Raw genomic sequence first — 57,671 nt, 5'->3', positions numbered from 1 at the left:
TGATTTCACCGATCTTTCAGATGGAGGTGGTGTAGCGAAGTGGTTTGGCTATTAACCAACGCGGTTGCAATCAGCCCTTGGCCATCGCGGCGATGAACAGGTCCGATGCGAGAAATCGCTGTAACCAGCGTTGTAGGTTGGGGTAGGGGCTTTGCCAGAACCAGTCCGCATCCACCGCGCAGAACTGCCGTATGAACGGCGCTATGGCGATGTCGGCGAGGGTCAGTCGATCGGTGATCAGAAAGTCCCGTGACGCCAGTAATTCGTTCAGCCTGCGCAGAAAATCCTCACCCCTCTGACGGTATTCTTCCTGGGTGAATTCGGGATACCGCACGGCGTATTTGTAGTGATCCAGATCCTGCTTGAAGCTGCCGTCGTTTTCCGCGATCAGCTCGGCGATCTGCCGCTGCCCGTCGTCGGCCAGGGACCAATCATCCGGGTCATGCTGCGCCAGGGCCCAATGCATGATGTCCAGACTTTGCTCCAGCACCCGGTCTTGCAGCACCAGAACCGGCACCGTGCCTTTGGGTGAGCGTTCGAGCATCTCGGCCGGTTTGGCCTTGAGGCTGACTTCCACGGTATGCACCGGTACGCCGCAATACCCCAGCGCCATGCGGGCGCGCATGGCGTAGGGGCAGCGGCGGAACGAGTAGAGCGTCGGCACCGTCGATTCAGCGTGAGGCGCCGACGTCATGCTCAGGCCTCGGTCAGTTCGCCGCAGTCGGCGATGATGACTTTCTTGCTGGTGCGGCCGGATTGCGAACCCAGCGCTTCGATGGCCTTGACCACGTCCATGCCTTCAACGACTTTGCCGAAGACGACGTGTTTGCCGTCCAGCCATTCGGTGACGATGGTGGTGATGAAGAACTGGCTGCCGTTGGTGTTCGGGCCAGCGTTGGCCATCGACAGGTCACCCGGGGCGGTGTGCTTGAGGGTGAAGTTTTCGTCTTCGAACTTGTTGCCGTAAATGGACTTGCCGCCGGTGCCGTTGTGGTTGGTGAAATCACCGCCCTGCAGCATGAAGTTCTGGATCACGCGGTGGAACGACGAACCCTTGTAGCTCAGGCCATCGCCTTTCTCGCCGGTGCACAGGGCGCGGAAGTTTTCAGCGGTTTTCGGAACGACGTCGTTGTGCAGTTCCATGACGATGCGACCCATTGGCTCGTCGTTGGCAGTGATGTCGAAAAATACTTTGGAATTTGCCACGTGGTTTACCTTCTTTCGAGTTTGGCGCGACTGCTGCCGCGCAAGGGATACAGGGTTGCACAGAAACGCCATCAGGCGTGTCCGTGCGTCGTGAAAAAACGGTTTAGCCGCTGCTGACCTCGACGGTGCTCAGGCCATTGCCCTGACGCCGGACCTGAATCTGCACGGGGATTCGCTCGTGCATTTCCTGTACGTGGGAGATCACCCCGACCTTGCGGCCCTGGGCCTGCAGTCCGTCGAGGGCGTCCATGGCCAGTTGCAGGGATTCGGGGTCGAGGCTGCCGAAGCCTTCGTCGATGAACAGCGATTCAATCTTCAGCGTGCTGGACGCCATGGACGCCAGGCCCAACGCCAAGGCCAGGGAGACCAAGAACGTTTCCCCGCCCGAGAGCGAGTGAACCGAGCGCAGTTCGTCGCCCATTTCGGTGTCCATGACCAGCAGGCCGAGCATGCTGCCGCCGCGTTTCAGGCGATAGCGACGCACGAGTTGCTTGAGCTGCGCGTTGGCGTGGTGCACCAGCAGATCAAGGTTGTAGGCCTGGGCGATCTTGCGGAACGTGTCGCCGGTGGCCGAGCCGATCAGCGCGTTGAGGCGGCCCCAGCGCTGGTATTCGGACTGCGCGTGAGCGATGCGCTCTTGCAGCTCGCTGCTGGCGTCGCGACGGCGGTTGTCTTCACTGACCTGGGCACGCAAGTCGGCGCACAGCTGATCCTGAACCACCGATTGCGCCTGCGCTTCGGTCAACGCCGCAAGTAACTGCTCAGCGTCGCCACCGTCACTGTGCTGGGCCTGATGCTGCTGTAACTGCGCCGCGCGCTCTGCCACCAGAACCCTGGTTTGCTCCAGGGCTTTTTCGCTGGACTGCAATTGCTGACGCAACCCGCTGACGCTGTCGTCGCTCAGCCCCAGCAAGGCTTCAAGGGCGGCATCGTCGAGCTCGCTGTGGCTGCTGCGCCACTCGGCGATCTGCCGTTCGAGCTCTGCCACCTCCTGTTCGAGGGTTTGCAAGCGCTGTTGTTCGCCCTCCAGCTCCGCAGTCAGCTTGATCAGCTCGCTGCGCGCCGCTTGCAGTTCTTGGGCGATAGCGGCCTGAGCCTCACGGGCCTGCTCAACCCCCTGTTCAAGGGCGTGCTGCCAGCGCTCGGGCGATGCATGGTCGCCGAGGGTCCGCGCCAATTGTTGTTGCACCGTCTGTTGCTGCTGCTGACGGGCAGCGAGTTGCGCCTGCAACTTCTGATGTTCTGTCTCGCGACTCTGCTGCGCAACCTGCTCGCGCTCCAGTTTTTGCGCCCGCTCGCTGTGCTCCTGTTGTTCGGTCTTTTGCTGATCGAGCTGCTCGACGCGGGCGGCAATGTCGTTGTCCAGCTGCATGAAGCTCTGGGTCGCCGACTCGCGCCACTGGCTCAGGCTTTCGGCGGGGAGCAGGGGCTCGAACTCCTGCAGCGCCGCTTCGAACTCCTGGTTGTCCAGAGCGATGTGGCGTTGCTGATCGTCCAGCAGCTTCATCGCCTGCTGACTGGCCTCGCGGGCATCGAGCACCTGCTGCTGCAGGGATTCGGCATCCCGTTGCACTTTCAGCAGACGGCTCTGGCGCTGCTCGGCGCTGAGGATGTCCTGGGCCAGTTGATGCAGGCGTTCGCTCAGCCAGTCCCCGCGCAGGTGCTCGGGTTGCTCCATCAGGCGCGGATGCAGCGGGTGAGCTTCCAGTTCAGGCGCGAGGGTTTGCAACTGTTCGGCCAGTTGGTCTTGCTGCGGCTTGGACTGCTTAAGCTGATTGTTCAGCTCAGCAACTTCGGCGCGCAGCTCGGCGAGCTTTTCGCTGAGCTGCCCGACGGTCTGCCGGGCGCGCGCTTCCTCGCCGTCGTCGTGGCCCGACAGCGCTTCAAGCAGTGCCTCGGACTGGTGATACGGATGGTCTTCGCTGCCGCACACCGGGCACGGTTGCTGATCGACCAATTGCTCGCGCAGTTGCTCGACACTGGCGCTGCGGGTCAGGCGCTGGCGTTGCAGCAGTTCAACGGTGACCTTCAGCGCCTGCTCGGCGGCTTCATGTTCGGCCTTGAGTTTCAGGCCCTGGGCGATGCCTTGGGCACGACGTTCGGTGGCCTGCTGCTGGCGGGTTTGCACGTCGAGCAGGCGGCCGGCGACGTCCTGATGGCGCTGCCACAGACGTTCAAGTGAGTCGCTGGCGCTGTGCTGCTGGCGGTTGTCTTGCAGCAGTTGCCCCAGCCGCTCGATGTCGTGGCTGACCGCATCGGCCTTGACCTCGGCGTCGTCGTAAAGCGCCTGCAGGGCGCTGCGGCGTTCGCTCAGGGTCTGCTCGGCGAGGGTGGCGTTTTTTTCCAGCTGCGGCAGCTCGCCACGGCCCTGGATCAGACGCGCGCTGAGTTGCACGGTTTGCTGCAGACGCGGCCTGTAGGCGCTCCACGACTGACTCAAGGTGGTCAGCGACGCGCTCTGCTCCAGTTGCTCGGCGATCGATTGCAAACGCACTTCGACCTGGCGTTGCTGCTCGCCCAGGTGCTCGAGCGTCGACTGGCCCTCAATGCTGGCTTGCTGCGCGGCGCGCGCCTGCTCGCCGAGCGGTTGCAGCTCCTGATTCAGATGATTGAGCTGGGCCTGCTGTTCAAGCGCTTCACTCAGGGCCGGCCGCGCGTTGAGCAGTTGTTCCTGCGCCTGCTGCAACGCGCCGTCGGCGCTGATGCGTGTGCTGTCCAGCTCGGCGATGCGCCCATTGAGCCCGGTTTGCTTGAGCTGATGGGTCTGAATCGCGGCGGTGAGCGGCGCGAGCTGAGCCTGCAGCCGGGCGCGCTGACCGAACAGATGCCGCTGCGGCGCCAGACGCTCCAACAACGCGAGCTGCTGACGATCGGCGCTGTGTGCGTCCCACGTCTGCTGGGCGCTGGCGAGCTGTTCGTTGGCGGCCTGGTGGCTGTCGCGCAGGCGATTCAATTCCTTGAACCATTGCTGCTTGAGCTCCAACTGGCGCAGTTGCGCCTGTTCCAGCTTCAGTTGCTGTTGAGCGTCGTTGAAGCGCTGCTCAAGCTCGGCGCGCTGCGCAGGCTCCATCGGCGTCAGCGTGCCGGCCTGGGCCTGAAGGGTTTTCAGCGCTTCTTCGGCTTCCTTGCTTTTGCTGTAGGCGCGACGGCCCAGCTGGCTGTAGATCGCCGTGTCAGTGAGCTTTTCCAGCAGTTCGCTGCGGTCTTTGTCGTCGGCCTTGAGGAAGGCGCTGAATTCGCTTTGCGCCAGCATCACCGCCCGGGTGAACTGCTCGAAGTTCAGCCCCAGGCGCGCTTCCAGCAGGGTCTTGTACTCGGTCTTGTTCTGCGTGCTGAGAATCTGCTCGCTGTCCAGGTCGATCAGCGTCTGGCGGCTGGCCTGGAGTTTTTTCGTGGCGTTGTCACGGGCGCGGTTGGCTTCCCAGCGCGCGCGATAACGGCGCTTGTCGATGCCGACGAAATCCACCTCGGCGTAACCGCTGCCGGTGCCGCGACGCAGCAGGTTACGCGGGTCGTTGGTGCTGATGTCGCCGTCGATCTCCGGCACGCGGGACTGGCCGATGTTGTTGAGCCGGGGAATCGCGCCGAACAGCGCCAGGCAGAGGGCGTCCAGCAGCGTGCTTTTGCCCGCGCCGGTGGGGCCGGTGATGGCGAACAGGCCGGCGCTGGCGAGGGGCTCGGCGGTGAAATCCAGCTCGAACGGGCCGGCCAGCGAGGCGAGGTTTTTCAGGCGAATGGCGAGGATTTTCATGGCTGCTCGCTCTCCAGCTGCACGTCCTGAAGCAGGGTCGCGAAGTCCTGCAGCGTCTGCTCATCCACTTCGCTGCCGTAGCTGTCCTGCCATGCACGGCTGAACAGTTCCTGCGGGCTCAACTGGTCCAGTTCGATCAGGTCTTGATTGGCGTCTTCATCACGACTGCCCTTGCCGGCGTATTCGGCGGCGATGCGCACCAGTCGCACGGCCTTGCCCTCCAGCGCGGCTTCGATCTGGTTGCGCAGGTCCGGCTGAGGTTCGTCCAGACGCACACGGACTTCGAGCCACGGCTGACGGTCGACGTCAGCCAGCAAATCGATGTCCGGAAGATCCCGCAGTTGCAGCAACAGCTCGGCCAGTGGCGCCGGGCCGACCCGTTGCAAGTTCACGGCGCGGGGAATCAGCAGGGGTTTGACGCTGACCAGCTTGTCGCCGTCGCACTCGATTTCGAGGATCTGATGCTGGTAGCCGATTTCCGAAAACGACAGCGGGATGGGAGAGCCGCAGTAGCGAATGCGGTCCTCGCCGTTGATTCGCTGGGGTTTGTGCAGATGCCCGAGCGCCACGTAGGTGATGCTTTCGCCGAAGAGGCTGGCGGGCAGGGCTTCGGCGTTGCCGATGATCAGGCTGCGTTCGGAGTCTTCCGACACCGAGCCGCCGGCCATGTGCGCGTGGCTGATGGCGATCAGGGCCTGGCCTTTCTTGCGCCGCTGATTCGCCGCGGCGATAAGCATGTCGTGGACCTGCCCGATGCCGCGCAAGTAGTTGTCGCCCAACGCCGCGCCGGTGACTTCGGCCGGCCGCAGAAAAGGCAACGCCAGGCACCAGCCGAGGACTTTGCCCTTGGCGTTGCTCAGTGGAAGCAGCAGTCGGTCAACGTCCAGCACGCCATCGTCGAGCCACAGCACCCGGCCCAGCGCGTGGGTGCGCAGGCGTCGCATCAGCGGCGCGGGCAACTCGATGCGCGAGCCGGAGTCGTGGTTGCCGGCGATCATGACGATGGTCAGGTGCGGGTTCTGTTCGTGGGCGCTGACGATGAAGTCGTACAGCCGCTCCTGGGATTTGACCGGCGGATTGACCGTGTCAAAGATGTCGCCGGCGATCAGCAGGACATCCGGTTTGCGCTCGGCGAGACGGGCCAGCAGCCAGGTCAGGAAGCCGGCGTGTTCGAAATCTCGCTCCTGACCATGGAGGTTCTGGCCGAGGTGCCAGTCGGAGGTGTGGAACAGACGCATGGGGTTACCTTGGTTTAACAATCAGCGCATTTTATCTGTGACCGGAGAATGCGCTGATCGATGGAAATCATTTCGGATAAAGCGGCGGCAAGCTGTCGCCCCCACTCGGGTCCTGGGGGTTTTCGATGGCGGGCAGCGCTTTGACGGCGCGCCAGAGGTCTTCGCCCAGCCACAGTTTTTCGGTCTCGCTGTACAACGCGCCGTTCAGGCCGTCCAGCGCATGGGACAGCGGCACGAAGCGCGCAGCCATATCGGCCAGGGTTTCCGGCTGTTGTCGGGCCCAGGCGTCCAGCGCCTGGCGGGTGGCGTGGGGATCGTTGGCCAGGGAGGCGCGTTTCAGGTCGTCGAGCACTGTACGCGGACTCGGCCCCGTTTGCGCGACCCGGGCCAGCGCCGGTTGCCAACGACCGCGCCACCACAGGCCGAAGCCCAGCAACGTGGTGAAGCTCAACAGCACTGTGCTCAACTGCCACGGCCACACCGGCGGGCCGATCACCGTCACATTGCTGTTGTCGCTTACGGGCGTGTCCACCGCAAACGCCGGGTTAAGGCTGACCTGCAAGGTGCGGGCGGGCAGGGCGCTGTGTTCAAGGTGATCTTCCTGGGTGTTCCACCAGACCAGATCGATAGCGGGAATCTCGATGGCGCCGGGACGGTTGGGGACGAGCGCTTCCCGCTCCTCGCGCACGCCGGTCAAACCGCGCTCACCGGGCTTGTTGCTCAGTTGCGGCTGATCGGGGTAACGCCGCAATGCGCTGACGTCGGTGGCAGGCAGCGGCGGCAACTGCGCGCTGGACAAGCCTTCGGCTTTCAGTTGCAAGGTGCGCGTGAGGGAGTCGCCGACCTGGCTGTGGGCCGGTTCCGGGCTCCAGTTTTCACTGAGGCTGATGCTGCGCGCCGGCAGCCATGACGTGTCGGCGGGGTAGTGCGCCGGTTGCGGCTTGACGTCGAGGGTCAGGGGCAGCGACGTCACGTGCATCAATCGGCCCGGCTTCGGCCCGCTGGCGATTGCGCCCGGTGCCATGGCGGCGGCCGCACTGGCGTCGGTGGTGTCCTGAACCAGCGTGGCGCTGAACGCCTGGGCCGGGATGGTCAGCTTACCGCTGTGCTGGGGGTACAGCGCGTAGCGCATTTCGATCACGCCGTGGCGAATGCCGTTGATCTGCTTCTCGTACGTGCGGGTGTCGCCGAGCTTTTCGATGCGCGCGTCCGGCACTTGCAGCGGCGTCAGGCTGCTGTCGTCGAACAGCGACACCGAGTGGTAGATGCGCACGGTCAGCAAGACCTGCGCCTGAACATACACGCTGTCCTGATCGAGGCTCGCCTCCATGAACACCGGGGCGAGCTTCTGCTCCTGACCCTGGGTGACGGGGCCGACATCGACCACCTGCAGTACGATCGGCTTGCTGATCATTTCGCCCAGCTTCAGCGACGGGACCTCAATCGAGCCGCTGTGGCGCGGCATCAGCGTGATCAGCCAGCGAGTCGTCGCGTGAACGTTGCCTTCCAGTGTGGTCAGGCTGTTGAGCTGGCGGGTGTCGCGCACTTCGAAGTCGGCGTCCAGCGCGGTCATGTCCGGCCTGCCGAAGACGGTCGCGTCGTCGGTTTCAAGGGTCAGTTCAAGGGTTTCGCCGGTGTTGACGCGCGTGCGGTCGACGCTGGATTGCAGCGTGGAGCCCGCACTGTCGGCCTGGGCCAGCTGCGCCACTAGAGCGAACAGGCACCACATTCCTGCAATCAGCAACCTGTGCAGACGACTCATCGGGTCTTTTCCTGATGCTGCTGTTGTTCGTACCAGAATTTGCGCCGCAACAGCTCACCGGGTTCGTCGGGGATCTGCCGCAGCCATTGTTCGAGCGCCTGTTTCTGCTCGCCATCGATTTGTCCGTCGCCCGGTTTGCCTGAGACACGCGCCGGCTCATCGCTGTCGGATCCTGCGCCGGAAGCCTGCTCGTCGGTGGCGCTTTGCTGATCGCTGGCCGAGCGGTCGGCATTGGCCTCCTGCGGCGCCGACTGCGCGCTCGATGACGACTGTCCGGCATTGCCTTCGCGGGCCTTGTCCGCATTCTCGTCAGTCTTCGCCTTCTCGTCGGCTTTTGCCTGATCCGATGCCTTGGTCTGCTCCAGCACCTGTTCCACCAACGCCTTGTTGACCAACGCCGCCGGGAAGTCCGGTTGACGCTCCAGCGCCTGTTCATAGGCGTCGATGGCGGCTTCCAGCTCACCGCTTCGGGCCAGCGCATTGCCGCGATTGTAATGGTCGGCGGCGCTGCTGCCCTGGGCAAAGCGCTGGACGGCGCCGGCGTAGTCACCGGCCTGGTATAGCGCGACACCTTGCCACTGCGGGTCTTCGAAATGCCGCGCGGCTTCTGCCGGGTGATGCCGCTTGAGCAGGTGCTCGCCCTGTTGATCGGGGCGGCGCCACAGGTCGTCGAAACCAGAGGCATAGCTGGGTTGCGGCACGGCCATCAGCAGCAACGGCAGGCACAACAACCAACCGCGTCGCCCGGCGCAACCGGCCAGCAGCAGAAGCGGCAACAGCAACCAGTAGCCCTGGTCGGCCCAGCGGTCGAGGCGCACTTTCTGGCCCTGGCTGATCAGACTCTTCGGACCGTCGAGCAGGCCGAGGTCGTTGAGGTCCTGGTTGTCCAGACGCAGCGACGTGTAGCGACCGCCCATGCCGTCGGCGAAATCCTTCAGCACCGGCCCGTCCAGACGCGGCACAAGGATGCCGCCCTGGGCGTCCTTCAGAAAACCGCCTTTCTCCTGGGTGACTGGCGCGCCTTCAGCGGTGCCGACGCCGAGCATCAATAAAGGAGGGGCGTCCCGGCCGGTCATCGCGGTGCGAATGCCCTGACGCTCGGCGTCGCTGAGGGACGAACCGATCCACAGCAGCCGCCCTTGACCGAGGTCGCCCTGTTCCAGCAAGTCGAGAGCCTTGCGCACGGCGAGGTCTGCGCGCTGGCCGGCTTCGGGCATGATCGACGGCTTGATCGCATCCAGCAGGTTTTTGCTGGTCGCCAGGTCGTCCGACAGCGGCACCAGCGTGTGGGCGCTGCCGGCATACACGATGATCGCGGTCTGTGAATCGCTGCGCGCCTGTAACAGGTCGAGCACTTTGCGTCGCGCCTGTTCCAGGCGGGTGGGCGGGCTGTCGGCGGCGAGCATTTCCGGCGTCAGTTCGAGCATCACCACCAGTGGATCAACCGGCCGCTGACTGTTCTGCTCGACACGCTGCCAGCTCGGGCCGAGCAGTGCCAGGACCGCCAGCAACCAGCCGAGACCCAGTACCACCCACGGCCATTTGCTGTCCCGGCCACCGCCGCCACTGAGCAACGCTGAATGAAACACGCTGGGCAAAATCATCTGCCAGCGCCCGACGCGCTTCTGCCGATTCCATAACCGCCACAACAGCCAGCCGAGCGCGGGCAACAGGAGCAGCCAGCCAGGGCGGGACCACTGGGGCCATAGACCGGAGAGAAAGTCGATCATGGGCGCCTCGTCAGGCGCTTCAAGCGTTCACGCCACAGCGTGGCCTGTACAAGCGTCGGGCGGCGCGAAAAAAGGCGGTAAACCGGGTTGTTCGGCCAGCGCTCCTGGACCACCAGCAGAAGGCTCAGCAACAGGGCCATCGCCAACGGCACGTGATAAAGCGCCCGGGCCGGACGTGCCTGGGTCGGTTGCTGTGCCACCGGCTCAAGCCGGTCCAGCGCCTTGCCGATGCCGGCGAGTTCGGCGCCGTTGCGCGCGCGGAAATACTGCCCACCGCTGACCGCGGCGATTTCCCGCAGCGCAGGCTCGTCCAGATCCAGGCTGGGGTTGAGGCCAAGAATGCTGGTGGCGCCTTTATCGGGATCGGCACCGATGCCGATGGGGTAGATTTTCACGCCTTCGCTGGCGGCCAGACGCGCGGCCGTTCTCGGGTCGATCTGGCCCGCGTTGTTGGCGCCGTCGGTGACCAGAATCAGCACGCGGCTCTGGGCCGGGCGTTGGCGCAGACGCTTCAACGCCAGGCCGATCGCGTCGCCGATAGCGGTGTTTTTGCCGGCAATGCCTATGCGTGCTTCGTCCAGCCAGAGCCGCACGGTCTTGCGGTCAAAGGTCAGCGGCGCCTGCAGATATGCCTGGCTGCCGAACAGAATCAGGCCGATGCGATCACCCTGACGGTGCTCAAGAAAGTCCCCCAGCAGGGTTTTTACCAGGGTCAGGCGGCTGACCTCGTCGTTTTTCCAGACCATGTCCGGGTAATCCATCGATCCCGACACGTCCACTGCGACCAGCAGATCGCGGCCGCTGGCGGCAACCGGTAACGGCTCGCCCAGCCATTGTGGACGGGCGGCAGCGACCAGCAACAGGAGCCAGACGGTCACGAACGGCAATTGTCGCCGCCAGCCCGGCAAATGGGTTCGCGCACGGCGCCCGGCCAGACCTTCCAGCTCCTGGAGAAAGCTGACGTTCAGCGCCGCTTCGCCGCTGTCTGCGGCGGGCAGCACAAGCCGCATCAGCCAGGGCAGCGGGAGGAGGGCGAAAAGCCACGGCCAGGCGAACTCAAACATGCTTGCGAATCCAGGTCTCGACCGACTGGGTCAGGCCGTTGATGGCCTTGTCGTCGAGTTTGCATTCGGGCTTGTAGGCGCCCTCGACGAGGATCATCCAGCGCGTGAGGCCGGCGGCCGGGCAGCGGTTGTCGAGGAACGCCAGCCATTTGCGGCCATTGAGGGTGTGGCTCTGGCTGTAGGGGTAGTGATTGCGGCACAGGCGCTTGAGCAGGCCGTTGATCTGTTGCAGCCAGGCTCCGGCCGGTGCGCCGTCGTAGGGTTTGGGCATCTGCGCGAGTTCGACCAGTGCGGCCTGGCGCAAGGGGTCCAATGGCTCGACGGTGTCAGCGCTGGCCTTTTTTGGCAGCAGCGTGCGCGCCCGCCACAGGCCGTAGCCGAGCGCGGGCAGCAGGATCAGCAACAGCCACCAGCCCGGCGCGGGCGGCCAGAACCCGACCGGCTCCGGCAGGATCAGCGGTTGCAGCTGGTCCAGCGCACTCATGGCTGTTTCACCGGACGCTGGCCGTTGAGGTACTCGCGCAATTGCTCGACCATTTCACGCTGGGTGCTCAGCGGCATCAACAGCACGCGCAGTTTCTGCGCCAGCAGTTCCCAGCGCGCCTGACGCGCTTCGCCCTGGGCACGGTAGCTCTGGCGCAGGTCGGCGTTAAGGGTGTCGAGCTCCAGGTGCGCGCCGCGGTCAGCGAAGCGCAATAAACCGGCGGCGGGCAACGCGTGGTCCAGCGGGTCGGACAGCGGCAGCAGCAACAGGTCGCAATGCCGTGACAGCAAGGCCAGTTGCTGTTCGGCCGAATCGGACAGCGCGCGCTCGTCGCACAGGATGATCGCCAGACTGCCCGGACGCATCACCTCCCGCGCACGACGCAGCGCCACGCCGAAGGTGTCACGGTCGGCAGCCGCTTCGGTATGCAGCGACTGATTGACTCGCACCAGCCGGTTCAGCAGTTGCAGCAGGCTTTGCTTGCTGCGTCGCGGCTTGATTTCGTAATGCTCGTTGTCACCAAACACCAGCCCGCCGACCCGGTCGTTGTGGCCCAGTGCGGCCCATCCCACCAGCGCGGCAGCCTGGGCGGCGAGGACTGACTTGAACATCAGCCCGGACCCGAAAAACAGGCGGCGGCTTTGCTCGACCATGATGAAAATCGGCCGCTCGCGTTCTTCGTGAAACAGCTTGGTGTGGGGTTCTTGCGTGCGGGCGGTGACGCGCCAGTCGATGGTCCTGACGTCGTCGCCGGCCTGATAGACCCTGACCTGATCGAAGTCCACCCCGCGCCCCCGCAGCTTGGAATGGTGCAGACCAATCAGCGGGCTGCGCTGGCTGGGGGTGGAGAACAGCTGCACTTCCCGCACGCGATGACGCATCTCAATCAGCTCGGCGAGGCTGATGCGAATGCCCGGTTGGGAAATCAGATAGGGTTGCATGGGGTCAGGCGACGGCCACGACGTCGAGAATGCGCTGGATCACGCGGTCTTGATCGATGCCCGCCGCTTCTGCTTCGAACGACAGAATGATGCGGTGACGCAGCACGTCGAAGACCATCGCCTGGATGTCCTCCGGGCTGACGAAATCCCGCCCGGCCAGCCAGGCGTGGGCCCGGGCGCAGCGGTCCAGGGAAATCGAACCGCGGGGGCTTGCGCCATAACCGATCCACTCGGCCAGCTCGGCATCGAACTTGGCGGGCGTGCGGGTCGCCATCACCAGCTGCACCAGGTATTCCTCAACGGCGTCAGCCATGTACAGCCCGAGGATTTCCTTGCGCGCCGCGAAGATCGCCTGCTGGCTGACCCGGCGCTCCGGCTTGGTCTCGCCGTTGAGCGCTTCGCCCCGGGCCTGCTGGAGGATCTTGCGTTCGACGGTGGCGTCCGGGAAGCCGATCTTGACGTGCATCAGAAACCGATCGAGCTGCGCTTCGGGCAGCGGGTAGGTGCCTTCCTGCTCGATGGGGTTTTGCGTCGCCATCACCAGAAACAGCGGCGACAGGTCGTAGGTACTGCGCCCGACACTGACCTGACGCTCGGCCATGGCCTCCAGCAAGGCAGACTGCACCTTGGCCGGCGCACGGTTGATTTCGTCGGCGAGCACCAGATTGTGAAAGATGGGGCCTTGCTGGAACACGAAACTGCCGGTTTCCGGACGATAGATCTCGGTACCGGTGATGTCGGCGGGGAGCAGGTCGGGGGTGAACTGGATGCGATGGAATTGCGCTTCGATGCCTTCAGCCAGCTCTTTGATCGCCTTGGTCTTCGCCAGTCCCGGCGCGCCTTCGACCAGCATGTGACCGTCGGCCAGCAGCGCGATCAGCAAGCGCTCAACCAGTTTCTCCTGCCCGAGAATCTGGGTGGAGAGAAAGGTCCGCAGCGCGATCAACGCTTCACGATGTTCCATCGATGACAGTTCCTGGCAGGAGAGGCAGCAGCGCCAAGTGGCGCCGAAGCTGGGGGCGTTACTTTAATCCATCGCAGGGGCGCCGACTAATCGGCCGGCGGGTTTTTTCGGCTTTTCAGCAAAGGACTGGGCAAAAACAAGAACTGTCTTACATTTGCGTCAATTGGGGCCCGATGCCGGGGAGGTCTCAGTTGATCTGGCTGACGTACGTCCCGACACCGCTGAGGATGATCCGCAGCGTGGCGTCCAGCTCGGCCAATTCACTGGCGGGGGTGCTGTGGGTGATCTCATACGCCGTATCACCGCCCAGGGGAGTAGCGTCGGCGGCGTTGATTTCGACGAGCAGCCGGGTGGCGCTCAGGGTGACGGTGATGTTGTCTTCGACATGGATCGTGTCGTCACGAAACGTGATATCGACCTCATCCTCATCGGGGAAACGCGCGAGCAGAAACAGATCACCGGTGCTGCTGCCATGGCAGCAGGCCAGCGCCATATCATCTTCCTCCTCGTCGCATGGGTTATAGATGAAGCTGTCGGTGGTCATTTGCATGGCGGTGATTCCTGTGGCTGGGGGGCAGGGCAGGGATGGATTTTGCCAGTCTTGTGGGAGATTTGCTGGATATTGCGGTTGGCAGTTGAATGACCGATCCGCCGGGGACAGATTAATTTACGGTGAAGCGCTGTAAATAAATCAGTCCCCTTAGCAGGCTGGCCCCTTCCCGGCTAAAGCCGGTCCCACTAAAAAAGCAGCGCGTGCATCAAGTGGGATTGGCGATGACTGTAGGACCGGCTTTAGCCGGGAAGCTTTTGCTTTTGATCTTCGTACACAAAATGTCCAGGCACCGCCAAACGCGACTTTGGTGCAGGCTGAGCGCAGGTCTCGCGCAGTGGGCCGAGCGGCATGGATGCCGCGAGAGCGCCGTCAGGACATGGATGTCCGTTCGGCGCGGGCCCACGGAGCGTCGTCGGAGTGAGGGTACTCCGACGAAGGAGGAGCCCAACCAGGAGCAGGCACCCTTGGTTACTTGGGGTGCTTTTCCAAGTAACTCGCCGAAGGCGAAACCAAGGCCGTTAGGCCGACGCTCTTGATCTTCTTCTAGCCGCACCGCGTACCCCGGGGACAGATTGATTTACGATGAAGCACTGTAAATAAATCAGTCCCCTCAAGCCGCTCCTTGATCTTCTTACGGAACAGGCCCAGCGAAGCACCCTGCCTGCAACCCGATGTCCGAATATGTCGCAGCATCGCAAGCAGATTCAGGGCGCCACTCGTTAAGCTGCACCCGAGCCGAACAAATGTGACGGCACACACACCAAAAGCGTTAGTAATTCACGCAGTGCCAATCGCATTGCCCTCTGTCACGTTATGCTGACTATCATCGACCAGACGCAAACGAGGCAAACACAAAGCTCCACCCGACACACGCATCTCTCCTATATAAAAGCTCAAGCCAATCGGAGTACCACAGATGGCGTTCTTCACCGCAGCCAGCAAGTCCGACTTCCAGCACCAACTGCGAGCGGCACTGGCTCAGCACATCAGCGAACAGGCACTGCCACAAGTGGCGCTGTTCGCCGAACAATTCTTCGGCATCATCTCCCTCGACGAACTCACCCAGCGCAGACTCTCTGACCTGGCCGGTTGCACCCTCTCGGCCTGGCGCCTGCTTGAACGCTTCGAGCACGGCACGCCTGAAGTGCGGGTCTACAACCCCGATTACGAACGTCACGGCTGGCAGTCCACCCACACCGCCGTCGAAGTGCTGCACCATGACCTGCCATTCCTGGTCGACTCGGTGCGCACCGAACTGAACCGCCGCGGCTACAGCATCCACACGCTGCAGACCACTGTGCTCAGCGTGCGTCGCGACGAGAAGGGCCAACTGCTCGAACTGCTGCCAAAAGGCACCAGCGGCGACGGCGTGCTGCAAGAATCGTTGATGTACCTGGAGATCGACCGTTGCGCCAATGCCGCGGAGCTGAACGTGCTCGCCCGCGAACTGGAGCAGGTGCTGGGTGAAGTCCGCGTCGCGGTGGAAGACTTCGAGCCGATGAAAGCCAAGCTCCACGAGCTGCTGGCCGGCATCGACGCCACGGAGTACACCATTGACCCGGAGGAGAAATCCGAGGTCAAGGTGTTCCTCGAATGGCTGGTCAACAACCACTTCACGTTCCTCGGCTATGAAGAATTCACCGTCAGCAGCGAAGGCGAGGGCGGTCAGCTCCAGTACGACCCGTCGTCCTTCCTTGGCCTGACCAAACTACTGCGCGCAGGGCTCACCGCCGAAGACCTGCACATCGAAGGCTATGCAGTGAACTACCTGCAGGAGCCGACCCTGCTGTCGTTCGCCAAGGCTGCGCACCCGAGCCGCGTGCATCGACCGGCGTACCCGGACTACGTGTCGATCCGCCAGATCGACGCCGACGGCAAGGTCATCAAGGAATCGCGCTTCATGGGCCTGTACACCTCCTCGGTGTATGGCGAAAGCGTGCGTGCCATTCCTTACATCCGCCGCAAGGTCGCCGAAGTCGAGCGCCGCTCCGGGTTCGACGCCAAGGCGCACCTGGGCAAGGAACTGGCGCAAGTGGTTGAAGTGCTGCCCCGCGACGACCTGTTCCAGACCCCGGTGGACGAGCTGTTCACCACCGTCATGTCGATCGTGCAGATCCAGGAGCGCAACAAGATTCGCGTGTTCCTGCGCAAGGACCCGTACGGCCGTTTCTGCTACTGCCTGGCCTATGTGCCGCGCGACGTCTATTCCACCGAAGTCCGTCAGAAGATTCAGCAAGTGCTGATGGATCGCCTGAAAGCCACCGACTGCGAGTTCTGGACCTTCTTCTCCGAGTCGGTACTGGCGCGGGTGCAACTGATCCTGCGTGTGGACCCGAAAGTCACCCTCGACATCGATCCGCAGCAGCTGGAAAACGAAGTCATCCAGGCCTGCCGTTCGTGGAAAGACGATTACGCCAGTCTGGTCATCGAAAGCTTCGGCGAAGCTCAGGGCACCAACGTGCTGGCCGACTTCCCGAAAGGTTTCCCGGCCGGCTACCGCGAGCGTTTCGCCGCGCACTCCGCCGTAGTCGACATGCAACACGTGCTGAGCCTGTCCGAAGCCAATCCGCTGGTCATGAGCTTTTACCAGCCGCTGTCCGGCGACAAGGCGCAGCTGCACTGCAAGCTGTACCACGCTGACACGCCGCTGGCGCTGTCCGACGTTTTGCCGATTCTGGAAAACCTCGGCCTGCGCGTACTCGGTGAATTCCCGTACCGCCTGCGCCACACCAACGGCCGCGAGTTCTGGATTCACGATTTTGCGTTCACTTACGGCGAAGGTCTGAACCTGGACCTGCAACAGCTCAACGACACGCTGCAGGACGCCTTTGTCCACATCGTTCGTGGCGAAGCCGAGAACGATGCCTTCAACCGTCTGGTGCTGACCGCCGGTTTGCCGTGGCGCGACGTGGCGTTGCTGCGTGCCTACGCGCGTTACCTGAAGCAGATCCGCCTGGGCTTCGACCTGGGTTACATCGCCAGCACGCTGAACAACCACGCCGACATCGCTCGCGAGCTGACGCGTCTGTTCAAGACCCGCTTCTATCTGGCGCGCAAGCTGAGCGGCGGCGACCTCGACGACATGCAGCAGCGTCTGGAGCAGGCCATTCTGACCGCGCTGGACGGCGTGCAAGTGCTCAACGAAGACCGCATCCTGCGTCGCTACCTTGACCTGATCAAGGCGACCATGCGCACCAACTTCTACCAGACCGACGCCAACGGCCAGAGCAAGAGCTACTTCAGCTTCAAGTTCAACCCGCGCCTGATCCCCGAGCTGCCGAAGCCGGTGCCGAAGTTTGAAATCTTCGTCTACTCGCCGCGCGTCGAAGGCGTTCACCTGCGCTTCGGTAACGTGGCCCGTGGCGGCCTGCGCTGGTCCGACCGTGAAGAAGACTTCCGCACCGAAGTGCTGGGTCTGGTCAAAGCCCAGCAGGTGAAGAACTCGGTCATCGTGCCGGTCGGCGCCAAGGGCGGTTTCCTGCCCCGTCGTCTGCCGACCACCGGGACCCGCGACGAGATTCAGGCCGAAGCGATCGCCTGCTACCGCCTCTTCATCTCCGGTCTGCTGGACATCACCGACAACCTGAAAGAAGGCGCACTGGTGCCGCCGGCCAACGTCGTGCGCCATGACGACGATGACCCGTACCTGGTCGTCGCCGCCGACAAAGGCACCGCGACCTTCTCCGACATCGCCAACGGCATCGCCATCGACTACGGTTTCTGGCTCGGCGACGCCTTCGCGTCCGGCGGCTCGGCAGGTTACGACCACAAGAAAATGGGCATCACCGCCAAGGGCGCGTGGGTTGGCGTACAGCGCCACTTCCGCGAGCGCGGCATCAACGTGCAGCAGGACAGCATCAGCGTGATCGGCGTCGGCGACATGGCCGGTGACGTGTTCGGTAACGGCCTGTTGATGTCCGACAAGCTGCAACTGGTCGCGGCCTTCAACCACCTGCATATCTTCATCGACCCGAATCCGGACCCGGCCAGCAGCTTTGCCGAGCGTCAGCGTCTGTTCGACCTGCCGCGCTCGGCGTGGACCGATTACGACACCAGTCTGATGTCCGCAGGCGGCGGTATCTTCCCGCGCAGTGCGAAAAGCATCGCGATCACCCCGCAGATGAAAGCGCGCTTCGACATCACCGCTGACAAACTGACCCCGACCGAGCTGATGCACGCGCTGCTCATGGCGCCGGTGGATCTGCTGTGGAACGGCGGCATCGGCACCTACGTCAAAGCCAGCGCCGAGACCCACGCAGACGTCGGCGACAAGGCCAACGACGCACTGCGCGTCAACGGCAATCAGCTGCGCTGCAAGGTAGTGGGCGAGGGCGGCAACCTGGGCATGACCCAGCTGGGCCGCGTCGAATTCGGCCTGATGGGCGGCGCGACCAATACCGACTTCATCGACAACGCCGGTGGTGTGGACTGCTCCGACCACGAAGTGAACATCAAGATCCTGCTGAACGAAGTGGTCCAGGCCGGCGACATGACCGAGAAGCAGCGCAACCTGCTGCTCGAAAGCATGACCGACGAAGTGGGCAACCTCGTCCTCGGCAACAACTATAAGCAGACCCAGGCCCTGTCTCTGGCGGAGCGTCGTGCCTACGAGCGCATCGCCGAGTACAAGCGCCTGATGAGCGACCTGGAAGTGCGGGGCAAGCTGGACCGTGCCATCGAGTTCCTGCCGGCGGAAGATCAACTGGCCGAGCGCATCGCCGAGAAGAAGGGCCTGACCCGGGCCGAGCTGTCGGTGCTGATCTCCTACAGCAAGATCGACCTCAAGGAAGCGCTGCTGGAATCCCGCGTTCCGGACGACGACTACCTGGCGCGTGACATGGAAACGGCGTTCCCGCCATCGCTGGGCGCGAAGTTCTCCGAGTCGATGCGTCGCCACCGTCTGAAGCGCGAAATCGTCAGCACGCAGATCGCCAACGATCTGGTCAACCACATGGGCATCACCTTCGTGCAGCGACTCAAAGAGTCGACCGGCATGACCGCCGCCAACGTGGCCGGTGCCTACGTGATCGTGCGTGACATTTTCCACCTCCCGCACTGGTTCCGTCAGATCGAGGCGCTGGACTACAAGGTGCCGGCGGAGATTCAGCTGGCGTTGATGGATGAGTTGATGCGTCTGGGTCGTCGCGCCACGCGCTGGTTCCTGCGCAGCCGTCGCAATGAGCTGGACGCAGGGCGTGATGTGGCGCACTTCGGTCCGCACATCGCGGCGCTGGGTCTGAAGCTGGACGAGTTGCTGGAAGGGCCGACCCGTGAGGTCTGGCAGACGCGTTATCAGGAGTACGTCGCGGCCGGCGTGCCGGAGCTGCTGGCGCGGATGGTGGCGGGTACCAGTCACCTGTACACGCTGTTGCCGATCATCGAGGCGTCTGATGTGACTGGTCAGAATGCAGCGGACGTGGCGAAGGTGTATTTCGCGGTGGGCAGTTCGCTGGATGTGACGTGGTATTTGCAGCAGATCAGTGCATTGCCGGTGGAGAACAATTGGCAGGCGCTGGCCCGTGAGGCGTTCCGTGATGATATCGATTGGCAGCAGCGGGCGATTACGGTGTCGGTGTTGCAGATGGCGAATGGTCCTGCGGATGTCGAGGAGCGTTTGAGTCTGTGGCTGGAGCAGCATTTGCCGATGGTCGAGCGCTGGCGCGCGATGTTGGTGGAGTTGCGTGCGGCGAGCGGTAACGATTATGCGATGTATGCGGTCGCTAACCGTGAGTTGCTGGACCTGGCAATGAGTGGGCAGACGGCGGTGGTGTGATGGTTTAGTCGTCTGTAATCGGAAGCCCCGCGTTGTGAGACGCGGGGCTTTTTTTGTTTTTGCGTTGGGGAGATCAAGGTCAAGGGCGTCTGCCTGGGGGCAGACTGTTTCGCCTTCGGCGAGTTACTTGGAAAAGCACCCCAAGTAACCAAGGGTGCTTGCTCCTGGCTAGGCCCGACTTCGTCGGGTTCCCTCACTTCGACGATGCTCCGTGGGCCCGCGCCGAACGGACATCCATGTCCTGACGGCGCTCTCGCCGCATCCATGCGGCTCGGCCCACTGCGCATCATCTACGTTCGGCCTGCGCCCAAGTCGCGTTTCGCGGGGACTGGACTTTTTGCGTATGAAGATCAAGATCAAAAGCGCGTTTAGATCAGATCAACAGCTTCCCGGCTGAAGCCGGTCCCACAGTGTGTACGCGGTGTGCTTTTTAGTGGGACCGGCTTTAGCCGGGAAGGGGCCAGTGTGAGCGCTGGCAGTTTTGCTGATCGGACACCCTGCCTGTGGGGGCGAGCTTGCTCGCGAATGCTGTTGATCATTCCCACGCTCCGCGTGGGCATGCATCCCCAGACGCTCTGCGTCGCTCTTCCACAGGCTGAGCGGTTATTTAAAGCGCGCCATGCTGATAGCGTCGACGAGGACGCCGTCGCGTATGGCGTAGTCCCGCAGGCGGCCTTCGGTTTCGAAGCCGAATTTGCGGTACAGCGCCAAAGCGGCTTCGTTGTCGGCAAACACGGTGAGTTCCACCCGGTGCAGGTTCATCCAGTTGTCCGCGACTTCCAGCACAGCGGCCATGAGCCTCGACCCCACCCCTTTGCCCTGCCAGGCCGCCGCGATGCCCATGCCGATGGCGCCGACATGCCGCTGGCGAATGCGCGCGTATTGCTCCAGACCAATGTTGCCGATCACCTGACCCTGATGCAGAGCGACAAGCTTCAATGAACGCTCATCCGCCCCCGCCAGCCGTTTGCGCCAGACATCGGCCGACTGATACGGCATCTGAAGCACCTGACGGCACACCGCAGGGTCGTTGTACAACGCCGTCACACCCTCGATATGGGCCTCGGAAAAACGATGGATCACCACCTGATCAACAGCAACATTCACTGGATTCGTCCTATGAAAACAGAAAGAGGGGACAGTCTAAGCGGCTGATTGCGGGCGTGGCTACGGCTAGAAGCATGGATATCGCACGTTGTGACGCTCAGCGTCACGGGATGCATGCCCACGCGGAGCGTGGGAACGATCAACGTGCCAGGCCGCGAAATTGCCCTCGCCCACACCGGCCCCTTCCCGGCTAAAGCCGGTCCCACTAAAAGCAACGCATGCAGTCAGTGAGGCCGTCTTCCCGGCTAAAGCCGGTCCTACTAATAGCAACGCGTACGCCCGTAGGACCGGCTTCAGCCGGGAAGCTTTTGATCTGCTTCTGATCTGCTTCTGATCTGCCTCTGATCTTCATACGCAAATAGCTCAGTCACCGCCAATCGCGACTTTGGTGCAGGCTGAACGCAGGTTTCGCGGAGTGGGCCGAGCGGCATGGATGCCGCGAGAGCCGCCCCCCGCCATGGATGGCGGATGGCGGCGGGCCCACGGAGCGAGACCGGAGTGAAGGGACCCTGACGAAGGAAGGGCCAAACCAGGAGCAAGCACCCTTGGTTACTTGGGGTGCTTTTCCAAGTAACTCGCCGAAGGCGAAACAGTCTGCCCCCAGGCAGACGCTATCAGCATCCCCGCACAATTCCCGGCTGAAGCCGGTCCTATGAATAAACTGGCCATAAAAAAACCCCGCCGAAGCGGGGTTTTCTCAACACGGTCTCAGCTGTTAAGCCTGAACAACCGGAATATTAGCGTTCGCTGCAGCCTCACGGAACTCCGCGATCTGATCGAAGCTCAAGTAGCGATAAACATCAGCAGCCATGCTGTCGATCTTGCCCGCGTACTCCATATACTCCTCGACCGTCGGCAGACGACCCAGAATCGACGCCACAGACGCCAACTCAGCCGACGCCAGATACACGTTCGCCCCATCACCCAGACGGTTCGGGAAGTTACGGGTCGACGTCGAAACAACCGTCGAATTCGGCTCCACACGTGCCTGGTTACCCATACACAGCGAGCAGCCCGGCATTTCCATGCGCGCGCCAGCCTTGCCGTAGATCCCGTAGTAGCCTTCCTCGGTCAATTGATGAGCGTCCATCTTGGTCGGCGGCGACAGCCACAGACGCGTTGGAAGCTGACCCTTGACCTGATCCAGCAACTTGCCCGCCGCGCGGAAGTGGCCGATGTTGGTCATGCACGAACCGATGAACACTTCGTCGATCTTCTCGCCGGCAACGCTGGACAGCAGACGCGCGTCGTCCGGATCGTTTGGCGCGCAGAGCACAGGCTCTTTGATGTCGGCCAGATCGATCTCGATGATTTCTTCGTATTCGGCATCAGCGTCCGCAACCATGAGCTCCGGATTGGCCACCCAGGCTTCCATCGCCTGAGCACGACGCTCCAGCGTGCGCGGATCGCCGTAACCCTGTTCGATCATCCAGCGCAGCAGCGTGATGTTCGAGTTCAGGTATTCGGTGATCGACTCTTTCGACAGCTTGATCGTGCAACCTGCGGCAGAACGCTCGGCCGAGGCATCGGACAGTTCGAATGCCTGCTCGATGCTCAGGTTGTCCAGGCCTTCGATTTCCAGGATGCGGCCCGAGAAGGCGTTTTTCTTGCCTTTCTTCTCGACGGTCAGCAAACCGTTCTGGATCGCGAAGTAAGGGATCGCATGCACCAGGTCACGCAGGGTGATGCCCGGTTGCATCTCGCCCTTGAAGCGGACCAGGATCGACTCCGGCATGTCCAGCGGCATGACGCCGGTGGCCGCGGCAAACGCCACCAGACCCGAACCGGCCGGGAACGAGATGCCCATCGGGAAGCGGGTGTGCGAGTCACCGCCGGTACCGACGGTGTCCGGCAGCAGCATGCGGTTCAGCCAGCTGTGGATGATGCCATCGCCCGGACGCAGGGAAACGCCGCCGCGGGTCATGATGAAGTCAGGCAGCGTGTGGTGCGTGGTCACGTCGATCGGCTTCGGATACGCCGCGGTGTGGCAGAACGACTGCATCACCAGATCGGTCGAGAAGCCCAGGCACGCCAGGTCTTTCAGTTCATCACGGGTCATGGGACCTGTGGTGTCCTGAGAACCGACGGTGGTCATCTTCGGTTCGCAGTAGGTGCCAGGACGCACACCTTTGCCTTCCGGCAGACCGCATGCCTTGCCCACCATCTTCTGCGCCAAGGTGAAACCTTTGCCGGTATCGACAGGGGCTTCAGGCAGCTTGAACAGGTCGGTCGGGCCCAGGCCCAGCTCGGCGCGCGCCTTGTCGGTCAGGCCACGTCCGATGATCAGCGGGATACGACCGCCAGCACGGACTTCGTCGAGCAGCACCGGGGTCTTCAGTTCGAAGGTGGTGATGACTTCTTCGCTGTCATGCTTGCAGACTTTGCCCGCGTACGGGTAGACGTCGATCACGTCGCCCATGTTGATGTTCGAGACATCGAATTCGATTGGCAGAGCGCCGGCATCTTCCATGGTGTTGTAGAAGATCGGCGCAATCTTGGTGCCGAAGCAGAAACCGCCAGCGCGCTTGTTCGGGACGTTCGGGACGTCGTCGCCGAAGAACCACAGCACCGAGTTGGTCGCCGACTTTCGCGAAGAACCGGTGCCGACCACGTCGCCGACGTAGGCGATAGGGAAGCCCTGACCGCGCATTTCTTCGATCTGCTTCATCGGGCCGATGGAGCCCTGAACGTCAGGCACGATCCCTTCACGGGCCATTTTCAACATGGCGAGGGCGTGCAGCGGGATGTCCGGACGCGACCAGGCATCAGGTGCAGGCGACAGGTCGTCGGTGTTGGTTTCGCCGGTGACCTTGAAGACGCGCAGGCTGATCTTCTCGGCCAGGGTCGGGCGCTTCTGGAACCACTCGCCGTCAGCCCAGGACTGCATCACGCCCTTGGCGTGTGCGTTGCCGTTCTTCGCTTTTTCAGCGACGTCGTGGAAGGCGTCGAACATCAGCAGTGTGTGCTTCAGTTGCTGTGCGGCGACCGGTGCCAGCTCGGCATCGTCGAGCAGGTCAACCATGGTCACGATGTTGTAGCCGCCCTGCATGGTGCCGAGCAGTTCGACGGCGCGCTTCTTGTCCAGCAGAGGGGATTGAACTTCGCCCTTGGCCAGAGCAGAGAGGAAACCGGCTTTGACGTAGGCAGCTTCGTCAACGCCCGGTGGAACGCGATTGGTGATCAGGTCAAGCAGGAAAGCTTCTTCGCCAGCCGGTGGGTTTTTCAGCAGCTCGACCAGGCCTGCAGTTTGTTCGGCGTTAAGCGGCTGGGGCACGATACCCTGGGCGGCACGCTCTTCGATGTGTTTACGGTAGGCTTCAAGCACAGTATTACCCTCATCAGTGGTCCCAAATGGGTGTCCGGGACGCTCATCCAGAGAAGGTCCGCATCGGCGCTCTCGAACTTTTTAAAGTTTCTTGGCAGGAAGCTGACGATCTCCAACAGAAGCTGTTTTCAAAGTTTTACGCCTGCATGATCGGTCGAGGAGGGGACGCAAGCGAACTCGCGTCGGACCGGACTGCGGGGCGGGCTTTGTGCGACAAGTGGCTGGCCGACTCATCGTAAAAAGCCCTGACTGTGCTCGTGACGCTTTGAAAACAGCTTCCAACGGACATTGGCGCCTTAAAAGGCCCGGTGATTCTACGGTAAAAAACCGCTGAAGGTAAGTTAGCCCCTACAGGTTGAAGGGTGTACCTCGTTAGACAAAGGGCTAACATGCCGGCTTGTTTCGTTCGCCGCCGTGTTGCTCCGTCATGCCCAATCAAATCATCAAAACGCCCTGCGTGGGCCTGTGCTCCACTGTCTACGGCGACCTCGTGTGCCGCGGATGCAAGCGCTTCCACCACGAAGTGATCCACTGGAACGGCTACGACGAAGACGCGAAGCGCGCTGTCTGGCTGCGCCTGGAACAGCTGCTGGTGCAAGTGATGGCCGGGAAAGTCGAGGTGTTCGACCCGGCCAGGTTGCGGGCGCAACTGGAGCAACGCAAAATCCGTTTCGTCCCGCATCAGTCGGAATATTGCTGGGCGTACCAGTTGATTGCACGGGGCGCGCGGGTGATCAACCAGCTGGACGCCTACGGCATGGTGCTGCTGCCGGAGTTTCGCGACTGGTCGCTGCCTGAACTGCGCGATGCCATTGATCGGGAATTCTTCCTGCTGTCCGAAGCGCATTACGAGCGCTACATCGCGCCCGGCTTCCTCAAGGATGCAATGGGTGCGGTCTGACAGTGGCGTGACCCTCACCCGCTGGCAGTAAATCCTGCGCTTTTCATCTGCGCAGGCTGGCTCTGTCCGTCAGGCTCCGTATAATGCTGCGCCTTGCCCAGCCAGCCATCCGTGAACCCATGCAGATTTATCCAGAGATCGACGCCTTCCTGCTTTGCCCCACGCCCGACAGTTGGGTTCAGGCCGCTTTGCAGAATCTGGATATCCTGCTGATCGATCACGCCAACAATGAAAAGAAGGCCGCCGGTGCGGCGTTTCAGTTCATGTTCCAGTACAACGACAAGTTCGACCTGCTGGCGAAGATGTCGCGGCTGGCGCGCGAAGAGCTGCGTCACTTCGAGCAAGTGATCGGCATCATCAAGAAGCGCAACATCCCGATGGCCAACATCAGTTCGGCGCGCTATGCCGGGTCGTTGCGCAAACTCGTTCGCACCCACAACCCCTATCGCCTGACCGACGCGCTGGTCGTCGGCGCCATCGTTGAAGCGCGTTCCTGCGAACGCTTCGCAGCACTGGTGCCGCATCTGGACGAAGACCTGTCGAAGTTCTACGCCAGCCTGCTCAAGTCCGAAGCCCGGCATTTTCAGGATTACCTGAAGCTTGCCTACACCTACGGCAACGAAGCAGACGTCGACGCCAAGATCGAAGAAATCCGCCTGGCCGAGCGCGAGCTGATCCTTAGCCCGGACGAAGACTTCCGCTTTCACAGCGGCGTGCCGGCGCTCTAAGCCCACTGTAGAAACCTACCTATTCAGCAGGCGAACCACGTTCGTCTGAATTCGCGCGCCTTAAAATTTGTTTCATTGTGTGTTTGCTGCCTAGGCAGTAAGATCCGCCCCATTCACTGCCTAAGCAGATAATGGGTGGCTATCAATGGCACATTTCACTCCTGAAAACTTTCACGACAGTCTGTTGGGCATGCTGCTGGGCCGGACTGAGCAGCTGAAAAACCGCATCCTCGACCGACATCTCGAGCCCCACGGCGTCACCGCGCAGCAGTTCAAAGTGCTGGTGATGATCGCGCGTTTCTGCGCCGAGACCCCGGCTGACATTTGCCGCATGTTGAACCTCGACAGCGGTTCGATGACCCGCATGCTCGATCGTCTTGAGCAGAAAAACCTGCTGTCCCGTGCGCGCTCGGAATCCGATCGGCGTCAGGTGCAACTGGTGCTCACCGATGAAGGCAAGGCGCTCTCCGATCTGCTCCCGGAAATCGGTGCACACGCGATGAACGAGATGGTCGGCGTCCTGGAAGACAGTGAGCTGCTGGCATTGGAAAAGATTCTGACGAAAATTCTGGTTGCCTCGGGCGACCCCATCACGATTGCCCGGATCGCCGAACGATGAGCACTCACATTCAGCGGGGCTCGACCCTGCGCACGTCCTTGAGCGTGATAGTCGTGGCACTGGTGCTGGCCGGTTGCGCCAGTTCCAAAGGCCTGAAAACCGAAGCCGTCGGCATTGATGCCAACAGTCTGCAGACTGCCCAGAGCCTCAACGGCATCACCCTGTCACCGGCGGCCTGGCCGAAGCGCGACTGGTGGACCAGCCTGGGCGATCCACAGCTCAACAGCTTGATCACTGAAGCGCTGCGCGACAGCCCGGACATGCAGATCGCCGCGGCCCGTACCCATCAGGCCAGTGCCCAGGCCTATGCCGCCGACGCCGAACGCATGCCGACCGTCGATTCCGATGCCGGCGTCAGCCGTTCCCGTCTGGCCCGCGACCAGGACCCGACCGGGGCAGGCGGGCGCTACAGCACCTTGCGCAGCCTGAGCGCCGGCTTCAATTACAACTTCGATCTGTGGGGCGGCCAGCGCGCTGCCTGGGAAGCGGCATTGGGCCAGGCCCGTGCCAGCGAAGTCGATCAGCAAGCGGCGCAACTGACCCTGGCGGCCGACGTCGCCCGCGCCTACAGCGACCTGGGCCAGGCCTACATCGTCCGCGACCTGGCGGCCGAAGACCTCAAGCGCACGAGTCAACTGCTGGACCTGGGCGCGCGGCGTTTCAAGTCGGGCATCGACAGCGAGTACCAGTACGAGCAGACCCAGAGCCTTGAAGCCAACTCCCGCGAATCGCTCGCGGACGCGGACAAGAGCCTGCGCAGCGCCAAAATCCAGCTGGCCGTGCTGATGGGCAAAGGCCCGGACCGCGGCGAACAACTGAGCCGGCCTGCCGTGCTGCAACCCGCTGTTGTGGCCTTGCCCTCGGTTGTGCCCGCTGAGTTGCTGGGCCGTCGCCCCGATCTGGTGGCGGCGCGGTGGCGGGTTGAAGCGGCGAGCAAAAACATCGACGTCAGCAAGACCAACTTCTACCCGAACCTCAACCTGAGCGCGTCGGCGGGAGTTGAGTCGCTGTTGGGCGACGCGATGTTCGGCTCGGCCAGTCGCTTTTTCAACGTCGCGCCGACGGTGTCGCTGCCGATCTTCGACGGTGGCCGTCGCCGTGCCGACCTTGATGCGCGGGACGCCGACTACGACCTCGCCGTGGCGCAGTACAACAAGACGCTGGTCCGGGCGCTGGGGGATGTCAGCGATGGCATTGGCCAGTTGCGCGACATCCGCCGCCAGATCGAGGCGCGCCAGCAGGCGACCGACGTCATTCAGAAATCCTACGACACCGTCGTTCAGCGTTACTCATCCGGCATCGGCAACTACCTGGACGTGCTGAGCGTCGAGCAACAACTGCTGCAATCGCAACGCCAACAGGCTGATCTCAACGCGGAACGAATCGATCTTTCGATCCAGTTGATGCAGGCCCTCGGGGGAGGCTTCGAAGACAGCAAGCCCGGCGAAAACGCCGCCCCGGTCGTCCCGTCAACTGCTTCGCTGACTCATTAAGGTAATCGTCATGGCCACTGCCACTACCGACAACAATCCTGCAAACGAACAAAAGGACGCCAACGCATCGGCGCCCGACAACAGCGCTGACAAAGGCGGCGAAAAAGGCGCCGAGCAGACCAAACCGGCCAAGAACCCGCGCAAGCGCAAGCTGCTGTTTCTTGGCCTGCTGCTGGTCGTGGTGCTCGGTGCGGTGGGTGTCTGGGCCTGGTACGAAATGTACGGCCGATGGAGCGAGAGCACCGACGATGCCTACGTCAACGGCAACGTCGTGGAGATCACCCCGCAAGTCACCGGCACCGTGGTGAGCATCGGCGCCGACGACGGCGATCTGGTCCGCGAAGGTCAGGTGCTGGTGCAGTTCGACCCGAATGACGCCGAAGTGGCGCTGCAAAGTGCCGAAGCCAATCTGGCAAAAGTAGTGCGTCAGGTGCGCGGTCTGTACAGCAACGTCGACGGCATGAAAGCGCAGCTGGCGGCCCAGCGCGCCGAAGTGCAGAGAGCCCAGGACAACTACAACCGTCGTCGCAGTCTGGCGGCGGGCGGGGCAATTTCTCAGGAAGAGCTGTCCCACGCCAAGGATGACCTGACCACCGCGCAGAACGCGTTGACCAACATCCAGCAGCAACTGGCAACCAGCAGCGCGCTGGTGGATGACACCCAGGTCTCTTCGCACCCGGACGTCAAATCGGCTGCGGCGCAACTGCGTCAGGCCTACCTGAGCAACGCGCGCAGCACGCTGATCGCCCCGGTCACCGGTTACGTTGCCAAGCGCACCGTGCAACTGGGCCAGCGGGTTCAGCCGGGTACTGCGCTGATGGCCGTTATTCCCCTCGACCAACTGTGGATCGACGCCAACTTCAAGGAAACCCAGCTCGGCCAGATGCGCATCGGCCAGCCGGTGGACATCGAAGCGGATCTGTACGGAGGCGACGTCAAGTACAGCGGCACCGTGGACAGCGTCGGCGCCGGCACCGGCAGTGCGTTTGCCTTGCTGCCTGCGCAAAACGCCACCGGTAACTGGATCAAGATCGTCCAGCGTGTGCCGGTGCGGGTTCGCATCAACGCCGATGAACTGGCCAGGCACCCGCTGCGCATCGGTCTGTCGACCACCGTTGACGTGAACCTGCATGACCAGAGCGGTCCGGTGCTGGCGCAGCAACCGCCGAAGCAGCCGCTGTTCACCACCGATGTCTACGCCAAGCAACTGGCCGATGCCGACACGATGATTGCCCGCGTGATCCACGAGAACAGCGCGTCAACCAGCGGCAAGACGGCCCAGCGCTGATTCGCCAATCCATCTGCCCCGGCCCGCTTCAGCCGGCCGGGGTGATCTTCGAGTGTCAAAGGATTCGCGATGAGTACTAACGCTCCCGCTTCTTTTACGCCGCCAAGCCTGTTGCTGACCACCATCGGCCTGTCGCTGGCGACTTTCATGCAAGTGCTCGACACGACCATCGCCAACGTGGCCTTGCCGACCATCTCCGGCAACCTCGGCGTGAGTTCGGAGCAGGGCACGTGGGTCATCACCTCGTTCGCGGTCAGTAACGCCATCGCGCTGCCGCTGACCGGCTGGCTCAGTCGACGCTTCGGTGAAGTGAAGCTGTTTCTGTGGGCCACGCTGCTGTTCGTGATGGCTTCGTTCCTCTGCGGCATATCCACGTCGATGCCCGAACTGGTGGGCTTTCGGGTCGTGCAGGGCATGGTCGCTGGACCGTTGTACCCGATGACCCAGACCCTGCTGATCGCGGTATATCCCCCGGCGAAACGGGGGATGGCGCTGGCACTGCTGGCGATGGTCACCGTTGTGGCGCCGATCGCCGGCCCGATTCTCGGCGGCTGGATCACCGACAGTTATAGCTGGCCGTGGATCTTCTTCATCAACGTGCCGATCGGTCTGTTCGCGGCGTTCGTGGTGCGTCAGCAAATGGCCACACGTCCGGTCAGCACCAGTCGCCAGCCCATGGATTATGTGGGCTTGATCACGTTGATCATTGGTGTGGGTGCGCTGCAGATCGTGCTCGACAAAGGCAATGACCTGGACTGGTTCGAGTCGAACTTCATCATCATTGGCTCGGTGATTTCAGCCATTGGCCTGGTGGCGTTCGTGATCTGGGAAATGACCGATGACCATCCGGTCGTCAATCTTCGGCTGTTTGCGTTCCGCAACTTTCGCTTTGGGACGATCTGCCTGGTGGGCGGTTATGCGGGGTTTTTCGGTATCAACCTGATTCTGCCGCAATGGCTGCAAACGCAGATGGGTTATACGGCCACCTATGCCGGGCTGGCAGTAGCACCGCTCGGGGTGCTGCCGGTGTTGATGTCGCCCTTTGTCGGTCGCTACGCGCATAAGTTCGACTTGCGTCTGTTGGCCGGTCTGGCGTTTCTGGCGATCGGCCTGAGCTGCTTCATGCGTGCGGATTTCACCAGTCAGGTGGACTTCACCCACATCGCTCTGGTGCAGTTGTTCATGGGGGCAGGGGTGGCGCTGTTCTTCATGCCGACCTTGAGCATTCTGCTGTCGGACCTGCCGCCGTCGCAGATTGCCGACGGCTCGGGGCTGGCGACGTTCCTGCGTAACCTTGGCGGCAGCTTCGCGGCGTCATTGACCACCTGGATCTGGATCCGCCGCGCCAATCAGCATCATGCGTATCTGAGCGAAAACGTGAACGCTTACGAGCCGACAACGCGGCATGCGCTGGAGACCCTGGGCGGGGCGAGCAACCAGGCCTACGCGCAGCTTGATTCGATGGTCACCAGTCAGGCCTACATGATGTCGACGGTGGACTATTTCTACATGATGGGCTGGATCTTCCTGTCGCTGATCCTGATCATCTGGCTGGCCAAGCCACCGTTTACCGCGAAGGCTGCGCCCGGGGGAGGGCATTGACGCCGCGCTGTCGGCGTCAAACACAGGTCATGGGGGAGTGAGCTTGCTCACGAAGAGGCCGGGACATTCAGCCACTTTCTCTGGTGTCAGAAAGTAAGCCTTCGCGAGCAAGCTCGCTCCCACAGGTTTGGCGTTCGACGATCATCGGTGTTCACTTCTGACGCACCGGTGATCTGGTCAGGGCTCAAACGCAAACGACTCCAGATGAAAGCCCGACTCATCGATCTGCAGCAACCACCCCTCGCGGTCCCAATCCCCCAGCACAATGCGCTGCGCCGTGGTCTCACCCAGCTGCACGTCGTGAACCGCAGGCCGGTGGGTGTGACCGTGAATCAGCGTCTTCACGCCAGACTCGGTCATCACCTGCGGCACTTCGTCCGGCGTCACATCGACAATGTCGTTGGCCTTCATTCGTGTCTGCGCACGGCTTTCGCTGCGCAGCTTGCGCGCCAACTTGTGCCGGGTGCTCAACGGTAGATGACGAAGCACCCACAGCGTCAGCGGATGGCGCAGGTAACGGCGCATACGCATGTAGGCTTCGTCCCGGGTGCACAGACTGTCGCCGTGCATCAGCAGCACCGGCTCTCCGTTGAAGTGTACGACGCTTGGGTCCTTGAGCAGCGTGCAGCCCGCCGCTTTGCAGAACGCCTTGCCGATCATGAAGTCGCGATTGCCGTGCATCAGGAACACCCGGGTGCCGCTGTCGCTTAACGCGCGCAGCGCCTGGCAGATCGAGCGCTGAAAGGGCGACATGGCGTCATCGCCGATCCAGGCCTCGAAAAAATCCCCAAGGATGTACAGCGACTCAGCGTTGCGCGCGCGGCCGTTCAGCAGGCCGAGAAACGCCTGGGTAATGTCCGGGCGTCCTTCTTCCAGGTGCAGATCGGAGATCAGCAATATCACTCAACGATCTCGGCTTTCTCGATGATCACGTCGTCAGCCGGCACGTCTTGATGACCCGCCTTGGACGTGGTGGCGACGCCTTTGATCTTGTCGACCACCTCAGTGCCTTCGACCACCTCGGCAAACACGGCGTAACCCCAGCCCTGTACGGTCTTGGCGCTGTGGTTGAGGAAGTCGTTGTCGGCGACGTTGATGAAGAATTGCGCCGAGGCTGAATGGGGCTCCATGGTGCGGGCCATGGACACCGAATACTTCTTGTTCGGCAGACCGTTGTCGGCTTCGTTCTGGATGCTCGGGCGCTTGTCTTTCTTCTCTTTCATGCCCGGTTCGAAGCCACCGCCCTGGATCATGAAATTACCGATCACGCGGTGAAACACGGTGTTTTCGTAGTGGCCGGCTTTGACGTATTCGATGAAGTTGGCGACGGTCAGCGGCGCCTTTTCTGCGTTCAGTTGCAGAACGATTTCACCGTGGTTGGTGGTCAGCTTTACTTTCGACATGGTCAGCTCGCTCTTTGAAGTCGTGGTGAGAGGCAGTGATCGCGGCAGTCGGCCATCGAGATGCGAGGCCAGTGCCGCTGATGCACACCAGGCGCGCAGTTTACAGAGGGTAGCCGCTGCTCGGGTAGTTGCGATTGCGCCGGCGGTTGCTGCTGACAACGCGCCCATCTCGGCAGTTTTGTCACAGCGCGCTGTCAGGGGCTTGACAGCTTCGGCTATGATAGGCGCTTTGATTTAACCGGCCTTCCTGGCCGCGACCCGTACAAGGATCCTATGAGCAAGCCCACTCAAGATGCCGCTGCGAATTCCAAGGCAGGCCCTGCCATTCCAACCAACTTCCTGCGCCCCATCGTGCAGGCAGACCTGGATTCGGGCAAGCACACCCAGATCGTGACCCGCTTCCCGCCGGAGCCCAACGGCTACCTGCACATCGGTCATGCCAAGTCGATCTGCGTCAACTTTGGTCTGGCTCAGGAATTCGGCGGCGTCACGCATCTGCGCTTCGACGACACCAACCCGGCGAAGGAAGACCAGGAATACATCGACGCCATCGAAGCCGACGTCAAATGGCTGGGCTTCGAGTGGTCCGGCGAAGTGCGTTATGCCTCGCAGTACTTCGACCAGCTGTACGCCTGGGCGGTCCATCTCATCGAAGCGGGCAAGGCCTACGTCGATGACCTGACCCCCGAACAAGCTCGCGAATACCGCGGCACCCTGACCGAGCCGGGCAAGAAGAGCCCGTTCCGCGATCGCAGCGTCGAAGAAAACCTTGACCTGTTCGGCCGCATGAAAGCCGGCGAGTTCGAAGACGGCGCCCGCGTCCTGCGTGCCAAGATCGACATGGCTTCGCCGAACATGAACCTGCGTGATCCGATCCTCTACCGCATTCGTCACGCGCACCACCACCAGACCGGTGACAAGTGGTGCATCTACCCGATCTACGATTTCACCCACGGTCAGTCGGACGCCATCGAAGGCATCACCCATTCGATCTGCACCCTGGAATTCGAGAGCCATCGCCCGCTCTACGAGTGGTTCCTCGACAATCTGCCGGTGCCGTGCAAGCCGCGTCAGTACGAGTTCTCGCGCCTGAACCTGAACTACACCATCACCAGCAAGCGCAAGCTCAAACAACTGGTAGATGAAAAGCACGTGCAGGGCTGGGACGATCCGCGCATGTCGACGCTGTCAGGCTTCCGCCGCCGCGGTTACACCCCGGTGTCGATCCGCAATTTCTGCGAAATGATCGGCACCAACCGCTCCGACGGCGTGGTCGATTTCGGCATGCTGGAGTTCAGCATCCGTCAGGACCTGGACCACAACGCCCCGCGCGCCATGTGCGTGCTGCGCCCGCTGAAAGTCGTGATCACCAATTACCCGGAAGGCCAGGTCGACCACCTCGAACTGCCGCGCCATCCGCAGAAGGAAGAACTCGGCGTGCGCAAGCTGCCGTTCTCCCGCGAGATCTACATCGACCGTGACGACTTCATGGAAGAGCCGCCGAAGGGCTACAAGCGCCTGGAACCGAACGGCGAAGTGCGCCTGCGTGGCAGCTACGTGATTCGCGCCGACGAAGCGATCAAGGACGCCGACGGCAACATCGTCGAGCTGCGTTGCTCCTACGACCCGGAAACCCTGGGCAAGAACCCTGAAGGCCGCAAGGTCAAAGGCGTTGTGCACTGGGTGCCGGCAGCGGAAAGCATCGAGTGCGAAGTGCGTCTGTACGACCGTCTGTTCCTGTCGGCAAACCCTGAGAAAGCAGAAGAGGGCAAGACCTTCCTGGACAACATCAACCCAGGCTCCTTGCAGGTCCTGACCGGTTGTCGCGCTGAACCGTCGCTGGCTGACGCTCAGCCGGAAGACCGTTTCCAGTTCGAACGCGAAGGCTATTTCAGCGCGGATCTGAAGGACTCGAAACCCGGTCATCCGGTCTTTAACCGGACTGTGACGCTCCGCGATTCGTGGAGCTAAGGTAGGCAACGTGCTTTCTATCTACAACACGCTCAGCAAGAGCAAAGAAGTCTTCAAGCCGCTGGATGGCAACAAGGTGCGCATGTACGTCTGCGGGATGACCGTGTACGACTACTGCCACCTGGGCCACGGCCGCAGCATGGTGGCGTTCGACGTCGTCACCCGCTGGCTGCGTTTCAGCGGCTACGACCTGACCTACGTGCGCAACATCACCGACATCGACGACAAGATCATCAACCGCGCCCGTGAAAACGGCGAGGCGTTCGATGCCCTGACCGCGCGCATGATTGACGCGATGCACGAGGACGAAGCGCGCCTGAACATCCTCAAGCCGGACATGGAACCACGCGCGACCGATTACATCGGCGGCATGCACGACATGATCCAGCGCCTGATCGACAAGGGCTATGCCTACGCCCCGGGCAATGGCGACGTGTACTACCGCGTCGGCAAATTCCTCGGCTACGGCAAGCTGTCGCGCAAGAAGATCGAAGACCTGCGCATCGGCGCGCGGATCGAGGTCGACGAAGCCAAGGACGATCCGCTGGATTTCGTGCTGTGGAAAGGCGTCAAGCCGGGCGAACCGAGCTGGGAATCGCCGTGGGGTGCGGGACGTCCGGGCTGGCACATCGAGTGCTCGGTGATGTCCACCTGCTGCCTGGGTGAGACCTTCGACATCCATGGCGGCGGCAGCGATCTGGAATTCCCGCACCACGAGAACGAGATTGCCCAGAGCGAAGCCGCGACCGGCAAGACCTACGCCAACGCCTGGTTGCACTGCGGCATGATCCGCATCAATGGCGAGAAGATGTCCAAGTCCTTGAACAACTTCTTCACCATCCGCGACGTGCTGGATAAATACCACCCGGAAGTGGTGCGTTACCTGCTGGTGTCGAGCCACTACCGCAGCGCGATCAACTATTCCGAAGACAGCCTGAAAGAATCGAAAGGCGCGCTGGAGCGGTTCTACCACGCGCTCAAAGGCCTGCCGGTCGCCGAGCCTGCGGGGGGCGAGGCGTACGTCGAGCGTTTTTCGACTGCCATGAACGACGACTTCGGGACCCCGGAAGCGTGCGCCGTGCTGTTCGAGATGGTTCGCGAGATCAACCGCCTGCGCGACAGCGATGTCAACGCAGCGGCAGGCTTGGCGGCACGTTTGAAGGAGCTGGCCAGCGTGTTGGGCGTGTTGCAGCTGGAAGCCGATGACTTCCTGCGCGCCGGCGCCGAAGGGCGGGTGGATGCTGCCGAAGTCGAAGCCTTGATCGCCGCACGCCTGCAGGCACGCGCCGACAAGAATTGGGCTGAGTCCGACCGCATCCGCGATCAGCTCACCGCCATGGGCGTGGTGCTGGAAGACAGCAAAGGCAGCACCACCTGGCGTTTGGCGGATTGATCGGCAACCCTCGGTAAACGCCTATCCTTGATCGTTCCTACGCTCCGCGTGGGAATGCCTCGCCGGACGCTCCGCGTCTTCGTTGACGCGGAGCGTCTTGGGCGGGGTTACCACGCGGAGCGTGGGAACGATCAGCGTCCCGAAGGTCGTTTGGCAAATTGTTGATTTCTACTGGCCTGCTGCCGTTCGCGCTTGGGCGCCTCAAGCCAGCACTGCGAGCGACGTGTACTTAGCAACCATCGCGTCTGACGTAATTAGCTTCATCGGTTCAGTGATGGCGGCAGCAACGATTAGCCTATCGAATGGGTCGCGATGATGGTGTTCCAGATCTTTGACTGCGATTGCATGTTCAACGCTGACAGGGAGCTCGATAAAGCCGCTGTCTCGGCAGTATTCGCGAATCTCCTCAAGATCAGCCGTTAGTTTCCCCAAGCCAATCTTTATCGACATCTCCCAAAACGTGGCGGCGCTGATGTAAACCTCAGTAGCGGTTTCGATCAGTTTTTTTGCTTTGGGAGAAAGCTTCGGGTCGTCAGTCAGAGCCCACAGAAGAATATGAGTATCCAGCAGTATCCTCATGGGCGACTGCCTTCGAAATCATCCAGCACAGAGTCAGAAAGCGGCGCATCGAAGTCGTCCGGTAGTTGAAGAATACCTTTCATAGCACCGATGCGTTTACCGGTGGGCCGCCCGATGGGGACGAGGCGCGCCATTGCGCGACCATGTTTGGCGATCGTGATAGTCTGGCCCGCCGCAGCGTCATCTACCAGTTTTGACAGATTGTCCTTGGCCTCACCGAGAGGGACGATAATCATGACGTATGCTCGCATTCGGAAATATTGGCCAAATATAGCCATATAATTCTTCTTGCCCAAGCCACCGTTACAATTCTGTGCTGATTGCGGTGACCCCCCCGCGTGGGAATACCTCGTCTGACGCTCCGCGTCTAATTTGGCGCGGAGCGTCATCGGCGGGTTACCACGCGGAGCGTGGGAACCATCTAAGCCTTCAAAACCCCTGTTCCCTCAGCCGCTTGTACAGCGTATTCCGGCTCACCCCCAGGCGTTTCGCCAACTGCGAGATATTGCCGCCGGCCGCCTGCAGCAACTCACTCAGCTCTTCCGGCGTGTCCAGCGCTGCCTTGCGGTTGAACACTGTCTCGGGTTCGACGCGCTCGCAGCCCATCGCCAGGTCGGCAAAAAAGTCTTCCGGCAGATGCTCCGTGGAAATGGGTTGATCATCTGCCAGCGCCAACGCCACCTGAATCACGTTGCTCAACTGCCGCAGGTTGCCCGGCCACGGGTGCCGTTCGAACAACTCCATCACCTGTGGCTCAAAGCCTGCTGTCTGCTGCGGTTCGCGGTGCTGTTCCCAGATGACACGGACCAGCGCGGGCTTGTCGCTGCGATCCCGCAACGGCGGCAACTCCAGGTTCAGGCCGCTGATGCGGTAGTACAAATCCTGACGAAACCGTCCGTTCTGCACATGTTCGCGCAATGAGCAGTGAGTGGCGGAAATCACCCGAATATCCACTGGGTACAACTCGCTGCTGCCAACCGGCTGCACACACCGTTCCTGCAACACCCGCAACAGACGCGCTTGAACCGGCAGCGGCATGTCGCCGATCTCGTCGAGAAACAGCGTGCCTTTGTCCGCCTTGCGGATCAGCCCGATGCTGCCTTTATGGTGAGCGCCGGTGAACGCGCCTTTTTCATAGCCAAACAATTCAGCCTCGACCAGCTCCGACGGGATGGCCGCGCAGTTCACGGCAATCATGGGCTGATCGGCGCGGGAGCTGGCGCGGTGCAGGGCCTTGACGAACACTTCCTTGCCCACACCCGTCTCGCCAAGAATCAACAGCGGGACGTTCTTCTCCAGCAATCGCTGACCCTGACGCGCGGCTTTCTCGACCCGCTCGTCCCCCATGCCGGGCTCAATGACACCGACCGCGAGTGGGCGGGACAGCATCGGCACCTGCACCGGCACCGTTCTGACCTTGAGCACCGGTGCTTTCGGCCGCTTCAGCACGCAATGGAAACGGTTGTGGCCCGACGCCTGGAGCGGGAAGGGCTGGCCTTCCATTTGGTCAAGCAGATCGGCAACCGGCGCTTTGAACAGGTTCTCGATGTTGGCGTTGAGCAGGCTGACGCCCAGCAGGGTGTCGGCGCGGCGGTTGGCGCAGAGCACACGGCCGCTTTCATCGAACACCAGCAGGCCGGCCCACTGGCTGTCGAGGTTGTTCAGGCCGGTGTTGAACACCAGTTGAAAATGGCTGTGCTGGAACTGGTCGAGGATCAGCCGGTTTTCGATGGTCTGGCTCATCATCTTGACCATCCCAAGGGTGTGGGAAGGCGGCAGGAAGCTGTCGCTGGACACATCGAGCACCGCGATCATCCTCCGCGACGCATCGAAAATCGGCGCCGCCGACCCGGTCATGAAACGGTTGGCCTTGAGAAAGTGTTCATCGTGTTCAATGTGAACAGCCTGTTCACAGGCCAGCGCAGTGCCGATGGCATTGGTGCCGGCGCTTTGCTCCAGCCAGCTGGCGCCGGCGACGAAACCCGGCTGTTGATCCGGCTCGACGAAGCGCTTGTTGCCCCAGGAATTGAGGACCTGGCCCTGCTGATCGGCGAGCAGGATCAGGCAATTGGAATTGCTCAGGATGTTCTCGTAGAAGGGCAGCACCTGCTGATGGGTAGTCTGCACCAGGGAATGATGGCGTTCGAGCAGCTGCGAAACCTGCTGATCGGGCAGGCGACCGAAGGACGGGCGTGACTGGTGGTCGAGGCCGAACTCGCGGCAACGGGCCCAGGAGTCCTGAATGATGGTGTCGTGGCTGGGGGATGCGCCTGCTGTGGCCATGAAATGGCTCCGTCCGAGTACTTTTATTTATTGTTGTCGAGATGCCGTTAGGCAGAGCATCCCTGCTCGAAAACGTCCACCCATTGTTGTTCAGGATTGTTCAAAGTCAATGTTCATTTTGTTCAGGTGTTCAGCATTTCCTGTTCATTTACGTTCATCAACGAATGCCGGTCTGTGCGGCAAATTGTCGCAACCGCTCTAGTCCGCGTATCCCAGCCAGAAAGCGCCTGAGCGGGCCGGTTGGCACGATTGTCGCTATCCAACAATCGGTCAGCACAATCGGTCAACGGATGTCACGACCTGCCATACGGCATACACGCAACACCCCGAACAAAACAAATAAAAAGGGCACGCCATGTCTCTCACGCTTGAGCACGTCAGCCGCGCCGTCGACGGTCAGATCTGGATCGACGATGCTTCGCTGAGCTTTGAACCCGGCTCATTCAACGTATTGCTGGGGCGCACCTTATCAGGCAAAACCAGCCTGATGCGCTTGATGGCCGGTCTGGACAAGCCAGACAGCGGCCGGATACTGATGAATGGCAAAGATGTCACCCAGGTCGCGGTGCGTCATCGAAACGTCTCGATGGTTTATCAGCAGTTCATCAACTATCCGAGCATGACCGTCTACGACAACATCGCCTCGCCGCTGCGCCAGGCCAAGATGTCGAAAGACGAAATCGACCGACGCGTCCGCGAAACCGCGAAGATGCTGCGCATCGAGAAATTCCTCAGCCGTCACCCCCTCGAATTGTCCGGCGGTCAGCAGCAGCGCACGGCCATGGCGCGGGCGCTGGTCAAGGACGCCGAGCTGATTCTGTTCGATGAGCCGCTGGTCAACCTCGACTACAAGCTGCGCGAAGAGCTGCGTCAGGAAATGCGCCAGCTGTTCGAAACGCGCAACACCATCGCCATTTACGCCACCACCGAGCCGAACGAAGCGCTGGCGCTGGGCGGGACCACCACGATTCTGCACGAAGGCCGCGTGATCCAGAGCGGCCGCACGCCCGAGGTGTATCACCAGCCGAAAACCGTGCTGGCCGCCGAGCTGTTCTCCGAGCCGCCGATCAACCTGATGCCCGGCCGTATCGAAGGCAACGAAGTCAGCTTCGCCAATTTCGTGCACTTCCCGCTGAACGTTGACCTGCGCAGCATCGGTGACGGCGAGTACCGCTTCGGCGTGCGGCCGAGCCACCTGAGCCTGGTGCCGTCCAACGACGACGATCTTGAGCTGGCGGTCACCGTCGAACTCGCCGAGATCAGCGGTTCGGAAACCTTCCTGCACGTGCGCAACGAGCATTTCTCGCTGGTGCTGCATCTGCCGGGCGTCCACGAGTACGACGTGGACACGCCGATTCGCGTTTACATCCCGACTCACAAACTGTTCGTATTCGATCAGCAGGGCGGCCTGATTCAGGCGCCGGGCCTGCGCATGGCGAGGGTTGCCTGATGGCCGAGATCCGCTTGCAAAAACTCGCGCACAGCTACAGCGCCAATCCGACCGGCCCTGAAGACTATGCCATCCGGGAAATGACCCACATCTGGGAGCAGGGCGGCGCGTATGCCTTGCTCGGCCCGTCCGGCTGCGGCAAATCGACCCTGCTCAATATCATCTCCGGCCTGCTCAGCCCGTCTGAAGGCAAGGTCATGTTCGACACCACGGTGGTCAACGACATGTCGCCGGAGGAGCGCAACATCGCTCAGGTTTTCCAGTTTCCGGTGGTCTACGACACCATGACGGTGTACGACAACCTCGCGTTTCCGCTGCGCAATCAGGGCATGCCGGAAGCGAAAGTGAAGATCAAGGTGCAGGAAATCGCCGACGTGCTGGATCTGCAGCCGTTGTTGAGCAAGAAAGCCAAAGGCCTCACCGCTGACGAAAAACAGAAAGTCTCCATGGGCCGCGGACTGGTCCGCGATGACGTGTCGGCGATTCTGTTCGACGAACCGCTGACCGTGATCGACCCGCACCTGAAGTGGAAACTGCGCCGCAAGCTTAAGCAGATTCACGAGCAGTTCAACATCACCATGGTTTACGTCACCCACGATCAGTTGGAGGCCTCCACCTTCGCCGACAAGATCGCGGTGATGTACGGCGGCCAGATCGTCCAGTTCGGCACCCCGCGTGAACTGTTCGAAAAGCCGCACCACACCTTCGTCGGCTACTTCATCGGCAGCCCCGGCATGAACCTCATCGAGGTCAAGCCTGAAGCCGGCGGCGTGGGCTTTGGCGGCATTCACCTGCCATTGCCCGATGCCCTGCAGCAGCGCCTTGCATCGACTCAGTGGAGCACGCTGAAAGTCGGGATTCGCCCCGAGTTCGTACACGTCTGGGACAGCCCCAACGACGACGCCATGCAGGCCGAGGTGACCTATGTCGAGGACCTGGGGACCTACAAGATCATCACCGTCAACCTGGCCGGCCAGTCGCTGAAAGTGCGCCTGCAGGAAGACAAGCCGGTGCCCCAGGGCCAGGCCTGGATCAGTTTCCCGGCGCAATGGCTGATGCTCTACGCCGATGAATTTCTGCTGGAGGCCGCCACGAACACACTGCCGGCCAGCGAGGTGTCCCATGACTAAAGTGCAAAACAACAAGGCCTGGTGGCTGGTGCTGCCGGTGTTCCTGCTGGTGGCGTTCAGCGCCATCATTCCGATGATGACCGTGGTCAACTATTCGGTGCAGGACATCTTCGACCAGTCCAGCCGCTACTTCGTCGGCGCCGACTGGTTCCGGCAAGTGCTGCAGGACCCGCGTCTGCATGACTCGCTGCTGCGCCAGTTCATTTACTCCGCCTGTGTGCTGCTGATCGAAATCCCACTGGGCATCGGCATCGCCCTGACCATGCCGACCAAGGGTCGCTGGTCGTCGCTGTGCCTGATTGTCATGACCATCCCGCTGCTGATCCCCTTCAACGTGGTCGGCACCATCTGGCAGATCTTCGGCCGTGGCGACATCGGCCTGCTGGGCTGGGTCCTCAACGACGTGCTGGGCATCAGCTACAACTACGCGGCCAATGCGTCGGACGCCTGGGTGACCGTGCTGGTCATCGACGTCTGGCACTGGACCTCACTGGTGGCGTTGCTGTGCTATTCGGGGCTGCGCGCCATTCCGGACGTGTACTACCAGGCGGCACGAATCGATCGGGCGTCCAACTGGGCCGTGTTCCGACACATCCAGCTGCCGAAGATGAAAAGCGTGCTGCTCATCGCCGTGATGCTGCGCTTCATGGACAGCTTCATGATCTACACCGAGCCGTTCGTGCTTACCGGAGGCGGTCCGGGCAACTCCACGACCTTCCTCAGCCAGACCCTGACGACCATGGCCCTCGGCCAGTTCGACCTGGGCCCTGCGGCGGCGTTCTCGCTGGTGTATTTCCTGATCATTCTGTTGGTGTCGTGGGTGTTCTACACCGCCATGACCCACAGCGAAAAGAACTGAGGAGCGCCCATGAACAAGCGCGAGAAAGTGTCGTTCAAAAAGCTCATACCGCTGTGGATCTACCTGCTGTTTCTGCTGGTGCCGATCTACTGGCTGGTCAACATGTCGTTCAAGACCAACACCGAAATCCTCGGCGGCCTGACCCTGTTCCCACAGGACTTCACGCTGGCGAACTACAAGGTTATCTTCACCGACGAAAGCTGGTACAGCGGCTACATCAACTCGCTGTACTACGTCTGCCTGAATATGGTGATATCGCTGAGCGTCGCGTTGCCTGCGGCCTACGCGTTTTCACGCTATCGTTTCCTCGGCGACAAACACCTGTTCTTCTGGCTCCTGACCAACCGGATGGCACCACCGGCGGTTTTCCTGCTGCCGTTCTTCCAGCTTTATTCGTCCATCGGCCTGTTCGACACGCACATTGCGGTAGCGTTGGCGCATTGTTTGTTCAACGTGCCGCTGGCGGTGTGGATTCTGGAAGGGTTCATGTCCGGGGTTCCCAAGGAGATTGACGAAACGGCTTACATCGATGGCTACAGCTTTCCCAAGTTCTTCGGCAAGATTTTCATCCCGCTGATCGGCTCGGGCATCGGTGTCACGGCGTTCTTCTGCTTCATGTTCTCCTGGGTCGAATTGTTGCTGGCGCGCACGCTCACCTCGGTCAATGCCAAGCCGATCGCGGCGGTCATGACCCGTACCGTTTCAGCGTCGGGGATCGATTGGGGGGTGCTGGCAGCGGCGGGGGTGTTGACCATTCTGCCGGGCATGCTGGTGATCTGGTTCGTTCGTAATCACGTGGTCAAGGGCTTTGCTCTTGGTCGTGTCTGAGGAGTCGAAAAATGGAGTGGATGTCCTGGACCCTGCCAACTGCTATTTTCTTTGCGTCCATCGCCGCGATTCTGGTGGCGATGACGGCCTGGGAACTGCGTTCGGCGAGTATTGAGCGTCGCGGTTTTCTGCCGATTGCCACCACGCGCGGCGATCGTCTGTTCATCGGCCTGCTCGGAAGCGCTTACCTGCATCTGCTGGTCATCGGCGCGACGAGCTGGGATATCTGGGTGGCCTCCGGGTTGTCCCTGGTCTGGCTGTTGGTGGTGATGCGTTGGGGTTGAAAGGTTTTGACGGTGCAAGCGCAGACGCGCTTGTGCCGCGAACGAATGACGAAGGTTGAAACGCGGGATCACATAAGAATCAACACAAGAGGTGTCTATGTTCAATAAGAAAAACAAGCTGCGACATAGTGTGACGGTAGCGACGATGGTAATGCTCAGTGGCTTGAGCGTGTCGGCTTGGGCCGATCAGTACGAGGATGCGGCGAAGAAATGGGCCGACAGCGAGTTCAAGCCGAGCACGCTCTCCGATGCCGAGAAGCTCAAGGAACTGGAGTGGTTCATCAAGGCCGCCGAGCCGTTCCGCGGCATGGACATCAAGGTGGTGTCCGAAACCTTGACCACCCATGAATACGAATCCAAAACCCTGGCCAAGGCGTTCACCGAAATCACCGGCATCAAGGTCACCCACGACCTGCTGCAGGAAGGCGACGTGATCGAGAAACTGCAGACCGCCATGCAGTCCAACCAGAGTATCTATGACGGCTGGGTGAACGACTCCGACCTGATCGGTACGCACTTCCGCTACGGCAAGGCGATGTCTCTGACAGACCTGATGGCCAGCCCGGAAGGGGCGAAAGTCACTTCTCCGACCCTCGACCTCAAGGACTTCATCGGCACCTCGTTCACCACGTCGCCAGAAGTCAAAGACGCGTCCGGCAAAGTCGTTACGCCGGCCAAGCTCTATCAGCTGCCTGACCAGCAGTTTGCCAACCTTTACTGGTTCCGCGCCGACTGGTTCGAGCGTCCTGACCTGAAAGAGAAATTCAAGGCCAAATACGGCTACGAGCTGGGCGTTCCGGTGAACTGGTCGGCCTATGAAGACATTGCCAAGTTCTTCAGCGAAGACGTCAAGGAACTCGACGGCAAGAAAGTCTACGGTCACATGGACTACGGCAAGAAAGACCCGTCCCTGGGCTGGCGCTTCACCGATGCCTGGTTCTCCATGGCCGGCAGCGGCGACAAAGGCTTGCCGAACGGTCTTCCGGTCGACGAGTGGGGTATCCGCGTAGAGGACTGCCACCCGGTCGGTTCGAGCATTACCCGCGGCGGCGACACCAACGGCCCGGCCGCTGTGTACGCCACTCAGAAGTACATCGACTGGCTCAAGGCCTACGCGCCGCCTGAAGCGGCAGGCATGACGTTCTCCGAGTCCGGCCCGGTGCCGTCCCAGGGTAACGTTGCTCAGCAGATCTTCTGGTACACCGCTTTCACCGCCGACATGACCAAGCCGGGTCTGCCGGTCATGAATGCCGACGGCACGCCGAAATGGCGCATGGCTCCATCGCCAAAAGGCCCTTACTGGAAAGAGGGCATGAAGCTGGGTTACCAAGACGTGGGCTCCTGGACCTTCCTCAAGTCCACCGAGGAGAAGAAACGCCTGGCCGCCTGGCTTTACGCGCAGTTCGTGACGTCGAAATCCGTCTCGCTGAAGAAAACCATCGTGGGCCTGACGCCGATTCGTGAATCGGACATCAACTCCAAAGAGATGACCGCCCTGGCGCCGAAACTCGGTGGTCTGGTCGAGTTCTATCGCAGCCCGGCCCGCGTGCAATGGTCGCCAACCGGCACCAACGTTCCGGACTATCCGAAGCTGGCACAGCTGTGGTGGAGTCATGTGGCTGAAGCCGTTACCGGCGAGAAAACCGCGCAGGCGGCCCTCGACGGTCTGGCCAAGGATCAGGATGCAATCATGACCCGCATCGAGCGCTCCAAGGTTCAGGAACCAAGCGGTTGCGCGCCGAAGATGAACCCGGAAACCTCGGCGGAAGAGTGGTACACCAAAGCCGAGAAGAGCAACGGTGCCTTCCTCGCACCGCAGCGCAAACTGGCCAACGAGAAGCCGAAGGGCGAAACCATCGCTTACTCCGACCTCTTGAAGAGCTGGGAAGCGGCCAAGAAGTAAAGCTGCACGCTTCTACGTTTGGTCCATAAAAAAACGGCACCCTCGGGTGCCGTTTTCGTGTGCGCGTCTTGATGCGTCGGCTTGAATGATCAGCTGTGCAGCGTTTCTGCCGCGTACAGTGTGTTTTCCAGCAGGCAGGCACGGGTCATCGGGCCGACGCCGCCTGGCACTGGCGTGATCCAGCCGGCACGGGGCAGGGCGGTCTCGTACACCACATCACCCACCAGCTTGCCGTCATCCTGACGGTTGATGCCGACGTCGATAACGATCGCGCCTTCCTTGATCCACTCGCCCTTGACCAGGCCCGGCTTGCCCGCCGCCACGACCACCAGATCGGCACGGCCCACGTGTCCGGCCAGGTCCTGAGTGAAGCGATGGGTTACGGTCACGGTGCAGCCCGCCAGCAGCAGCTCCATCGCCATCGGACGACCGACGATGTTGGAAGCGCCCACCACGACCGCGTCCTTGCCGTACAGGTCGACACCGGTGCTTTCCAGCAGGGTCATGATGCCCTTGGGGGTGCAGGGCCGCAGCAGTGGAATGCGCTGGGCCAGTCGCCCTACGTTGTAGGGGTGGAAGCCATCGACGTCTTTATCCGGGCGGATGCGCTCCAGGAGGCTGGAAGATTCCAGATGCTCGGGCAGCGGCAGTTGCAGCAGGATGCCGTCGATGGCCGGGTCGTCGTTGAGACGATCGATCAGATCGGTCAGTTCGGTCTGGGTGGTTTCACTGGGCAGGTCATAGGCCTGGGAGATGAAGCCGACCTCTTCGCAGTCTTTGCGTTTGTGCGAGACGTAAACCTGAGAGGCGGGGTCGCTGCCGACCAGAATCACCGCGAGGCCCGGCGTGCGCAGGCCTTGCTGGCGACGCTGGGCGACTCGTTGGGCGATCTGCTGGCGCAGGTTGGCTGCGATCGCTTTGCCGTCTATTAGTTTTGCAGTCATTACGCGTGATTAACCATCGGAAGGGGAGGGAAAAAGAGCGCGCATTCTCGCATGACCTGACCCAAGGGCAAAGACGGTTGGTCCGCTTAATAAGCTAACCCCTTTAATTAACTGAATTTTTTTGAAAAAAGTGTTGACGACCTTTTGGGCCGTCTATAAGATTCGTCGCACTTGTCGGGCACAACCCCACACAGGATTAGCCGGAAGCGGCAAATCAGGTCGAAAGGTTGAATAAGTCAGGTAGAGTTAAGATCTGCTCAGCGTGATTGAAAGCTCTTAATTTGCAGTCTTACGAAGGCAAATGAAATAAGTGCCCGTAGCTCAGCTGGATAGAGCATCCGCCTTCTAAGCGGATGGTCGCAGGTTCGAGTCCTGCCGGGTGCGCCATTAGGCAGCTTTGGCACAAGTAGCATTCAAGTTGAATGCGTCGGTTACAACGCAATATGGTGGGCGTAGCTCAGTTGGTAGAGCACGGGATTGTGACTCCCGTTGTCGAGGGTTCGATCCCCTTCGTCCACCCCATATTCGAAAAGGCGCCAGATTCATAATCTGGCGCCTTTGCTTTAAGCGCTTTAAAACGCGGATGTGGTGGAATTGGTAGACACACTGGATTTAGGTTCCAGCGCCGCAAGGTGTGAGAGTTCGAGTCTCTCCGTCCGCACCAGTTACAGGTCTCGCAACACCTCGGGTGTTGAGGGATGAAAGAAGGCCGCCTTGTGCGGCTTTTTTTGTTTCAGCGTACTGCTTTTTGACGCGGTGCGAGCTTGATGGGTCCAGGAACGCGGGGCTCGTCCGGTGTGCTTCCAGGGACTGGATCATGTTTCGGTCGTCCTTTTGCTTCCTTTATATAGGGGCGTATCAGGTGCGTTCCAGACACCTCGCGCAGGCTGAAACATTCGTCTGCGATACCCGGGCTGCATGCCACTTTATTTACCCTTGTTCAGTAGGGTGACTTCTTGAGTTTGACCCACTAGAATGCTTGCCCTTGATTCTGGGGTCGGAAACGGCCGGCTAACGTCTGTGCAACGAGGAATATCCATGCAAGTTTCTGTTGAAAACACTTCCGCTCTCGAGCGCCGCATGACCATTGGCGTGCCCGCTGAGCGCATCGAGACTGAAGTCAACAAGCGTCTGCAGCAGACCGCACGTAAAGCCAAGATCCCGGGCTTCCGCCCAGGCAAAGTGCCTATGAGCGTGATCCGCCAGCGTTACGAAGACGGTGCTCGTCAAGACGCACTGGGCGACCTGATCCAGGCGACCTTCTACGAAGCCGTCGTCGAGCAAAAGCTGAACCCGGCTGGCGCACCTTCCGTCGAGCCGAAAACCTTCGAAAAGGGCAAGGACCTCGAGTACATCGCTACTTTCGAAGTGTTCCCTGAATTTACCGTTGCCGGTTTCGACTCCATTTCCGTCGAGCGTCTGTCGGCTGACGTCGCTGATTCCGATCTGGACAACATGCTGGAAATCCTGCGCAAGCAGAATGTCAGCTTCGAAGTAGCCGACCGCGCTGCGCAAAACGAAGACCAGCTGAACATCGACTTCGTTGGCAAGATCGACGGTGAAGCATTCGCTGGCGGTTCGGCCACCGGTACTCAGCTGGTGCTGGGTTCGGGTCGCATGATCCCGGGTTTCGAAGACGGTCTGGTTGGCGCCAAAGCCGGCGAAGAGCGCGTTCTGAACCTGACCTTCCCAGAGGATTATCAGAATCTGGAGCTGGCTGGCAAAACCGCCGAGTTCACCGTCACTGTCAATACTGTGTCGGCACCGACCCTGCCTGAGCTGAACGAAACGTTCTTCAAGCAGTTCGGCATCAAGGAAACCAACATCGAAGGCTTCCGCACCGAAGTTCGCAAGAACATGGAGCGCGAGCTGCGTCAGGCCATCAAGTCCAAGGTCAAGAATCAGGTAATGGACGGTCTGCTGGCCGCCAACCCGATCGAAGTGCCTAAAGCGCTGCTGGAAAACGAAGTGAACCGTCTGCGCGTCCAGGCTGTTCAGCAGTTCGGCGGCAACATCAAGCCTGACCAGCTGCCGGCAGAGCTGTTCGAAGAGCAGGCCAAGCGCCGCGTTGAACTGGGTCTGATCGTGGCTGAAGTCGTCAAGCAGTTCGACCTCAAGCCTGACGACACCCGCGTTCGCGAGCTGATTCAGGAAATGGCTTCCGCTTACCAGGAGCCAGAGCAGGTTGTGGCCTGGTACTACAAGAACGAACAGCAAATGAACGAAGTTCGTTCGGTTGTGCTGGAAGAACAAGTTGTGGATACTGTTTTGCAGAAAGCGAGCGTGACCGATAAAGCGGTCTCGTACGAAGAGGCAGTCAAGCCGGTTGAAGCTCCACAAGCCGACTGATTTCCTTCTCTCGTTCGAAAACACCATAAGCCAGCCTTCGCGCTGGCTTATGCGTATTCAAGACATGACTATTTGGGAGTGAATGCGAGACATGTCCCGCAATTCTTATATTCAGCAGAACTCTGACATCCAGGCCGCTGGCGGCCTGGTCCCGATGGTTATCGAGCAGTCCGCCCGTGGCGAGCGCGCCTATGACATCTACTCCCGCCTGCTCAAGGAACGCGTCATCTTCCTGGTCGGTCCGGTTGAAGACTACATGGCCAACCTCATCTCGGCGCAGCTGCTGTTCCTTGAAGCGGAAAACCCGGACAAGGACATCCATCTTTACATCAACTCCCCAGGCGGTTCGGTGACTGCGGGCATGGCGATCTACGACACCATGCAGTTCATCAAGCCTGACGTTTCCACGACCGTCATGGGCCAGGCATGCAGCATGGGCGCTTTCCTGTTGGCCGGTGGCGCCAAGGGCAAGCGTTTCGCACTGCCGAACTCCCGGGTCATGATTCACCAGCCGTTGGGCGGTTTTCAGGGCCAGGCGTCGGACATCGACATCCACGCCCGGGAAATCCTGTTCATCCGTCAACGTCTGAACGAGCTGCTGGCGCACCACACCGGCCAGTCGCTCGAAACGATCGAACGCGACACCAACCGCGACAATTTCATGAGCGCAGAGCGCGCTGCCGAATACGGTCTGGTGGACTCGGTCATCGATCGGCGTCAAATGACCAAATGACTGCGTGAAGGGCAATGATCCCGGGCGGTCGGTACTTCCGTGCCGCCTGCGGACTTGAAAAATCGAGCAATTGCCTTCATCTTGTGTTGCAAGCCTACCGGATTGGATCGATCGAATGACTGACACCCGCAACGGCGAGGACAACGGCAAACTGCTTTATTGCTCCTTCTGCGGCAAAAGCCAGCATGAAGTGCGCAAGTTGATTGCCGGCCCCTCGGTATTTGTTTGTGACGAGTGCGTCGACCTGTGCAACGACATCATCCGCGAGGAGGTGCAGGAAGCACAGGCCGAAAGCAGCGCGCATAAATTGCCATCGCCTAAAGAAATCAGCGGCATCCTTGACCAGTACGTCATTGGTCAGGAGCGTGCCAAAAAGGTTCTCGCAGTAGCGGTGTACAACCACTACAAGCGACTGAACCAGCGCGACAAGAAAAACGACGACGTTGAACTGGGCAAGAGCAACATCCTGCTGATCGGCCCGACGGGCTCCGGCAAGACCCTGCTGGCGGAAACGCTGGCTCGTTTGCTCAACGTTCCTTTCACCATCGCCGACGCCACCACCCTGACCGAAGCTGGTTATGTGGGTGAGGACGTCGAGAACATCATTCAGAAGCTGTTGCAGAAGTGCGATTACGATGTCGAAAAGGCCCAGATGGGTATCGTCTACATCGACGAGATCGACAAGATTTCGCGCAAGTCCGACAACCCTTCCATCACCCGTGATGTGTCGGGCGAGGGCGTGCAGCAGGCCTTGCTGAAGCTGATTGAAGGTACCGTGGCTTCCGTTCCGCCTCAAGGTGGTCGCAAGCACCCACAGCAGGAATTCCTGCAGGTGGACACGCGCAATATCCTCTTCATCTGCGGCGGTGCGTTCTCTGGCCTGGAAAAGGTCATCCAGAATCGCTCCACCAAAGGCGGCATCGGCTTCAACGCCGAAGTGCGCAGCAAGGAAGAGGGCAAGAAGGTCGGCGAATCCCTGCGTGAAGTCGAGCCTGACGATCTGGTCAAGTTCGGTCTGATCCCGGAATTCGTGGGTCGTCTGCCTGTACTGGCGACGCTGGACGAACTGGACGAAGCTGCGCTGATGCAGATTCTGACCGAACCGAAGAACGCGCTGACCAAGCAATACGGCAAATTGTTCGAAATGGAAGGCGTGGACCTCGAGTTCCGCCCGGATGCGTTGAAATCGGTTGCCCGTCGTGCGCTTGAGCGCAAGACCGGTGCTCGCGGTCTGCGCTCCATCCTCGAGGGCGTTCTGCTCGACACCATGTACGAGATCCCGTCGCAATCCGACGTGAGCAAGGTGGTGATCGATGAGAGCGTGATCGAGGGCACCTCCAAGCCGCTGTTGATTTATGAAAACAGCGAGCCACCTGCCAAGGCGGCACCGGACGCGTAGCCTGCTGGCAACGCACCGGGCGACTGGAAACGAAAAGGGCCCTCGGGCCCTTTTCGCGTTTCCCTCAAGTCCGGCCCGCGTTTCAGGGTCCTTTCGCTTTAACTCAAAGCGGCGCTTGTTTTTTTAAGGTTCAACCCCCATCTTGATTTTCAGCTTATTTATATCTGTCCATGGCCTGAAGGCCGCCGTAGAGGCGAAATCATGAAGACGACCATTGAACTGCCTCTCTTGCCACTGCGCGACGTTGTGGTTTACCCGCATATGGTTATCCCGCTGTTCGTGGGGCGCGAGAAGTCGATCGAGGCCCTTGAAGCGGCAATGACCGGCGACAAGCAAATCCTGCTGCTGGCGCAACGCAACCCGGCCGACGACGATCCTGGTGAAGACGCGCTGTACAACGTTGGCACCGTCGCCACCGTGCTGCAGCTGCTGAAGCTGCCGGATGGCACTGTGAAGGTTCTGGTTGAAGGCGAGCAGCGTGGCTCGGTCGAGCGCTTCATCGAGGTCGACGGCCATTGCCGCGCCGAAGTCGCGCTGATCGATGAAGTGGACGCGCCGGATCGTGAATCCGAGGTCTTCGTCCGCAGCCTCCTGGCTCAGTTCGAACAGTACGTCCAACTGGGCAAAAAAGTCCCGGCGGAAGTGCTTTCCTCCCTCAACAGCATCGATGAGCCGGGCCGTCTGGTCGACACCATGGCTGCCCACATGGCGCTGAAGATCGAACAGAAGCAGGAAATCCTCGAGATCATTGACCTGTCGGCCCGTGTCGAACACGTGCTGGCGTTGCTGGATGCCGAAATTGACTTGCTGCAGGTCGAGAAGCGCATCCGCGGTCGCGTGAAAAAACAGATGGAGCGCAGTCAGCGCGAGTACTACCTGAATGAGCAGATGAAGGCCATTCAGAAGGAGCTCGGCGACAGCGAAGAAGGCCACAACGAAATCGAAGAGCTGAAAAAGCGCATCGATGCTGCCGGTCTGCCCAAAGACGCGATGACCAAGGCCACCGCAGAGCTGAACAAGCTCAAGCAGATGTCGCCGATGTCTGCTGAGGCCACTGTCGTTCGTTCCTACATCGACTGGCTCGTCCAGGTGCCGTGGAAGGCTCAGAGCAAGGTCCGTCTGGACCTCGCCCGCGCCGAGGACATTCTCGACGCCGACCACTACGGCCTGGACGAAGTCAAAGAGCGGATCCTCGAATACCTCGCCGTTCAAAAGCGCGTGAAGAAGATTCGTGGCCCGGTGTTGTGCCTGGTCGGGCCTCCTGGCGTGGGTAAAACCTCGCTGGCTGAGTCGATCGCCCACGCCACCAACCGCAAGTTCGTCCGTATGGCGCTGGGCGGCGTGCGCGATGAAGCTGAAATTCGCGGCCACCGTCGCACCTACATCGGTTCCATGCCTGGTCGTCTGATCCAGAAAATGACCAAGGTTGGTGTGCGCAACCCGCTGTTCCTGCTCGATGAAATCGACAAGATGGGCAGTGACATGCGCGGTGACCCGGCGTCGGCATTGCTGGAAGTGCTCGACCCCGAGCAGAACCACAACTTCAACGACCATTACCTGGAAGTCGACTACGACCTGTCCGACGTAATGTTCCTGTGCACCGCCAACTCGATGAACATTCCACCGGCGCTTCTTGACCGTATGGAAGTGATTCGTCTGCCCGGCTACACCGAAGACGAGAAGATAAACATCGCCACCAAGTACCTCTCGCCCAAGCAGATCGCTGCCAACGGCTTGAAGAAAGGCGAGGTCGAGTTCGAGGTCGAGGCGATTCGCGACATCATCCGTTACTACACCCGTGAAGCGGGCGTACGTAGCCTCGAGCGTCAGATCGCCAAGGTGTGCCGTAAAGCGGTCAAGGAACACGCCCACGAGAAGCGTTTCTCCGTGACCGTGACCGCGGACATGCTCGAGAACTTCCTGGGTGTGCGCAAATTCCGTTATGGCCTCGCCGAGCAGCAGGATCAGGTCGGTCAGGTGACCGGTCTGGCGTGGACGCAGGTGGGTGGCGAGCTGCTGACCATCGAAGCGGCGGTCGTTCCGGGCAAGGGTCAACTGATCAAGACCGGTTCGCTGGGCGATGTGATGGTCGAGTCGATCACTGCCGCGCTGACCGTTGTGCGCAGCCGTGCGAAGAGCCTGGGCATCCCTCTGGACTTCCACGAGAAGCGCGACACGCACATCCATATGCCGGAAGGTGCAACGCCAAAAGACGGCCCGAGCGCAGGCGTAGGCATGTGCACGGCGCTGGTGTCCGCCCTGACCGGGATTCCGGTTCGTGCCGACGTGGCCATGACGGGTGAAATCACCCTCCGTGGACAGGTGCTGGCAATCGGCGGTCTCAAGGAGAAATTGCTGGCTGCTCACCGTGGTGGCATCAAGACAGTGATCATCCCCGAGGAGAACGTTCGCGATCTGAAGGAGATCCCTGACAACATCAAGGCCGACCTGCAGATCAAACCGGTTAAATGGATTGACGAGGTCTTGCAAATTGCGCTGCAATACGCGCCAGAGCCCTTGCCGGACGTGGCTCCCGAGATGGTTGCCAAGGATGAAAAGCGCGAGTCTGACGCCAAGGAGAGGATCAGCACGCATTAGTCTGGGAGGCCTTCCTTGACAGGTTTTTGGAGCCCTTGCTATAAAGCGGCTCTTCAAGCCTGTTCAGGCCGCTCAGTGTTCGTTTGGTTACACCAAAAAAAACTTAGAAATACTCAAATACATAAGGGGACTTAGAGTGAACAAGTCGGAACTGATTGATGCCATCGCCGCATCCGCTGACATCCCGAAAGCTGCTGCCGGCCGTGCGCTGGACGCTGTAATCGAATCCGTCACTGGCGCTCTCAAGGGTGGCGACTCTGTTGTACTGGTAGGCTTCGGCACGTTCTCTGTCACTGATCGTCCTGCCCGTACCGGCCGTAACCCTCAGACCGGTAAAACCCTGGAAATTCCAGCGGCCAAGAAACCAGGTTTCAAAGCCGGTAAAGCTCTGAAAGAAGCCGTCAACTAAGTTTCTTTTTACTTTGCCCGCCCAGGACAGCGTTATCTCTGTTCAGGGCGTGAAGCGGCAAGTGCGGTTGGTCAAGCGCTGGACTGTCACTCGGGGAACGCATATCGAACCCCGTCCGCTTTGCAAGTTACGAGAAGGCGCATCCTCCGATGCGCCTTTCTTCTATCCGGATTCAACCCACGCTCCGCGTTACCGTGTGCAGCAGCCTGGTGAGTCGAGTACAACCCTCTGGGGGATACATGCTGCAGAATATCAGGGACAATTCACAGGGCTGGATTGCCAAAACCATCATCGGGGTCATCATCGCTCTGATGGCCCTGACCGGGTTCGATGCCATCTTCCGCGCAACCAGCCACTCGCAGGATGCTGCGAAGGTGAATGGCGAAGAAGTCACCCAGGCTGAACTGGGTCAAGCGGTTGAAATGCAACGCCGTCAGCTGATGCAACAGCTGGGCAAGGATTTCGATCCTGCAATGCTCAACGAAAAGATGCTGCGTGACTCGGCCCTCAAGGGCTTGATCGACCGCAAGCTGCTGTTGCAGGGCGCCGCCGATTCCAAGTTCGGTTTCTCCGAAGCTGCGCTGGACCAGCAGATGCTGCTGACCCCTGAATTTCAGGTCGACGGTAAATTCAGTGCTGATCGCTTCGATCAGGTCATTCGCCAGCTCGGCTATTCCCGTCTGCAGTTCCGCCAGATCCTGGGCCAGGAAATGCTGATCGGCCAGATTCGTGCCGGTATTGGCGGCAGTGCATTCGTCACTGACGCCCAAGTCGACGCATTCGCCCGTCTGGAAAAACAGACCCGGGATTTCGCGACGCTGACCCTGCCGGCCGATCCGTCGAGCGTGAAAGTCACCGACGACGAGATCAAGGCGCACTACGATCAGCACGCCAAAGAGTTTCTGAGTCCTGAGCAAGTGGTCCTCGACTACATCGAACTGAAGAAGTCCTCCTTCTTCGACAAAGTGTCGGTGAAGGACGAAGACCTGCAGGCGGCGTATCAGAAAGAGATCGCCAACTTGGCCGAGCAGCGCCGTGCGGCCCACATCCTGATCGAAGTCAACGACAAGACCACGGACGCTCAGGCGAAAGCCAAGATTGAAGAAATCCAGCAGCGTGTGGCCAAAGGCGAAGATTTCGCTGCGCTGGCCAAGGAGTTCTCCCAGGATCCGGGCTCGTCGACCAAGGGCGGTGACTTGGGCTATGCCGGCAAGGGGGTCTATGACCCGGCCTTCGAAGACGCGCTGTACGCGCTGAACAAGGATCAGGTGTCCGCACCTGTTCGCAGTCAGTTCGGCTGGCACTTGATCAAGCTGCTGGGCGTTGAAGCACCGTCGGTGCCGACGTTCGCCAGCCTGAAAGACAAGCTGACCCACGACCTGAAGTCTCAGCAGGTCGAGCAGAAGTTTGTCGATGCAAGCAAGAAACTGGAAGACGCGGCGTTCGAAGCGTCGGATCTGTCGCAGCCTGCTCAGGATCTGGGACTGAAAGTGCAGACCACTGCGCCGTTCGGTCGCGAGGGTGGCGAAGGCGTTGCAGCCAACCGTGCGGTGATTCAGGCGGCTTTCAGCCCGGAAGTGATGGAAGAGGGTTCCAACAGTTCCGCGCTGGAGCTGGATCCCGAGACCGTGGTGGTGGTGCATGTCAAAGAGCACCGTCAGCCTGAGCAGTTGCCGTTGGAAGCGGTATCGGCGCCGATTCGTGCGCAACTGGCGAAGGAACATGCCAGCGATGCGGTGAAGACCAAGGGCGAGGCGCTGCTGGGAGGCCTGCGTGACGGTAAAGTGCCGTATGCGGCGACCAAGCAGGAAGGTCAGAGCTGGAAGGTCGTGGAAGCGGCCTCACGCAGTCAGGAGGGTGTCGATCCTCAGGTGCTGCAGGCTGTATTCCGTATGCCGAAGCCGGAAGGCAAGGACAAGCCGGTTTATGGCAGCCTGACGGCGGCGGATGGCAGCTTTGTGATTGTGCGTCTGAATGGCGTGAATCAGGCGGCGCCGGCGTCGGATGAGGAGAAGAGCCAGTACCGTCGTTTCCTGTCGTCCCGTGAGGGTCAGCAGGATTTCGCGGCCTATCGTAAGCAGTTGGAAGCGGCGGCGAAGATCGAGAAGTATTGATCGACGCATAACGCTGTTAACAGAAAGCCCCGATTCGCGAGAATCGGGGCTTTTTTGTGTCTTGCGAAAGGGCAGGATCAAGAGCGTCTGCCTCACGGCAGACATTTCGCCTTCGGCGAGTTACTTGGAAAAGCACCCCAAGTAACCAAGGGTGCTTGCTCCTAGTTAGGCCCCTCGTTCCTCGGGGTTCCTTCACTCCGGTCTCGCTCCGTGGGCCCGCGCCGAACGGACATCCATGTCCTGACGGCGCTCTCGCCGCATCCATGCGGCTCGGCCCACTGCGCGAAACCTGCGTTCAGCCTGCACCCAAGTCGCGATTGGTGTCGTCTGGACGTTATGTGTATGAAGATCAAGATCAAGTGGAGATCAAAGGCTTCCCGGCTGAAGCCGGTCCCACTAGGTGCCCGCGGTGATTTCCTTGGGACAGGCTTTGATCGTTCCCACGCTCCGCGTGGTAACGCCGCCCCCGACGCTCCGCATCCCTCGGACAACGCATATTCAGGCCGGGGAGGTGACGCGGAGCGTCACGGCATGCATTCCCACGCGGAGCGAGGGAACGATCAACGATCACCTAAACAACGTGCACCCCGTAGGACCGGCTTTAGCCGGGAAGCTGTTGCTGTTGATCTTCTACGCGGTAGCCCGCACACCGCAGAACGCGGCTTGGGTGCAGGCCGAACGCAGACGACGCGGAGTGGGTCGAGCCGCATGGATGCGGCGAGAGCGCCGCCAGGACATGGATGTCCGTTCGGCGCGGGCCCACGGAGCGTCGTCGGAGTGAGGGAACCCGACGAAGTCGGGCCTAGCCAGGAGCAGAGGCTCCCTTGGTTACTTGGGGTGCTTTTCCAAGTAACTCGCCGAAGGCGAAACCCGAGGCCGTTAGGCCGACTCTAATGAACGCCGCATACCTCGGCTTGCAAACTTAGGGCAAAAAAAACGGCAGATCATCCAGCCACAGGGCCGTCTGATCCACCGCTTTCGCCAGCTAGCCGGCGCTTACAGGTCGTGCGCCAGGCTTCAGAGCGTCATCACTCTGAAAAGGGGCAAGCAACCCTCAACCTTCCAGATCACCCATCGCCGTGGTATTGAAACCACCGTCGACGTACATGATCTCGCCACTGACACCGGACGCCAGGTCAGAGCACAAGAAAGCGCCAGCGTTACCCACTTCTTCAATGGTCACGTTGCGACGCAATGGAGTCTGCGCCTCGTTGGCCGCCAGCATCTTGCGGAAGTTGGAGATACCCGAAGCGGCGAGGGTACGGATCGGGCCAGCCGATACCGCGTTGACACGGGTACCGTCCGGGCCGAGGCTGCGGGCCAGGTAACGGACGCCGGCTTCAAGGCTGGCCTTGGCCATGCCCATCACGTTGTAGTTCGGCATGGTGCGCTCGGCACCCAGGTACGACAGGGTCAGCAGGCTGCCGTTGCGGCCCTTCATCAGGTCGCGGCCGGCTTTGGCCAGGGCCACGAAGCTGTAGGCGCTGATGTCGTGAGCGATACGGAAACCTTCACGTGTGGTGGCTTGGGTGAAATCACCGTCCAGTTGGTCGCCCGGCGCGAAGCCAACGGAGTGCACGATGCAGTCCAGGCCGTCCCACTTTTTGCTCAGTTCTTCGAAGACCTTGGCGATTTCTTCGTCGCTGGCGACGTCGCAAGGGAAGCACAGGTCGGCGTTCGAACCCCAACCCTCGGCGAATTCCTCGACGCGCTTCTTGAGTTTTTCGTTCTGATAGGTGAAAGCAAGCTCAGCGCCTTCACGGTGCATGGCGGCAGCGATACCGGATGCGATGGACAATTTGCTGGCGACACCGACGATCAGGACGCGCTTACCGGCGAGAAAACCCATTGTTTTGTTCCTCTTCAGGTTAATCGACAGCTGCCGGCGCCAAGAAGGCGGCCTCCAGCAGCTGCTGTGTATAAGGATGTTGCGGTGCGGCGAAGATGTCTTCTGCCACACCCTGTTCGACCACTTGGCCTTGCTTGACCACCATCAGTTGGTGGCTTAACGCCTTGACCACCGCCAAGTCATGGCTGATGAACAAATACGTCAGGTTGTACTTGGTTTGCAGGGAGCGTAACAGCTCCACCACTTGACGCTGAACGGTCCGGTCGAGGGCCGATGTCGGCTCGTCCAGCAAAATCAGCGCCGGTTTTAACACTAATGCCCGGGCAATGGCGATCCTTTGCCGCTGTCCCCCTGAAAACTCGTGGGGGTAGCGGTGCCGGGTCGCCGGGTCGAGACCCACTTCCTTGAGCGCTTCAACCACGGCGGCTTCCTGCTCCACCGGGGTTCCCATCTTATGAATCCGCAGGCCTTCGCCGACGATATCGCACACCGACATGCGCGGGCTGAGGCTGCCGAACGGGTCCTGAAACACCACCTGCATCTGCCGCCGCAGCGGTCTGACCTGATGCTGATTCATCCCGCTAAGCGATTGCCCGTGAAAGCGTATCTCGCCTTCGCTGCGAATCAACCGAAGGATCGCCAGGCCCAGCGTCGATTTGCCCGA

Annotated in this window: 43 protein-coding genes and 3 tRNA genes (2 of these 46 running past the window's edge); 25 read left to right on the top strand and 21 right to left on the bottom strand. The window is 60.9% G+C overall.

The genetic code is table 11. From position 1 onward, the window contains the following. Positions 1–35: the 3' end of a hypothetical protein gene (locus QWI18_RS10300; protein ID WP_369318783.1), read on the top strand. 175 nt of this gene lie to the left of the window's left edge; only the last 35 of its 210 coding nucleotides appear in the window; the start codon falls outside the window, past its left edge; the stop codon is at positions 33–35. A gap of 35 nt (positions 36–70) precedes the next feature. Here QWI18_RS10300 and QWI18_RS10295 read toward each other — a convergent pair whose 3' ends face one another. The 11 genes from QWI18_RS10295 to QWI18_RS10245 all read right to left on the bottom strand — a co-directional run bounded on the left by QWI18_RS10295 (position 71) and on the right by QWI18_RS10245 (position 13,690). After that, positions 71–694 (bottom strand): glutathione S-transferase, encoded by a 624-nt coding sequence (locus QWI18_RS10295; protein ID WP_369318782.1) that lies wholly within the window; start codon positions 692–694, stop codon positions 71–73. A 2-nt stretch (positions 695–696) separates the two neighbouring features. Continuing rightward, positions 697–1,206, bottom strand: a complete 510-nt coding sequence (locus tag QWI18_RS10290; protein ID WP_296312085.1) for a peptidylprolyl isomerase — start codon at positions 1,204–1,206, stop codon at positions 697–699. Positions 1,207–1,309: 103 nt separating this feature from the next. Continuing rightward, positions 1,310–4,957, bottom strand: coding sequence for an AAA family ATPase (locus QWI18_RS10285; RefSeq protein ID WP_369318781.1), 3,648 nt, complete (start codon positions 4,955–4,957; stop codon positions 1,310–1,312). Continuing rightward, positions 4,954–6,195: an exonuclease SbcCD subunit D C-terminal domain-containing protein gene (locus QWI18_RS10280; protein WP_065986165.1), complete on the bottom strand. Its 1,242-nt coding sequence runs from the start codon at positions 6,193–6,195 to the stop codon at positions 4,954–4,956. The genes QWI18_RS10285 and QWI18_RS10280 overlap by 4 nt, the downstream gene beginning before the upstream one ends. A 67-nt stretch (positions 6,196–6,262) precedes the next feature. Next, positions 6,263–7,957: a BatD family protein gene (locus tag QWI18_RS10275; protein WP_369318780.1), complete on the bottom strand. Its 1,695-nt coding sequence runs from the start codon at positions 7,955–7,957 to the stop codon at positions 6,263–6,265. Further along, positions 7,954–9,687 carry a VWA domain-containing protein gene (locus QWI18_RS10270; RefSeq protein WP_369318779.1) on the bottom strand — a complete coding sequence of 578 codons (1,734 nt, stop codon included), beginning with the start codon at positions 9,685–9,687 and terminating at the stop codon, positions 7,954–7,956. Before QWI18_RS10270 ends, QWI18_RS10275 begins: the two co-directional genes overlap by 4 nt. After that, positions 9,684–10,751, bottom strand: coding sequence for a VWA domain-containing protein (locus QWI18_RS10265; protein WP_192134631.1), 1,068 nt, complete (start codon positions 10,749–10,751; stop codon positions 9,684–9,686). Before QWI18_RS10265 ends, QWI18_RS10270 begins: the two co-directional genes overlap by 4 nt. Continuing rightward, on the bottom strand, positions 10,744–11,235 hold the full coding sequence (locus tag QWI18_RS10260; RefSeq protein ID WP_065986161.1) for a DUF4381 domain-containing protein: 492 nt from the start codon (positions 11,233–11,235) through the stop codon (positions 10,744–10,746). Before QWI18_RS10260 ends, QWI18_RS10265 begins: the two co-directional genes overlap by 8 nt. After that, positions 11,232–12,176 carry a DUF58 domain-containing protein gene (locus QWI18_RS10255; protein WP_065986160.1) on the bottom strand — a complete coding sequence of 315 codons (945 nt, stop codon included), beginning with the start codon at positions 12,174–12,176 and terminating at the stop codon, positions 11,232–11,234. Before QWI18_RS10255 ends, QWI18_RS10260 begins: the two co-directional genes overlap by 4 nt. Before the next feature lie 4 nt (positions 12,177–12,180). Beyond that, complete coding sequence (locus QWI18_RS10250) at positions 12,181–13,140, bottom strand: MoxR family ATPase (RefSeq protein WP_037013687.1); 960 nt, start codon at positions 13,138–13,140, stop codon at positions 12,181–12,183. A gap of 187 nt (positions 13,141–13,327) precedes the next feature. After that, positions 13,328–13,690: a hypothetical protein gene (locus QWI18_RS10245; RefSeq protein ID WP_296310072.1), complete on the bottom strand. Its 363-nt coding sequence runs from the start codon at positions 13,688–13,690 to the stop codon at positions 13,328–13,330. Positions 13,691–14,609: 919 nt separating this feature from the next. On the opposite strand from QWI18_RS10245, the gene QWI18_RS10240 reads away from it, so the two are divergent. After that, positions 14,610–19,466, top strand: coding sequence for an NAD-glutamate dehydrogenase (locus QWI18_RS10240; protein WP_369318778.1), 4,857 nt, complete (start codon positions 14,610–14,612; stop codon positions 19,464–19,466). 603 nt (positions 19,467–20,069) lie between these two features. On the opposite strand, the gene QWI18_RS10235 is transcribed toward QWI18_RS10240, so the two are convergent. Both QWI18_RS10235 and acnB read right to left on the bottom strand, forming a co-directional pair. Then, positions 20,070–20,573, bottom strand: a complete 504-nt coding sequence (locus QWI18_RS10235; protein ID WP_369318777.1) for a GNAT family N-acetyltransferase — start codon at positions 20,571–20,573, stop codon at positions 20,070–20,072. 715 nt (positions 20,574–21,288) lie between these two features. After that, entirely contained in the window at positions 21,289–23,898 is a 2,610-nt protein-coding gene (gene acnB, locus QWI18_RS10230; RefSeq protein WP_065986415.1) for a bifunctional aconitate hydratase 2/2-methylisocitrate dehydratase, read from the bottom strand. 427 nt (positions 23,899–24,325) lie between these two features. On the opposite strand from acnB, the gene QWI18_RS10225 reads away from it, so the two are divergent. The 6 genes from QWI18_RS10225 (at position 24,326) to QWI18_RS10200 (ending at position 30,529) form a co-directional block, all read left to right on the top strand. Further along, complete coding sequence (locus QWI18_RS10225; protein WP_065986417.1) at positions 24,326–24,799, top strand: DUF1289 domain-containing protein; 474 nt, start codon at positions 24,326–24,328, stop codon at positions 24,797–24,799. A gap of 119 nt (positions 24,800–24,918) precedes the next feature. Next, positions 24,919–25,527, top strand: a complete 609-nt coding sequence (locus QWI18_RS10220) for a tRNA-(ms[2]io[6]A)-hydroxylase (RefSeq protein WP_065986544.1) — start codon at positions 24,919–24,921, stop codon at positions 25,525–25,527. 145 nt (positions 25,528–25,672) lie between these two features. After that, positions 25,673–26,146, top strand: coding sequence for a MarR family winged helix-turn-helix transcriptional regulator (locus QWI18_RS10215; protein ID WP_065986418.1), 474 nt, complete (start codon positions 25,673–25,675; stop codon positions 26,144–26,146). Beyond that, positions 26,143–27,639 carry an efflux transporter outer membrane subunit gene (locus QWI18_RS10210; protein ID WP_369318776.1) on the top strand — a complete coding sequence of 499 codons (1,497 nt, stop codon included), beginning with the start codon at positions 26,143–26,145 and terminating at the stop codon, positions 27,637–27,639. Before QWI18_RS10215 ends, QWI18_RS10210 begins: the two co-directional genes overlap by 4 nt. A 10-nt stretch (positions 27,640–27,649) precedes the next feature. Next, positions 27,650–28,927: an HlyD family efflux transporter periplasmic adaptor subunit gene (locus QWI18_RS10205; protein ID WP_369318775.1), complete on the top strand. Its 1,278-nt coding sequence runs from the start codon at positions 27,650–27,652 to the stop codon at positions 28,925–28,927. Between the two features lie 69 nt (positions 28,928–28,996). Continuing rightward, positions 28,997–30,529 (top strand): DHA2 family efflux MFS transporter permease subunit, encoded by a 1,533-nt coding sequence (locus tag QWI18_RS10200; protein WP_065986421.1) that lies wholly within the window; start codon positions 28,997–28,999, stop codon positions 30,527–30,529. Between the two features lie 177 nt (positions 30,530–30,706). Here QWI18_RS10200 and QWI18_RS10195 read toward each other — a convergent pair whose 3' ends face one another. Together QWI18_RS10195 and QWI18_RS10190 are read right to left on the bottom strand one after the other, a co-directional pair. Further along, the gene (locus QWI18_RS10195; RefSeq protein ID WP_369318774.1) at positions 30,707–31,432 is read right to left on the bottom strand and encodes a UDP-2,3-diacylglucosamine diphosphatase; all 726 of its coding nucleotides are present in this window, start codon (positions 31,430–31,432) and stop codon (positions 30,707–30,709) included. Continuing rightward, entirely contained in the window at positions 31,429–31,932 is a 504-nt protein-coding gene (locus tag QWI18_RS10190) for a peptidylprolyl isomerase (RefSeq protein ID WP_065986423.1), read from the bottom strand. The genes QWI18_RS10195 and QWI18_RS10190 overlap by 4 nt, the downstream gene beginning before the upstream one ends. Before the next feature lie 273 nt (positions 31,933–32,205). Here QWI18_RS10190 and QWI18_RS10185 point away from each other — a divergent pair, with 273 nt between their 5' ends. Continuing rightward, the gene (locus QWI18_RS10185) at positions 32,206–33,903 is read left to right on the top strand and encodes a glutamine--tRNA ligase/YqeY domain fusion protein (RefSeq protein ID WP_369318773.1); all 1,698 of its coding nucleotides are present in this window, start codon (positions 32,206–32,208) and stop codon (positions 33,901–33,903) included. Between the two features lie 10 nt (positions 33,904–33,913). Next, on the top strand, positions 33,914–35,296 hold the full coding sequence (gene cysS, locus QWI18_RS10180) for a cysteine--tRNA ligase (protein WP_065986425.1): 1,383 nt from the start codon (positions 33,914–33,916) through the stop codon (positions 35,294–35,296). Positions 35,297–35,497: 201 nt separating this feature from the next. Here the strand turns inward: cysS and QWI18_RS10175 are convergent, their stop codons facing one another. From QWI18_RS10175 to QWI18_RS10165, 3 genes are all read right to left on the bottom strand, one after another. Next, on the bottom strand, positions 35,498–35,875 hold the full coding sequence (locus QWI18_RS10175) for a type II toxin-antitoxin system VapC family toxin (protein WP_065986426.1): 378 nt from the start codon (positions 35,873–35,875) through the stop codon (positions 35,498–35,500). After that, positions 35,872–36,111 carry a type II toxin-antitoxin system Phd/YefM family antitoxin gene (locus tag QWI18_RS10170; RefSeq protein ID WP_065986546.1) on the bottom strand — a complete coding sequence of 80 codons (240 nt, stop codon included), beginning with the start codon at positions 36,109–36,111 and terminating at the stop codon, positions 35,872–35,874. The genes QWI18_RS10175 and QWI18_RS10170 overlap by 4 nt, the downstream gene beginning before the upstream one ends. Before the next feature lie 193 nt (positions 36,112–36,304). Further along, positions 36,305–38,158 carry a sigma-54-dependent Fis family transcriptional regulator gene (locus tag QWI18_RS10165; RefSeq protein ID WP_369318772.1) on the bottom strand — a complete coding sequence of 618 codons (1,854 nt, stop codon included), beginning with the start codon at positions 38,156–38,158 and terminating at the stop codon, positions 36,305–36,307. Positions 38,159–38,513: 355 nt separating this feature from the next. Here QWI18_RS10165 and QWI18_RS10160 point away from each other — a divergent pair, with 355 nt between their 5' ends. The 6 genes from QWI18_RS10160 to QWI18_RS10135 all read left to right on the top strand — a co-directional run bounded on the left by QWI18_RS10160 (position 38,514) and on the right by QWI18_RS10135 (position 44,612). Further along, positions 38,514–39,608, top strand: a complete 1,095-nt coding sequence (locus tag QWI18_RS10160; protein ID WP_065986430.1) for an ABC transporter ATP-binding protein — start codon at positions 38,514–38,516, stop codon at positions 39,606–39,608. Then, on the top strand, positions 39,608–40,738 hold the full coding sequence (locus QWI18_RS10155) for an ABC transporter ATP-binding protein (RefSeq protein WP_065986432.1): 1,131 nt from the start codon (positions 39,608–39,610) through the stop codon (positions 40,736–40,738). Before QWI18_RS10160 ends, QWI18_RS10155 begins: the two co-directional genes overlap by 1 nt. Continuing rightward, positions 40,731–41,597, top strand: coding sequence for a carbohydrate ABC transporter permease (locus QWI18_RS10150; RefSeq protein WP_065986434.1), 867 nt, complete (start codon positions 40,731–40,733; stop codon positions 41,595–41,597). Before QWI18_RS10155 ends, QWI18_RS10150 begins: the two co-directional genes overlap by 8 nt. Before the next feature lie 27 nt (positions 41,598–41,624). After that, positions 41,625–42,425: a carbohydrate ABC transporter permease gene (locus QWI18_RS10145; protein ID WP_074892149.1), complete on the top strand. Its 801-nt coding sequence runs from the start codon at positions 41,625–41,627 to the stop codon at positions 42,423–42,425. A gap of 11 nt (positions 42,426–42,436) precedes the next feature. Then, complete coding sequence (locus QWI18_RS10140; protein WP_065986436.1) at positions 42,437–42,709, top strand: DUF2160 domain-containing protein; 273 nt, start codon at positions 42,437–42,439, stop codon at positions 42,707–42,709. Positions 42,710–42,806: 97 nt separating this feature from the next. After that, positions 42,807–44,612, top strand: a complete 1,806-nt coding sequence (locus QWI18_RS10135) for an ABC transporter substrate-binding protein (RefSeq protein ID WP_065986437.1) — start codon at positions 42,807–42,809, stop codon at positions 44,610–44,612. A gap of 89 nt (positions 44,613–44,701) precedes the next feature. Here QWI18_RS10135 and folD read toward each other — a convergent pair whose 3' ends face one another. After that, a complete protein-coding gene (gene folD, locus QWI18_RS10130) occupies positions 44,702–45,556 on the bottom strand; it encodes a bifunctional methylenetetrahydrofolate dehydrogenase/methenyltetrahydrofolate cyclohydrolase FolD (RefSeq protein WP_369318771.1) in 855 nt (284 codons plus the stop codon). A gap of 310 nt (positions 45,557–45,866) precedes the next feature. Between folD and QWI18_RS10125 the strand changes: the two genes are divergently transcribed. The 9 genes from QWI18_RS10125 (at position 45,867) to QWI18_RS10085 (ending at position 55,158) form a co-directional block, all read left to right on the top strand. Beyond that, positions 45,867–45,943, top strand: a tRNA-Arg gene (locus QWI18_RS10125). 59 nt (positions 45,944–46,002) lie between these two features. Next, positions 46,003–46,078: transfer RNA gene (locus QWI18_RS10120), tRNA-His, on the top strand. 57 nt (positions 46,079–46,135) lie between these two features. After that, positions 46,136–46,220 (top strand) — tRNA-Leu (locus QWI18_RS10115). 374 nt (positions 46,221–46,594) lie between these two features. Next, entirely contained in the window at positions 46,595–47,905 is a 1,311-nt protein-coding gene (gene tig, locus QWI18_RS10110) for a trigger factor (protein ID WP_065986439.1), read from the top strand. Between the two features lie 91 nt (positions 47,906–47,996). After that, positions 47,997–48,638, top strand: a complete 642-nt coding sequence (gene clpP, locus QWI18_RS10105; protein WP_065986441.1) for an ATP-dependent Clp endopeptidase proteolytic subunit ClpP — start codon at positions 47,997–47,999, stop codon at positions 48,636–48,638. Positions 48,639–48,753: 115 nt separating this feature from the next. After that, positions 48,754–50,037, top strand: a complete 1,284-nt coding sequence (gene clpX, locus QWI18_RS10100; RefSeq protein ID WP_037013640.1) for an ATP-dependent Clp protease ATP-binding subunit ClpX — start codon at positions 48,754–48,756, stop codon at positions 50,035–50,037. A 201-nt stretch (positions 50,038–50,238) separates the two neighbouring features. Then, positions 50,239–52,635: an endopeptidase La gene (lon, locus tag QWI18_RS10095; RefSeq protein ID WP_065986444.1), complete on the top strand. Its 2,397-nt coding sequence runs from the start codon at positions 50,239–50,241 to the stop codon at positions 52,633–52,635. A 136-nt stretch (positions 52,636–52,771) separates the two neighbouring features. Next, entirely contained in the window at positions 52,772–53,044 is a 273-nt protein-coding gene (locus QWI18_RS10090) for an HU family DNA-binding protein (protein ID WP_065986445.1), read from the top strand. Between the two features lie 239 nt (positions 53,045–53,283). After that, positions 53,284–55,158 (top strand): SurA N-terminal domain-containing protein, encoded by a 1,875-nt coding sequence (locus QWI18_RS10085; protein WP_192134661.1) that lies wholly within the window; start codon positions 53,284–53,286, stop codon positions 55,156–55,158. A gap of 1,054 nt (positions 55,159–56,212) precedes the next feature. Here the strand turns inward: QWI18_RS10085 and fabI are convergent. Beyond that, positions 56,213–57,007, bottom strand: coding sequence for an enoyl-ACP reductase FabI (fabI, locus tag QWI18_RS10080; RefSeq protein ID WP_065986448.1), 795 nt, complete (start codon positions 57,005–57,007; stop codon positions 56,213–56,215). 19 nt (positions 57,008–57,026) lie between these two features. After that, a protein-coding gene (locus QWI18_RS10075) for an ABC transporter ATP-binding protein (RefSeq protein ID WP_369318770.1) crosses the window boundary here: on the bottom strand, positions 57,027–57,671 show its 3' end. It continues 966 nt past the right edge of the window; 645 of the gene's 1,611 nt are visible here — the last part of the coding sequence; its start codon lies off the right edge, out of view — the gene reads right to left on this strand; the stop codon is at positions 57,027–57,029.

This window comes from Pseudomonas sp. W2Oct36 (genome assembly GCF_041060465.1).
Classification (GTDB): domain Bacteria; phylum Pseudomonadota; class Gammaproteobacteria; order Pseudomonadales; family Pseudomonadaceae; genus Aquipseudomonas; species Aquipseudomonas graminis_B.
The sequence above is the reverse complement of the archived record's forward strand: the minus strand, read 5'-3'. Positions and strand labels throughout refer to the sequence as shown.

Coding starts and splice junctions, on each gene's coding strand:
- QWI18_RS10295 (WP_369318782.1), bottom strand. CDS start 694: ATGACGTCGGCGCCTCACGCTGAATCGACGGTGCCGACGCTCTACTCG.
- QWI18_RS10285 (WP_369318781.1), bottom strand. CDS start 4,957: ATGAAAATCCTCGCCATTCGCCTGAAAAACCTCGCCTCGCTGGCCGGC.
- QWI18_RS10280 (WP_065986165.1), bottom strand. CDS start 6,195: ATGCGTCTGTTCCACACCTCCGACTGGCACCTCGGCCAGAACCTCCAT.
- QWI18_RS10275 (WP_369318780.1), bottom strand. CDS start 7,957: ATGAGTCGTCTGCACAGGTTGCTGATTGCAGGAATGTGGTGCCTGTTC.
- QWI18_RS10270 (WP_369318779.1), bottom strand. CDS start 9,687: ATGATCGACTTTCTCTCCGGTCTATGGCCCCAGTGGTCCCGCCCTGGC.
- QWI18_RS10265 (WP_192134631.1), bottom strand. CDS start 10,751: ATGTTTGAGTTCGCCTGGCCGTGGCTTTTCGCCCTCCTCCCGCTGCCC.
- QWI18_RS10260 (WP_065986161.1), bottom strand. CDS start 11,235: ATGAGTGCGCTGGACCAGCTGCAACCGCTGATCCTGCCGGAGCCGGTC.
- QWI18_RS10255 (WP_065986160.1), bottom strand. CDS start 12,176: ATGCAACCCTATCTGATTTCCCAACCGGGCATTCGCATCAGCCTCGCC.
- QWI18_RS10250 (WP_037013687.1), bottom strand. CDS start 13,140: ATGGAACATCGTGAAGCGTTGATCGCGCTGCGGACCTTTCTCTCCACC.
- QWI18_RS10245 (WP_296310072.1), bottom strand. CDS start 13,690: ATGCAAATGACCACCGACAGCTTCATCTATAACCCATGCGACGAGGAG.
- QWI18_RS10240 (WP_369318778.1), top strand. CDS start 14,610: ATGGCGTTCTTCACCGCAGCCAGCAAGTCCGACTTCCAGCACCAACTG.
- QWI18_RS10225 (WP_065986417.1), top strand. CDS start 24,326: ATGCCCAATCAAATCATCAAAACGCCCTGCGTGGGCCTGTGCTCCACT.
- QWI18_RS10220 (WP_065986544.1), top strand. CDS start 24,919: ATGCAGATTTATCCAGAGATCGACGCCTTCCTGCTTTGCCCCACGCCC.
- QWI18_RS10215 (WP_065986418.1), top strand. CDS start 25,673: ATGGCACATTTCACTCCTGAAAACTTTCACGACAGTCTGTTGGGCATG.
- QWI18_RS10210 (WP_369318776.1), top strand. CDS start 26,143: ATGAGCACTCACATTCAGCGGGGCTCGACCCTGCGCACGTCCTTGAGC.
- QWI18_RS10205 (WP_369318775.1), top strand. CDS start 27,650: ATGGCCACTGCCACTACCGACAACAATCCTGCAAACGAACAAAAGGAC.
- QWI18_RS10200 (WP_065986421.1), top strand. CDS start 28,997: ATGAGTACTAACGCTCCCGCTTCTTTTACGCCGCCAAGCCTGTTGCTG.
- QWI18_RS10190 (WP_065986423.1), bottom strand. CDS start 31,932: ATGTCGAAAGTAAAGCTGACCACCAACCACGGTGAAATCGTTCTGCAA.
- QWI18_RS10185 (WP_369318773.1), top strand. CDS start 32,206: ATGAGCAAGCCCACTCAAGATGCCGCTGCGAATTCCAAGGCAGGCCCT.
- QWI18_RS10175 (WP_065986426.1), bottom strand. CDS start 35,875: ATGAGGATACTGCTGGATACTCATATTCTTCTGTGGGCTCTGACTGAC.
- QWI18_RS10170 (WP_065986546.1), bottom strand. CDS start 36,111: ATGATTATCGTCCCTCTCGGTGAGGCCAAGGACAATCTGTCAAAACTG.
- QWI18_RS10165 (WP_369318772.1), bottom strand. CDS start 38,158: ATGGCCACAGCAGGCGCATCCCCCAGCCACGACACCATCATTCAGGAC.
- QWI18_RS10160 (WP_065986430.1), top strand. CDS start 38,514: ATGTCTCTCACGCTTGAGCACGTCAGCCGCGCCGTCGACGGTCAGATC.
- QWI18_RS10155 (WP_065986432.1), top strand. CDS start 39,608: ATGGCCGAGATCCGCTTGCAAAAACTCGCGCACAGCTACAGCGCCAAT.
- QWI18_RS10150 (WP_065986434.1), top strand. CDS start 40,731: ATGACTAAAGTGCAAAACAACAAGGCCTGGTGGCTGGTGCTGCCGGTG.
- QWI18_RS10140 (WP_065986436.1), top strand. CDS start 42,437: ATGGAGTGGATGTCCTGGACCCTGCCAACTGCTATTTTCTTTGCGTCC.
- QWI18_RS10135 (WP_065986437.1), top strand. CDS start 42,807: ATGTTCAATAAGAAAAACAAGCTGCGACATAGTGTGACGGTAGCGACG.
- folD (WP_369318771.1), bottom strand. CDS start 45,556: ATGACTGCAAAACTAATAGACGGCAAAGCGATCGCAGCCAACCTGCGC.
- tig (WP_065986439.1), top strand. CDS start 46,595: ATGCAAGTTTCTGTTGAAAACACTTCCGCTCTCGAGCGCCGCATGACC.
- clpP (WP_065986441.1), top strand. CDS start 47,997: ATGTCCCGCAATTCTTATATTCAGCAGAACTCTGACATCCAGGCCGCT.
- clpX (WP_037013640.1), top strand. CDS start 48,754: ATGACTGACACCCGCAACGGCGAGGACAACGGCAAACTGCTTTATTGC.
- lon (WP_065986444.1), top strand. CDS start 50,239: ATGAAGACGACCATTGAACTGCCTCTCTTGCCACTGCGCGACGTTGTG.
- QWI18_RS10085 (WP_192134661.1), top strand. CDS start 53,284: ATGCTGCAGAATATCAGGGACAATTCACAGGGCTGGATTGCCAAAACC.
- fabI (WP_065986448.1), bottom strand. CDS start 57,007: ATGGGTTTTCTCGCCGGTAAGCGCGTCCTGATCGTCGGTGTCGCCAGC.